A 49114-nucleotide genomic window follows, 5' to 3' on the forward strand; every position below is an offset into this window, starting at 1 on the left:
TCACGGCCGACGCACGGGGCAATCCGCTGGCCCTGCTCGAACTGCCGCTGTCGCTGCGCGAGTCCCAGCTGACGGCCGCCGAAGCCCTCCCTGACCGCCTCCCTTTGAGCAGCCGTCTGCAGGCCGCGTTCACCTCCCGCATCGAGGCGCTGCCGGCGGTGACCCGTTACCTCCTGCTGCACGCGGCGCTCGAAGGCACGGGGGACCTGCACGTTCTCCAGGCCGCCGTCGCCGGACGCTGCGGACTCAAGGAGCTCGGACCCGCCGAGCGGGCCCGGTTGGTCCGCGTCGACGAGGGCACCGGCCGCCTGGAATTCCGCCATCCCCTGACGCGCTCGGCCGTGGTGGACCTGTCCACCAGCGCCCAGCGCCGCAACGCCCACCGCGCCCTGGCCCGCCCCCTGGCCGGTCATCCGGAGCGCCAGGCGTGGCACCTCGGGCAGGCCACCGTGGCCCCGGACGAAACCGTGGCCGCCCTCCTGGAACGGGCCGCCCACAGCATGAGCCGCCACGGTGACGGCGCCGGCGCCATCGCGTCGCTGCTGCGTGCCGCCGACCTCAGTCCCGACGGCGACCAGCGTGCCCGCAGGCTGGCCGAGGCGGCCTGTCTCGGGGCCAACATCACCGGGGACCTGCAGCGGGTACCGCGGCTGCTCGACGACGCGCGGCGGGCGGCACCCGGTCCCGTGTCCCTGGTCGCCGCGGTGGCGAGCTCCGCCTACCTGCTCAACGGATCGGGCGACGTCGACACCGCGCACCGCCTGCTCAGCGCGGCCATTCCCGCGCGGCACCGACCGGGCGGACCGGACGATCCGGCCCTCGCCGAAGCGCTGCACATGCTGCTCCTGATCTGCTTCTTCGGCGGCCGCCGGGAGTTGTGGCGGTCATTGGACGCCGCGCTGGCGGGATTCCGTGCCGATCCAGGTGTCCTGGCCGTCACGAGGGCCACCTTCGCCGACCCGGCCCGGTGCGCCCCGCGCCACCTGGAACGGCTCGATGCGGCCATCGAGGGACTCGCCCACGAGTCCGACCCCGTGCACATCGTCCGCCTGGGCATCGCGTCGGTGTACGTGGACCGGCTCGATGGTTGCTCGGAGGGCCTCATGCGGGTGGCGAGGGCCGGCCGCGAGGGCGAGGCGGTCACCCTCGCCATCGACGCGCTCTTCCTGCTCGGCGTCCACGCGCTGCTGGGCGGGCAGTGGGAGCAGCTGAATCTGCTGGCCCACGAAGGTCTCGCCCTGTGCCAGGACCACGGCTACCCGCTGCTGGCGTGTACGGGGAACTTCCTGCTGGCCGTTCATGCGGCGGTCCGCGGGGACCACCCGGCCGTCACCGCGCTGACCGACGAGATGAACCGGTGGGCCGGACCACGACGAGCCGGTGCCGTGCGCTTCTACACGGCGCACGCACGGACCCTGGCGGCGCTGGGCCGGGGCGAGTTCGCGGAGGCGTACCGCCAGGCGACGACGGTGGCGCGCGCGGGCGACTTCCCGGCGTTCGTCCCGCAGGCGCTGTGGCTGCTGATGGACCTCACGGAGGCCGCCGTGCGCACCGGTCGCCTCGCCCAGGCACGAGCGCACGTCGCGGCCGCCCGGGAGGCCGGCCTCGACGCCGTCTCCCCGCGGCTGAGAATGGTGTGGCTGGCCTCCGCGGCCCTGTGCGCCGGACAGGACGGGAGCCAATGGTTCGAGCAGGCTCTGGCAGTGCCCGAGGCCGAACGCTGGCCCTTCGACCTGGGAAGGATCCACCTCTACTACGGGGAACACCTGCGCCGTAACAAGGTGACCGGCCGGGCCCGGCACCACCTGGCGGCCGCGGCCGACACCTTCCGGCGACTGGGTGCCGTCCCGTGGGCCGGACGTGCGGCTCAGGAACTGCGGGCCACCGGAGCCCACCGCGGGGGCTCTGCCTCCCTCTCCGTGCCCTTCCTCACGCCGCAGCAGCGGGAGATCGCCGAACTCGCCGCCGCCGGCTACACCAACAAGGAGATCGGCGAGCGGCTCATCCTGTCGCCGCGCACCGTCTCCTCCCACCTGTACCAGGTCTTCCCCAAGCTCGGCGTGACCGCCCGCGCCGCTCTGCGCGACGCACTCGGGCAACTGGAGCAACTCGAGGCGGAGTGAGCCTCACCCCACGACGTCGCGCAGCTGGTGGCGCGAGGTGACACCGAGCTTGGGGAACGCACGGTTGAGGTGGAAGCCGACCGTGCGGGGGGAGAGGAACAGCCGGGTCGCGATCTCCTTGTTCGACAGCCCTTGGGCGGCGAGCCGGACGATGGTCAGTTGCTGAGGCGTGAGCTTCGTGGTGGCGTCCGGACGGTCGACGTCCGTCGTGTCGACGCCCGTGGCCCGCAGTTCCGCGGCGGTACGGGCGAGCCAGGGACCGGCACCGAGGTGCTGGAAGAGCTCCAGCGCCTCGCTCAGGGGAGCCCGGGCGTCGGCGGGACGCAGACGGCGGCGCAGCCATGCGCCGAGGTCCGCCAGGGCCAGTGCGCGTTCGAAGGCCCACTGGTCGGCGCCGGGTGTGAGCACCGCCTCCCGGAGCAGGTCCTCGGCGTGCGCGGCGTCGTCGGCGAGGAGGCCCCGGGCCCGGCACAGGATCAGGTGGAGCCGGAGCGAGGTCGTGGCGGGCAGCCGTTCCCCGGCGGCGGCGAGGACGGCCCTCGCCTCCTTGTGCCGGTTGATCCGCACGGCGCCGGCCGCCAGGTCGCCGAGTCCGTAGAAGGAGCGGTGGAAGTGCAGTGGGGTGCCGTCGGGGTGGAAGAGTCTGCTGAGGTGGGAGTACGCGGCGAGGTGGTCCCCCTCCGCGAAGGCGGCCAGCGCCCTCACCTGGTGGCCGCGCACCCCGAGGGTGGGCGTCCCCCGTAGGTCGAAGCCCCTCGTGCCGTCGGCGAGGAGCCTTCTGGCACGCCGGCTGTCGCCCTGGACGGCGGCGAGCGCGCTGGTGAGGATCTTCTTGCTGACGGTGATGAGTTCGAGCCCACCGGCGGCGGTCACGCGTTCGAGCTCGTCCAGTCCCGCGAGCGCGGCGGGCCAGCGGCCGAGCTCGAACAGGCTCATCGCGTACAGGGAGGTGGCGGTGGCGTTCGCTCCGGCGGTGGGCGCCTGGCGGTGGAGCTCGAAGAGCGTGCCGAACAGCCGCACGGCCGTCTCGGTCTCGTCCAGTGCCCACGCGGCGCCGCCGAGCATCGACAGGGCCCCGATCGGATGGCCGCCGCGCGCGGCCGCGTGGCGGAGGTGGGCCAGGGCCTCCGGTCGCGAGCCCAGTGGGTCGCCGCTGCCGAGCAGCCAGGAGCTGGCATGGTTCGGTTCGTGCATAGGGTGCCGCCGGTAGCGGTCCAGGACGGCCGCACGGATGCGCGGGTCCCCACTGGTGTAGGCGACCATGGAGGCGACGGCCAAAGCGTCCAGGGACCGTTCGGGCCGGGTGGCCGCCCAGGTGTCGGCGGCGGCCGTGAGGCGTGCGGCGGCCTCGTCGTGCCGGTCGGTCTGGGACAGGGCCCAGCCGGCGTTCAGATCGGCCTGGGCGCGGGCGCCGGCGGTGTCCGCCTCGGTACGGGCCTTGGCGGCCAGCTCGGCCACCCACAGCGGATGGCCGGCGGTCGTGGCGAAGTCGGCGGCGGCGTTCAGCCGGCGGACCCGGTCCGCCGCGCGGGGGCTGAGCTGGGCGGCCCTCTCCAGGGTCGTCGCCGCAGCCGCGTGACCGCCGCGGTGCCGGGCGCGTTCCGCTGTGGCCTCCAGGGCGCCGGCGACGGCCTCGTCCGCGGTGACGGTGGCGGAGGCGCGGTGCCAGGCCCGGCGGTCCTCGTCGATGCCGGCGGCGGACGCCAGGAGGAGGTGCACCCGCGAGCGCCGCGCGAACGGGGCCGCCGCCAGTACGGCCGACCGGACCAGGGGGTGCCGGAACTTGATCGTCCCGTCGTCCAGGTTCAGCAGGCCGGCCGCCTCCGCGGCGGACCAGGCCGCGTTGAGGTCCTCGGCCCCCATCGTGCGGCCCGCCGGCGCACGGTCGTCCCCGAGGTCGGACCAGAGGACCTTGCCGAGGATCTTTGGCAGTGCGGCCAGGTCCGGCAGGTCGGCGGCCGCCACCACGAGGAGAAGGAGGCGTACGGGCTCGGGCAGTGCGTCGAGGTCGGCGGCGAAGAGCTGTTCCAGCCGCTCGGTGAGCGGGAGTTCGGGGCCGGCCGGCTGCCGCTCCGGACGGGCGGCGGCCGCACGCGAGAGCTCCGCCAGGGCGAGGGGGTTGCCGCCGGCCTGCCGCAGCACCTGCCGGCGGACGCGGCCCAGCGGAGGCGTGCGCAGTGCGTCGAGCAGGCTCGCGGCCTGCACGTCGTCGAGGGTGTCCAGCCGGTGGACCGTGCTCTGGCGGATCCAGGCGGACGGCGATCCCGCGGGGCGGGACGCCAGCAGGAACCCGACCGGCTCTCCCTGGAGGCGCCGGACGCACAGGCTCAAGAGGTCCTGGGTGGACCGGTCGAGCCACTGGAGGTCGTCGACGATCACGAGCACCGGTCCGCTGTCGGCCCAGTGGGACATGACCCGCAACAGGGATCCGACCAGGGCGAGCATCCCTCCGTCCCGCTGCGCCTCCCCGCGCGGGACCGTCTCCAGGACGGCGCGGTCCTCCGCGTCGAGACCGGCCGGGACGCCGTGCGAGGCCCGCAGGAGCGCGTCGAGTCCGCCGAAGGCGATACCCGCCTCGTCCGGGCGGCCGACGACCCAGCGGGCCTGACCGCCCCGGTCCACGATGCGCCGGGCGGCGGCCTCCAGGAGCGAGGTCTTGCCGATGCCCGGCTCACCGAGCAGCAGCAACGTCCGTTCCGACACCTCGCCCTCGGGTCCCGGCCCTTCCACCGGCGCCCCTGCGCCGAGGCGGTCGAGAAGGGCGTCGATCGCGCCCATGGCCTTCTCCCGGCCGATCAGCCCGGCTCCGACTCCTGGTGACATCGGGTCTTTCGCTCCTTGCTCCCCCCGCGACCGTCGGGGCCGAACTCCAGGCCGGTCACCCGGGCCCTGCCGAGTGACAAGACAGTGCCGTCATCTGTGACAGCCCTCAGTGTAAAGTTCCGGGTTTTTGCCGCCCCCGGGCCGCACTTCGCGGTCGCCGCGGGCGGGTGCCCGTCGCCGAGCGGCGGCCAGGCGGGCCGGGCGCTCCTTCGTCACGGACGGCGATGCCCCGGCCGAAGTGGTTCCCCGCGCAGTCAGATGACCGATGTTCGGCCCCCGGGGCCGCGCGGATGCTGGTCCCACCTCCGATCAGGCGGCGACCGGCGATCCATGGGATGCCGGGGAAATCCCGGAAAGGCCGATCCCGCAGAAATGCCGCCGAGCCGTCGCGGCCGGGTCGGAACTCCGGAACAGAGCAAAAGATCCACGCGGGGAAGAAGAAGGAATCATGCACGCCTCACAGACACCTCCCGAGAATTCGCTGGAGGTCGTCGCAGCCGACTTCGACGCACTCCGCCCACGTCTCTTCCTGATCGCGTGCCGCGTGCTGGGAAGCGCGTCCGAGGCCGAGGACGTGGTCCAGGACACCTGGCTGCGCTGGCAGGGCACCGACCGTGCGAGAGTGCTGAACCCGCCCGCCTTCCTGGCCAGGACCGCCACCCGCCTGGCCCTCAACGCGGCGCGGTCCGCCCGTCTGCGCTACGAGATCGGCGGCGGAACGGGGGCGGCCGCGGACATCGACTCCGGCCTTGACCTGGTCACCGCGGCCGAGAGGGCCGAAGCACTGGAACTGGTCCTCCGGCTGATCCTCGAGAAGCTGAACCCCACGGAACGCGCCGCCTTCGTCCTCCGTGTCGCGTTCGACTACCCCTACAGCGAGATCGCCGAGAATCTCCGGATGAGCCAGTCGAACACGCGCCAGATCGTCAGCCGCGCGCGCAAGCACCTTTTCGGCGGACAGGGAAATCCGGTATCCAGATCCGAGCACCGGAGATTCCTCAAGACCTTCACGACGGCGGCACGGTCGGGGAATCTCACCGTCCTGGAGGATCTCCTCGCCCAGGACGCGGGCGGGGAACGGGACAAGGTCCGTCACGCGGGGTACGGGCGCTGGAAATCGTCCGCGCCCCGGAGCAACACGGACGTGTTCGCGCGGTCCGGGGAGTCGTCACCACGGAAGAGCCTGCCGTAGCGCGGTCGCCGGCGTCGGCTTCCCGCCGCGCACGAGCCGCACCTCCCTGCGCTCGCCCCGGGGGGAGCGAACCGGAGTCATTCTCGAGTCATCGTGCCCGTCCCGCCGGAGCAGGCGCCGGGGTTCCCGTCGGACACCCGCAGGTAGCATCGGAAGGGACGTGGCCGGTTATCAGAGGAAGCTCCGCATGTTCAGCCCTGTACGCGCACTGCCGACGACCGCCCGAAGGCGGGCCGGCGGGCAGCACGGGGCGGACGGCGGCACCGGGTCCAGGACGCCGGCGGCCGGGAACGGGCCGGCATGAATCCGCACGCGGTGATCGGCCGGGACGAGGAGCTGCGGAAGCTGCGCGCGCTGCTGGCGGAGACGGCGGCCGGCAGCGGTACGGCGTTCCTGATCCACGGCACCGCCGGCGTCGGGAAGTCGGCTCTGCTCCGTGCCCTCGGCGCGGAGGCCGCCGAGGAGGGTTTCCGGATCCTGCGCACCTCAGGGGTGGAGACCGAGCAGTGGCTGCCCTTCGCCGCGCTGCAGCTGCTCCTGCAGCCGGCCGTCCGCGGCATCGAGGACCTGTCGCCCGCGCACCGCGAGACCCTGGGCCGCGCGTTCGGCTCCGCGGAGACCGAGCCGCAGGTCTTCCACGTCGCACTGGCCGTGCTGGAGCTGCTCGCCGACTCCGCCGACCGGCAGCCGCTGCTGCTGCTCGTGGACGACCTGCAGTGGATCGATTCGTCCACGAAGGACGTGCTCAGGTTCCTGGCCCGGCGAACCCGTGATCTGCCGATACTGATCGTCGCCGCCGCACGGGTCCGCACGTCGGACACGTTCCGGCCGGACCCCGCCACGCCTCCGGACGTCCATCTGGAGCCTCTGGGCCGGGAGGCCGCCGCCGAACTGCTCGACGCCGGCGCGCCCCGGCTGCCCGCCCGGCTGCGGACGCTCGTCCTGGAGCGCGCCGCGGGCAATCCGCTGGCCCTGATCGAACTGCCCAAGGCCCTGGAGGACATGCCGCCGGCCCACACGGACGACCTGCCGCTGACCCAGCGACTGGAGATCGCTTTCGCGGCGCGTACAGATTCGGCGAGCCGTGAGTGCCGGGCGCTCCTCCTGGCGCTGGCGGCCGAACCGACCGCGCCCATGGGGAGGCTGCTGAAGGTCGCCACGCACCTGACCGACTCGCCCGTTTCCCCGGACGCGCTCCAGGAGGCGATCGACGCGGGTCTGGTCACCCTGGTCGGCCGTGCCCTGGAGTTCCGCCATCCCCTCATGCGCTCGGCGATCTACACCCGGGCGTCGGTCACCGACCGGCTGGCCACCCATCGCGCCCTCGCCGCGGTGATGGCGGACACGCCCGACCGGCAACTCGCCCACCAGGCCGCGTCCGCGATCGGTCCGGACGACGAACTGGCCGACCGGCTGGAGCACTTCGCCGACGCGTTGCAGGCCGCGGGCAAGCCGGCCGCCGCCGTCCCGGCGCTGCGCCAGGCGGCCGACCTGGTCCACGACGCCCACCGCCGGACGGGCCTGCTGATCCGGGCGGCCGAGCTGTCCAGCGAGGTCAACGACCGCGTCCACACACAGATGCTGCTGGACCGGGCGGACATGCGTGCCGTCGGCCCGCTGGAACGGGCGCGTCTGCTGCTCGTCTCCGACAAGGCCGCCTTCGAACCGGACGAACCGCACCGTCGGATCCAGGACATGGTCACGGCCGCGGCCGGGGCCAACGACGCGGGCGCCGCGGACATAGCGGAGGACCTGCTGTGGCGCGCCGCCGCACGGTGCTTCTTCCAGGACGGCGACGCGGAGGTGCGCGCCGAGGCCACTGCAGAGCTGAAACGGTGGAACCCCGACCCGGACACGCCCCTCGTGCTGACGGTGCGGGCGTACACCGAACCGTACCGTCACGGGGCGGACGTGCTCGCGCGGCTGGACGGCTTCGAACCGGACCGGGCGGACGGCCGGGTCCTGCACTACCTGGGCAGCGGCGCCATGGTCATGGGTGACTGCAGCCGGGCCGCGCGCTACCTGGCGCTGGCGGCCGCGGTGTGGCGTTCGCAGGGCCGGCTCGGGCTGCTCGCCCGTGCGCTGGCGGGCAGTTGGCCACGGTTGTACCTCGGTCAGTTCGACCGGGCCCGGCAGGAATGCGGCGAGGGGCTCGTCCTGGCCGAGGAGACCGGGGAGTGGATCGTCTGGCTGGGTCTGAAGGCGACGTCCGCGCTGCTGGCGGCACTGCGCGGCGAGACGGAGACCGCGGCGCGGACGATCAGGGAGCTGCGGAACCACCGTCTGTTCCCGGGCATGCCGTTCGCCGCGGTGATGGCGCAGCAGGTCGACGGCCTGCTCGCGCTGTCCGACGGCCGTACCACCGAGGCCTACGCACTCCTCGCGCGCGCCTTCGATCCCGCCGACCCGCACCACCACTCGGTGAGCCGCTGGTTGCTCGCCCCCGACCTGGCGGACGCCGCCGTCGCGGCAGGCACCGTCGAGGACGCCCGGGAGGTGATGGCGCGGCTGCCGGAACTGGCCCGGCGACTGCCCTCGGAGATGATGGTGGTGGCGCACGCCTACACCGCGGCGGTGCTGGCTCCCGACGAGACGGCCGAGCAGCGCTACGCCGAGGCCCTCGCGGCGATGCCCGCCGGCTGGGCGCCGGCCCGCGCCCGGCTGCACCTGCACCACGGCCGGTGGCTGCGCCGGCAGCGCCGCCACGTGGACGCCCGGACCCCGCTGCGCGTCGCCCGCGACGAATTCGACCGGATCGGCGCGGAGACCTGGGCCCGGACGGCCCGCGAGCAGCTGCGCGCCGCCGGCGAGTCGAGCGGTCGACGGCGCGCGAACAGCGCGGAGCAGTTGTCCGCGCAGGAGATGCAGATAGCGGTCCTGGCCTCGAAGGGACTGAGCAACCGGGAGATCGGTCAGCGTCTGTTCATCTCGCACCGCACCGTGGGAGCCCATCTGTACCGGATCTATCCCCGCCTGGGCATCACCAGCCGGGGAAAGATCGCCGAGGCGCTGGCGAACCTCCACGAGACGCCGCCCTCCCCCGGCCCCACCGATGCCCCTGACTGAGGCACCGGCACGGCCGCGGTCAGAGCACGATCTTGCGCGGGTTGAAGTTGCCTCCCGGGTCGGCGGCGTCGAAGAGTCCCGACATCACCGCGACGCCCTGCGGGGAGATGTCCTCCTCCAGCCAGGGCGCGTGCTCCAGGCCCACGCCGTGGTGGTGCGAGACGGTGCCGCCGGTGTCGGCGAACGCCTGCTGGATCGCGCGCTTGACCGTGTCGTACTCGCCGAGCGGGTCGTCGCCCAGCACGAAGGCGAACGTGAAGTAGAGACAGGCACCCGAGTGGTACGAGTGCGAGAGGTGGGACATGATCCAGCCCCTGCGGCCGATCTCCTCGTAGGCGTCGTCGGCCGCCTCGTAGACCGCGGCGTGGAGGTCGCGGAGCCGCGACCAGGGAGCGGCGGTCTCGCTCACGTCGCCGGCGGCGCCGTGGTCGAGCAGGAAGTCGCGGATGTACGGCGTGTCGAACTTCTTCTGGTCGTAGAGGGCACCGGGTCCCTTGCCGACGCCGATGCCCTGGTGCCGGCGCACGATCCGGTCGACGATGGACTTCTGCCGCTTGGCGTGCGCCGTGCCGCCCTCGAAACCGATGAACGACAGGCAGATCTCGTCGAGGTTCCAGCCGCGCCTCTTGAGGTAGGCCATGAGGCCGGCCTGCAGCAGCTTGGCGACCCCCTTGGACCCCTTGCTGGTGGCCAGCGAGAAGCCCGTCTCGTGGGCGTCCGAGACGCGGGTGACGGAGGGCGAGGCGTCGCTCTCGGCGATCGCCTGCATGGCGGCGAGGCCGTGGTCGAGGTTCTTGAAGAAGTAGGCGTAGATGCCGCGTGTCTCGGGGAGCCGGTGGATCTGCGCGGTGACCTCGGTGATGACGCCGAGCCGCCCCTCCGAGCCGACCACCATCTCCCGCACGCTCGGCCCGGTCGACGCGCTCGGCACGGCGCGGATCACCAGGACCCCGCCGGGCCGCACCACGCGCAGGCCCTTGACGATGTCCGCGATGTCGCCGTACTTGTCCGACTGCATTCCGGACGAGCGCGTCGCTACCCAGCCTCCGAGCGTCGAGTGGGTGAACGAGTCGGGGAAATGCCCCATCGTCCAGCCCTGCCGGTTCAGTTGCGACTCCAGGTCCGGCCCCAGGGCTCCCGCCTGGACGCGCGCGAGTCCGGAGTCCGCGTCGATCTCGAGCACCCGGTTCAGGCGGCCGAGATCGAGTGAGACGACCACCCGTGACTCCTCGGCGTGCGGTTCGAGGCTGCCGGCGATGTTGCTGCCGCCCCCGAAGGGGATGATGACGGCGTCCGACCCGACGGCCGCGTCGACCACCGCCTGGACCTCGGCCTCGTCGGCCGGGTAGACGACGACGTCGGGCGTGCGCGCGAACTCGCCCGCCCTGACGCGGACGAGGTCGCGCAGGCTCTTGCCGTAGGTGTGCACCACCCGCGACAGGTCGTCGGTGACGACGTTCTCCGCCCCGACGACATCGCGCAGGAGTGCGACGAACTCCTCCGGTGCCCGCGAGTCCGGCACCTTCAGCTCAGTGAGTTCGGGCTGTTCCGCGCGCTTGCCCGTCCGGAGGTCGAGACCGACCGCCGCGCGTACGAACGGCGCGAAACCGGGCTTGTCCTCGTGGTGGAAGCCGACGCCTTCGACGCCCCAGCCCCACCACTTCATGTGCTTCACCTCACCGGCGCGCGGTACCCCGGTGCGGCGGGTCGATTCGGCGGTCACGGGCGCTCTCCTTCGGCTGCGGCGTGGTGGTGCGGGGCGACGTGCACGGGGAGGCCCGGGGCGGCGTGCTCCTCGGCCAGCTTGACCACGGCCGAGCGGATGCGTTCGGAGAACTCGCCGACCCCCTCCCCCGGCAGGGCGGTCAGCGGGTCGCCGAAGACGACCGTCACCGGGAGCCTGCCGCGCTTGGGCCACTTCGATCCGCAAGGGTGCACCGTGTGGGCGCCGACGATCGCCGCGGCCAGCACCGGCACCTCGGTCGAGGAGGCGAGCGCGGCGGCTCCCGGTTTGAAGGAACCCAGTGATCCGTCGCGCGACCGGGTGCCCTCGGGGAAGATCAGCAACGGCACTCCGCGGTCGAGCAGCGACCGGGCGCTGACGCGGCGCGGGTTGGTGCCGGTCCGGTCGACGGGGAAGGCGTTGAAGAACAGGGCGGTCAGGCCCCGGCGCCACCACACGTCGAAGAAGTAGTCGGCGGCGGCCCCGACCGCCAGGTGCCGCGCCAGCCGGCGGGGCAGCGCCCCCATGATGAGCGGGGTGTCCAGGTGCGAGGTGTGGTTGGCGACGACGACGTAGGGGCCCCCGACGTCCCGCAGGCGCTCCCGTCCGAGGACCGTCACGCTCGTCTCGCTCCAGACGACGGCCTTCAAGAGCCCCCGCTGCGCCACGAATCGGGCCACGGCGAGGGAGCGGGAGGTGAAACGGTCGCGCGTTCTCGCGGGCATCGTCTGCCTTCCTGTTCGGCTGGGTGACTTCGCACGCCGGGTGGCGTGCCCGTGGCTCCGGCGCGGCGTCGCGTGCCGTCTGGCGACGGCGCGGGGACGGACGCGTCCCGGGGCGGGGCTCATGCGGCGATGCCGCGCTGGTCCATGGACTCCTCGACGATGCGCAGCCCGTCCATGCCGGGCAGTTTCGCGATGTGGGAGTCGATGTCACGGATGAGCTTGCGCCCCTCGGGGCCGGCGAAGAGGTGCGTCATGACGTGCTTGACCTCGCTCTCGGGCATGACGCCCGAGCCGACGGGCCCCCACGCCTTCTCAAGCGCCATGCGGGCGATCACACGGGCCTTCTTGCTGGCCGCGAGACGGTCACGCGCCTGCGACGCGTAGAACGCGACGTGCCGGGTCTCCTGCTGGGCGATCCGCTGGAGCAGGGGCGTCAGCACCGGGTGGCTCTCGAGTGCCGCGAGCCGGTGGTAGGCCGCGTTCGCCGACCATTCGTTCGCGGCTCCCCACGCCATGTGCACGGCCACGAAGTCGTGTCCGACGAGCCGGCTCACGAGCGTCTGCTGCACGGTCCCCAGGCGGTCCTTCCAACTGAGCTTCAGGCGGGTCGCCTTGACCGCGTCGAAGTCGACGACGATGCCGTGGCGCGCCAGCACGGCCGCGAGCGCCTCGCCGTGCCAGAACTCCTCGCGGTTCCACATCGTCATGAAGGCGCCGACCGCGGGCTCGTTGTGGGAAGGCGTCGTCAGCAGATCACGCAGGTAGCACACCGTGTGGTACTCGATGTCACACATGTAGCGCAGCGTGCGGAGTGTCTCCTCGGGCAGCGGATTCCGCTCGAACTCGTCGAAGTCGAGGTCGGACCACTGCACCGCGGCGGAGCTCTTGGTGTACTTGTCGATGTCGAAAGCCATGAGACGTTCTTTCCTTGCACGTTCCGAAGTCGTTGGCCGGGACCGGGTTCGGGCCCGGACGCGGGCGCGGGCGCAAGCGCAGGGCGGGCCGGGCCGCCGGCAGCCCCCGGGGCGCCGTGCCGCGGCGTCCGCGGCCGTTCCGCCCGCGCGGGACGAGGTCCTAGGGCGTCCTCCGGGGGCGCGCCGCACGGGCCGCCCCCGCCGTGACGGCGTCGTGGTGCACGCCCGGCCCGCACTTCCAGCGGTAGACGTTCCAGTTCCTCTGGTGCGACTCACGTGCCAGTGCGGCGTCGGGGTTGATCGCCGAGGGTTTGCCCAGCAGGGACAGCCACGCGAGGTCGGAATGGCTGTCGCCGTAGCCGTAGGACGCGCCGAGGTCGTAACCCCCGTCCTTGGCGTACTGCACGAGCCACGCGGCCCGTGCCTCGTCGACGAGCGGCGGCTTGGCCAGGTAGCCGGTGAGCACACCGTCCCTCTCGTGCATCGAACTGCCGACGACCTCGTCGAACAGGCCGGCTATCGGCGCGGCGAGCAGCCCGATGGAGCCGGTGACCAGGACGGTGCGGTGACCCGCGGCACGGTGCTCACGGATGCGCTCGACCGCCGCGGCGCTCGTCCGCCGCAGCATCATGCCGGCGTAGCCGCGCTGCACGATCTCCTCGAGACGGGCGACGGGCAGGCCGCGGTAGCGGCGCAGGAAGGAGCGGATGAACTCGCCGCGGTCGCGCTTCTCGGCCCGCAGGTAGCCGGGCAGCGAGGCGAGCAGGTCCGCGGCCTCCGCGGCCCAGACCGTCTTGCGAAGGCCCAGGGTGCTGATCCACAGGTACTGCTCGACGATGTTGGAGTCGACGACCGTCCGTTCGAGGTCGAAGACGGCGAGCACGTCCGTGCGCTGCGGCAGTTCGCGTCGCGTGCCGCCGTTCGGCTGCCGGCTCTCCTTCCGCCGCCGGTAGGCCGCCGTCAGCTCGTCGATGGCGGGGAGGTGCACCTTCTGCAGGTACTCCTCCCAGTCGATGCCCTTGACGTCGAAGCCGCGGTCCTCGCGCGCCTCAGCCGGGAGGGCGTCGTGCAGCGCCCGCGTGTTGCGGTCGTCGAAGATGATCTCGCTCTGTGCGTACGCGCGGTACAGGTCCGTGAAGTTGCCGAGGGTGGCGAGGTCGGCCCGCAGTTTGGTGTTGGCGGTCGCGAGTTCGTTCCTGCGGTCGCTGTTCGGCATCAGCCGCAGGGCGAGGTCCGTCACGTCGGCCTTCTTCCTCGCCAGCAGCAGCCCGCGGCTGAACTTGCGTTCGCCGGCGAACTTCCAGTCCGGCACCTCGACGAAGCCGTCGCCCTTCGGCATCGGATGCTGCGTGTAGTACTCCCGCACGTTGCCGAACATGCGGTGGAAGGGGAGCGGGTTCGAGGCGCCGGAGGCGACCTGGAAGTACGCGGGGGCGTCCGCGGGGGCCGGGTTGGCCGCCGCGGCGAGGATGGCGTTGACGACGAAGTCGACGGGGATGACGTCCAGGATCGAGTCGGGCAGGCCCGGGAACTCCGGCAGCTGGCCGCGGCCGTAGGCGAAGATCAGCGGGTCGGCGACCTTGAAGCCGTCGATCCAGCCGGGGAACGGATGCCGCAGGGCGCTCTCGATGATCGAGGGACGGACCACCGACAGCCGGTGCCCGGCCTCGCCCCACAGTTCCTCCGCGGCCCGTTCGGCGAGTGCCTTCGTCAGCGTGTACACGTCGGTCCAGCCCAGGCTCTGCGCACGACGCCGGCCGGCGTCGACGAGTTGGGAACGGACCCACTCGCACCGCCCGTCCTCGCTCGCGCGGGCGGCCGCGGTCGGGCCGACCTTGCCGTGGCGCCCGCGGGCCCGGGACATGAAGCGCTCCAGCATCGCCGGCTCCCGTGAGGTGAGCTCGGTGCGCTCGTGCGCCTGAGCGGCCGAGCGCCATTCCACGCGCCAGTCGACATCGTGCTCGAGCCTGGCCTCGGGCACCGCGCCGCGGCGCAGTCCGCCGACGTAGCAGGTCGACACGTGGACGACGTGCGGGTCCGATCCGGTGGCGAGCAGGGCCTGGTACAGGCTGACGGTGCCGTTGACGTTGGTGTCGAACGCCTCGTGGATGGGCGGGTCGAAGGAGACGGTGGACGCCGAGTGGATGACGACGTCGAGGTCGGACGGCAAGTCGGGGACGCTGGTCATGCTGCCGTCGAGCACCGTGATCCGCTCACGGACGGCACGTTCGGCCGCCTCGGCTCCCACGGCGTCCCGCCAGCGCTTGAACACCGGCTTGCGCAGCAGGTGCCGCAACCGGTCCTGCCCGGTCTGGCTGCCCTTGCCCCGTACGAGGAGCGCGATGCGGGTGGCGGGGTGGTCGCTGAGCAGCCGCTCCAGCACGGCCTGCCCGACGAAGCCGGTGGCACCGGTCAACAGGACGTGGGCGGACCCGAGTTCGGTCGTCGCACTGCGCGCTGTCATGGGAGGAGCCTCGATTCCACGGTGGATGCGACATCGGTACCGATGCCGGGGAGCGCGGCGACCATCGCGCGGATACGGCCCGCCTCGGCCCGTCCGCTGCGGTCACCGAAGACACGGCGTTCGAAGAAGGTGCGCTCGTGTCGTGAGCGGGCGACCGAACCGAGCGGCCACGCGGCGGACCGCAGGGCCCGGCGGGTGATACGCCGGGCCCGGGCGGAACGGCGCAGCCGCCGCTCGGCCTCCTCGGCGAGGAAGGAGATGTGGCGTTGCTTGATCTCCATGACCGGGGCGACCACGGACGCCATCGCGGGAGAGGCCTCGGCCAGCCGCCGGTAGGCCGCGCAGCTGATCCACTCGTCCACGAGTCCCGTCGTGACGTGTTCCGCGACGACGTCCGGACCCGTGATGTTGGCGATGAGGGAACGACGGATCGGGCCGCGGCGCTCACGGCGCTCCGCCAGTGCCCACCGTGCCGGACCCGTGCTCGGAGGGAGGTCGCGGGCGGCGGGGGAACTCTCCAGGATCGCGTCGAGGGCGTCGGCGATCCAGAACCGCTCGAACATCCAGGTGGTGAGGAAGGCGGTGACCCGCGCGTCCTTGTGCGTCGCCGTGACGAGCAGGTCCCGGACACGGTGCAGGGTCGCACCCTCGATGTCGCGCAGCGCCCGGACGAGGCGGACCGATTCCGCGTCGAGCGGCTCGTCGGAGAACGACGCGAGGTCGAGCGTCGCGCGGTGACTTCCGTGCGCCGTGCGGGCGAACTCACGCACGTCGAATCCGGTTGTCGAATCCCTGTCCCTCACTGTGCCGTACCTCCTCGATCACCTGGAATTCCCGCCGGGACCGGCCCTCCGTGAGCCGTCGCGATCCCTTGTTCCCGGTGACCGCGCTTCCGGGCAGCACCCGATGTGCTCCCCTTTGAAGACACCTCCCGGACCCTTCCTGTGACACGGTGTACTTCGCCGTTGCGGAGAACCGGCCGGCGCCGGGACCTCGTGATTGCCTTCGCACCATCTTCGACCAGCGGAAACGGTCTCCGGAAGGCCCGTTTCGACGTCGGCCGACAACACCCGGTGTCGCGTGTGTTTCCATGCCACCTACCGTTGTGCGCATGGGAATCGCACTGATCACCGGTGGGACGTCGGGCATCGGCGCCGCGTTCGCACGTGCGCTGGCGGACCGCGGCTGGGACCTGGTCCTGGTGGCGCGGGACAAGGACCGGCTGGGCCTGATGCGGGCCGAGCTCGAGGCCCGGGGCCGCTCCGTGGAGGTGCTGCCCGCCGACCTGTCCGACCGTGCCGACGTCGAGCGTGTCGCGGCGCGGCTGCAGGACCCGGCCCGTCCCGTCGGGATGCTCGTGAACAACGCCGGTTTCGGCGTGCACGCGCCGCTGACCTCGGCGGACACCGCCCCGCACGACCGGGCCCTCGAGGTCATGGCCCGTGCGGTGCTGGTGCTGTCCGGCGCCGCCGGGCGGGCCATGCGGGAGCGGGGAAGCGGCGCGATCGTCAACGTGTCGAGCACGGCCGGCTTCGTGACGATGGGAAGCTATTCGGCCGTGAAGGCCTTCGTGACCTCGCTCACCGAAGGGCTGGCGAACGAGCTGCACGGCACGGGCGTGACCGTGACGGCCCTGTGTCCGGGGTGGGTTCGCACCGAATTCCACGAACGCGCCGGAATCCGGTCGTCGAGCATTCCGGAGTTCCTCTGGCTCGACGCCGACCGCCTGGTCGAGACGTCGCTGCGGGACGTCCGCCGCGGTCGCGTGATCTCCATGCCGAGTTTCCGCTACCGGCTGCTGATCTGGTTTACGCGCCACCTTCCGCGCCGCACGGTCCGGTGGATCTCGCGCCGGATATCGTCCAGCCGCAGCGGAACTCCCGCTCACTGACGGGGCTTTGCCGCGGGGCTCCCCCGGCGGCCGACGGCATTACGGAATGGCCCTCGTCGCGAGGCCCCTGGTTGTCGCGGGTCCCGACCCACGGGAAGGAAGCGGTGTCACGGGGGGAGGCATCGCCTTGTCTCCTCTCGTGCAGGCCAACCCAACCGGCTTCGGCGAAGCACCCGTGGCACGGAGCCCGGCCGCCGAGGCCCGAGGACTTCCGAGGGGATCGCACCATGAAGATCGTCGTCATCGGCGGAACCGGGCTCATCGGCGCGCAAGTGGTCGCCAGGCTCAAGGAACACGGTCACGAGGCGGTCCCCGCCGCACCGAGGACGGGGGTCAACACACTGACGGGCAAGGGACTCGAGCAGGCGTTCACGGGTGCGTCGGTCGTGGTCGACGTGTCCAACTCCCCCTCCTTCGAGGAGAAGGTCGCCACGACGTTCTTCCGCATCTCTACCACCAACCAGCTGAAGGCCGAGGTGACGGCGGGCGTCACGCACCACGTCGCCCTCTCCGTGGTCGGCACGGAGCGCCTCCAGGACAGCGGGTACTTCCGCGCCAAACTGCTCCAGGAGGAGCTGATCAGGGATTCCGGGGTTCCCTACTCCATCGTCCATGCCACCCAGTTCTTCGAGTTCGTCAAGGGGATCGCCGACGACGCGACCGACGGCGACACCGTACGTCTGGCGCCCGTGCGGATCCGGCCCGTCTGTTCCACCGACGTGGCCGCCGTGCTGGCCCGCACCGCGACCTCGGCCCCGCTCAACGGCACGGTCGAGATCGCCGGCCCCGACGAGTTCCGGCTGGACGAACTCGTCCGCGAGGGGCTCGCGGCCGGGAGCGACCACCGGACGGTCGTCACGGATCCCGGTGCCCGCTACTTCGGAGTGGAGCTGGAGGAGGACACGCTCCTCCCGGGCCGGGACGCGCACATCACCGGGACCCGGTTCGCCGACTGGATCGCACCCCGGCGATGAGGCCCCGGGTGGGTGGCTGTGCCGGGCGTGCGGCCACCCTCCCGTCCACCGCGGGCACGTGAACCGGCCTCCCCGGCGGACCCGACGCCGCATCCCATCGTCCTACAACTTTCCGGAGAAGTTGTCACAGCATCTCTGGCTCTCAGGTCAAGCTGTCAACCGCGGGAGGGAGGGAGCTCCATGGATCATGCACGTGAGACGGTGCCGATCGGCGAACTGGTCGACGAGCGGCGGCATCTGCTGGACGTCGCCTACCGGATGCTGGGCAGCGGCAGTCAGGCGGAGAGCGTCGTCGACGAGACCTACCGTCGCTGGTACGGCTTGTCCGACGCGGTACGGATCGACATCCGGGCACCCCGTTCCTGGCTGACGAAGGTCGCCTGGGAGATCTGCCTGGCCCGGCCCGCCGATCCCGACGCGCGCCGGGCGAACGTTCCGGCGCTCCCCGGCACCGGCACGGACGCCGCGGACATGGCGGGCCACACCCCGGCGGCACTCGTGGCGCTCGCGCTCCAGCGGTCACGTGCCGGCACGCCGGCGGAGCACGACACGATCGCGCATGCGGTCCGGCAGGCCTGTGCGGCGGATGACGCGGCACGCCTGGCGTCCCTGCTCGCCCCCGACGCCACGGCGTTCTTCGACGGCGGCGGCAAGGTCCGCGCTCTGGTGCGGCCGGCGTACGGCGCCGAGCACGTCGCCCGCAGCCTGCTGACCCTGCTGGCACCGCGCCCTCGCACGGTGCTCACCACCCAGGCTGTCAACGGACGCAGCGGTCTGGTCGCACGCTACGACCACCAGGTGGCCGCGGTCATCAGTCTCGGCATCGCCGACGACCACGTGACGCACGTCTGGTGCGTACTCAATCCCGACAAACTACGCGCATGGAACCGGCCCGGGGGTTCGAGCCGGCAACGCCACCGCCGGGTCCACGTCGACTGACATCGACGGACGTACGCCTATCAGGGCGTCCAAATACCGCGAATCCAAGGAAAGGTACATGTCCGGCCGTCCTGTCACAGGCCCGGGTCTTCGTTGGTCTATCACATGGATGCGATGGGGGCAGGCCGTGACTTCCGGTGACTGCCGAATCCGACGCAACTCAACGAGCCCTGCGATACGCAACCGCGACGGCGCTTCGACGGTATTCCGGCGACATGCGGTGAAGCAGGCTCCCGAAGCTGCGTGTGACGAACGGTAGGCACCTGGTCGCGTGGCCGGACTGCGCGACGGGAGGAACGGAGACAGCAGAACCATGTGTTTTGAGACGTCCCCCCAGACGAATACCCTTGATCAGGCCGTTTCGGTTTTCGTGGAATTGCAGCCACGTCTCTTCGGTATCGCGTACCGCATGCTGGGCAGTGCCGTCGAGGCGGAGGACGTCGTCCAGGAAGTGTGGATGCGCTGGCAGAAGACCGACCGCTCGGCGGTGAACAATCCGTCGGCCTTCCTGACCACCGTCACGACCCGTCTCGCCATCAACGTCGGACAGTCCGCACGGGTACGCCGCGAGACCTACATCGGGCCGTGGCTGCCCGAACCCATCGACACCAGTGCCGACCCGTACGTGGGCGCGGAGCGCGCGGAAGCGCTGGAACTCGCACTGCTGCTGGTGCTCGAGAGACTGACCCCGGCGGAGCGCGCGACGTACGTGCTCCGTGAGGCCTTCCATTACGAATACGCCGAGATAGCGGAGATACTCCAGCTTTCCGTGGTCAATGTACGGAAGATCATCAGCCGGGCGCGGAAACACCTGGAAGCCGAGCAGAGGGAGACCGTCGACACCGCGGAACATCGGCGTCTTCTCGAGGCTTTCGTCTCGGCGGCGCAAACCGGCGATCTCGCCACGCTGCAGACGCTGCTCGCACCGGATGTCGTCAGCCTTTCCGACGGGAACGGAATTCGCGGTGCCGCCCGCGTCCCCGTCGTCGGCCCCGAGCGGGTGACGAACCTGGTCACCGCCAACCCGGGATTCTGGAGCGGCGACGACATGCGGTTCCTCGAGGCCAACGGGCTTTCCGGAGCGATGACGTTCAGGAACGGCAAACCCCTGACGTTCCTGAACCTGGCCGTGTCGCCGGAGGGCATCCACCAGTTGATGTGGGTCTGGAGTCCGGACAAGATCGCCGCTTTCCTCGGCTCGCGGTCCCGCGCCACCGCCGTTCCCCGTTACCTGAGGAACGCCGCCCGTTCCGGTGCCGACGGCGACGCGCCGGCCGGCCGCGGCACCGGGTGAGGGACGCGGGCCTGGATCCGCGCCCGTAGCGCAGACCGACTGCCACACGAACGAGGAGACGCACGATGGACTGGCGGCAGAGTTCCCGGTGCCGGTACGAGGACCCGGAGGTGTTCTTCCCGGTGGGGACCGGCTCCCTGGCGCACGGGCAGATCGACCAGGCCAAGGCGGTGTGCCGGCGCTGCCCCGTGGTGGAGAAGTGCCTGCAGTGGGCCCTGGACGCCGGCCAAGTGGAAGGCGTCTGGGGCGGTACGACGGAGCGCGAACGGCGGGCGATGGTGTCGCGGGAGACCCGGCGGCGGACGTCGGCCCGCCTCCGCCGGACCGGCCTCGGCCGGGCGGCGCGGTGAGGCCCCACCCGGTCCGGGCACCGGCGGTCGTCCGCGGTGCCCGGGCGGGCCGGGGAGGGAGAGGGCGGTGGAGGGGCCGGGCGGGGTCAGCGGATGGGCATGCCCGACAGGGTGCGGGCGATGACGAGCCGCTGGATCTCGCTGGTGCCCTCGAAGATGGTGTAGATGGCGGCGTCCCGGTGCATGCGTTCCACCGGGTACTCACGGGTGAAGCCGTTGCCGCCGAGGATCTGGATGGCCTGGGCGGTGACCTTCTTCGCCGTCTCGCTCGCGTACAGCTTGGACATCGATCCCTCGGCCGAGCCGAAGGGCTTGCCCGAGACCGCCATCCAGGAGGCGCGCCAGACCAGCAGACGGGCCGCGTCGACCTGGGTGCGCATGTCGGCCAACTGGAAGGCGACGCCCTGGTTGTCGATGATGGGGCGGCCGAACTGGGTGCGGGTCATGGCGTAGTCGAGGGCGAACTCGTACGCGGCCCTGGCCGTGCCCACCGCCATCGCCCCGACGGCGGGGCGGGAGGCCTCGAAGGTGGCCATGGCGGCGTTCTTCACCCGCTCGCCGCCCCGGGCCCGTTCGCGGGCGCGCGCGAGGCGCTCGTCGAGCTTCTCCTTGCCGCCGAGCAGGCAGTCGCCCGGGACGCGGACGTCGTCGAGGACGACCTCGGCGGTGTGCGAGGCGCGGATGCCGTGCTTCTTGAACTTCTGCCCCTGGGACAGCCCGGGGGTGTTCGGCGGCACGATGAAGGAGGCGTGGCCCTTGGAGCCGAGTTCCGGGTCGACGACGGCGACGACGACGTGGACGTTGGCTATGCCGCCGTTGGTCGCCCAGGTCTTGGTGCCGTTGAGGACCCACTCGTCCTTGGCGCCGTCGTACACGGCGGTGGTGCGCATCGAGCCGACGTCGGAGCCGGCGTCGGGCTCGGAGGAGCAGAAGGCGGCCACCTTCACGTCGTTGACGTCGCCGTACATCTGCGGGATCCAGGTGCCGATCTGCTCGTCGGTGCCGTTGGCCAGCACGCCGACGGCGGCCAGCCCGGTGCCGACGATGGACAAGCCGATTCCGGCGTCGCCCCAGAAGAGTTCCTCCATGGCGATCGGGATGCCGAGGCCGGTGGGGTCGAAGTACTGCTGGGCGTAGAAGTCGAGCGAGTAGAGTCCGATCTTGGCGGCCTCCTGGATCACCGGCCAGGGGGTCTCCTCGCGCTCGTCCCACTCCGCCGCGGCCGGGCGCATGACGTCGGCGGCGAAGCCGTGGATCCAGTCACGCACCGATTTCTGGTCGTCGCCGAGCTCGAGCGAGAAGTCGCCCATCGTCCCCTCCACGTGCTTGTTACTTCCGGTAACCGCCAGTGTGTTACCGGTCGGTAAGGGATGTCAACCGGACCGGGGGTGTTACGTTGCGCAGGCGCGGGGAAATTCGAACGGGCGGGGAGGCTCGTGTGGACACCAGCCAGCGGACGGAGCAGCGGACGACATCCGCGGCGGAGGAGCGACGCAAGGAACTCCTCGAGGCCGCGGAACGCGTCGTGCTGCGGGACGGCCCCGAGGCGTCCATGAACGCCATCGCCGCCGAGGCGGGCATCACCAAGCCCATCCTGTACCGCCACTTCGGCGACAAGAGCGGTCTTTACCGAGCCCTGGCCAAACGGCACACCGACGCCCTGCTCGCCAACCTGCGCGCCGCGCTCGACGCGCCCAACGAGCGCCGCGACCGCGTGGAGGCCACGCTCGACGCCTACCTCGCGGCCATCGAGGCCCGGCCGCAGGTCTACCGCTTCCTGATGCACCCCGCCGAGCACGCCCCGGACGCCGACCGCGGTTTCGACATCGGCCGCCACTCCGCCCCCGTGCTGCGCCGGATGGGCGAGGAACTGGCCGACGTCATCGCCGAGCGGCTCGACCTCGGCCCGGAGGGCCAGGTGGCGGCCAGGGTGTGGGGGCACGGCATCGTCGGGATGATGCACGCGGCCGGGGACTGGTGGCTGGGCGAGCGCCCCGTCGCCCGTGACGCCCTCGTCCGGCACCTCGCCGACCTGCTGTGGGGCCGCCTCGCCGCCGTCGGCGACCGCCCGGGCGCGCCGCGCCTTTAGGACGCGCCTTCAGGACGTGTCAGTCCCCCTGGGAAGCGCCCGTGCCGGGCGCCCAGGGGGCACGGCGGACGGCGCGCAGCGCGCGGCGACGGCGCAGGCCGGTGAGCCGGTCGACGAACAGGCCGCCGCCCAGGTGGTCGCACTCGTGCTGGAGGCAGCGGGCGAAGAACCCGGTGCCCTCGACGCGCACCGGCCGGCCGTCCCCGTCGACGCCCTCGACGACGGTCTCGTCGTACCGGGCGGTGCCCGCGTGGACGCCCGGCAGCGACAGGCAGCCCTCCTCACCGGTGACCACGACCCCGTCGTTGTGGACGACGCGGGGGTTGACGATGTACCCGAGGTGCCGGACGTCCTCGTCGTCCGGGCAGTCGAAGACGAACACCCGCAGCTGTACGCCGATCTGGTTCGCGGCCAGCCCCACCCCGTCGTGCGCGTACATCGTGGCGAACAAGTCCTCTACGAGGGAGGCGAGTTCGGCATCGAAGACGGTCACGTCACGGCAGGGTTCCCGGAGCCCGGGATCACCCAGCAGCCGCATCGGGCGGACGGTCCCGGAGCTGCCGGGGATGGGGGCGTGTCGCATGCCGGTCAGCGTACGGGGGCGGCTCGTTTCAGCGCCGGTGGGGGAAGTGGATAGGCTGATCGGCGACCGATGCCTTCCGGCCGGTGCAACGGCCCGGGGCGCGCGCCCGCCGGCCGACGGCCGGGGAGCGAGCGGGGCCGGACGCGAGGAGGATGTGGAGACGATGGCAGGCAACGCAGAGCCACTGTCGCCGCGGGCGAAGCTGGCCGTGACGGCGGGCAAGGCCGCGGCGGCGGTGTCGCGGGCGGCGGGACGCGGCAGCGGATCGGTGATCGGCGGCCGGGTGGCGCTGAAACTCGACCCTGATCTGCTGGCCCGGCTGGCGACCCATCTCGACGTCGTGCTCGTTTCGGCCACCAACGGCAAGACCACCACGACGCGGCTGCTCGCCGAGGCGCTGCGCGCCAACGGCGAGGTCGTCTCCAACGCCCTGGGCGCCAACATGCCGGCCGGCATCACCTCGGCGCTCGCCGGCGGGTCCGAGGCCCGCTACGGGGTGATCGAGGTCGACGAGAAGTACCTGGCCGGCGTGGCCCGGGACGTCAAGCCCAAGGCCATCGCCCTGCTCAACCTCTCGCGCGACCAGCTGGACCGCGCCGCCGAGACCCGCATGCTCGCCGAGAAGTGGCGCGAGGGCCTGGCCGGTTCCGACGCCGTCGTCATCGCCAACGCCGACGACCCGCTGATCACCTGGGCCGCCTCCTCCTGCCCGACCGTGGTGTGGGTCGCGGCCGGTCAGGAGTGGAAGGACGACGCCTGGTCCTGCCCCTCGTGCGGCGGTGTCCTGCAGCGGCCCGCCGAGGACTGGTTCTGCGGCGAGTGCGGTTTCCGCCGCCCGACGCCGACCTGGGCGCTCTCCGGCGACCACGTGATCGACCCGTACGGGTCCGCGTGGCCGATCCAGCTGCAGCTGCCCGGCCGGGCCAACAAGTCCAACGCCGCCGTGTCCGCCGCCGCGGCGGCCGCCTTCGGGGTCGACCCCAAGGTCGCCCTGGAGCGGATGTACAAGGTGCAGGCCGTGGCCGGCCGCTACGACGTGGTGCAGTTCCAGGGCCGTGACGTACGGTTGCTGCTGGCGAAGAACCCGGCCGGCTGGCTGGAGACCTTCTCCCTGATCGACGGGCCGCCCACCCCGGTGATCCTCTCCGTCAACGCCCGGTCCGCGGACGGCACGGACACCTCGTGGCTCTGGGACGTGGACTACACGCGCCTGGCGGGGCACCCGATCCGGGTCGTCGGCGACCGCAAGCTGGACCTCGCGGTCCGCCTGGAGGTGGCGGGGCTGCAGTTCGAGGTGTGCCGGGACTTCGACGAGGCGGTCGGCACCTCGCCGGCCGGCCGGATCGAGGCCATCGCCAACTACACCGCCTTCCAGGACCTCCGCCGCCGCGTCGGCAACTGACCGAAGACCCGTTTCGACAGGAGAACACGCTGTGAGCGACTCCAGCCTGCGTCTGGTGTGGGTCTACCCCGACCTGCTGAGCACCTACGGTGACCAGGGCAACGTCCTGGTCACCGAGCGCCGGGCCCGCCAGCGGCGGGTGCCGGTCACCCGGATCGACGTGCGGTCCGACCAGCCGATCCCGACCTCGGGCGACATCTACCTGATCGGCGGCGGCGAGGACCGCCCGCAGCGGCTGGCCGCCGAGCGGCTGCGCCGCGACGGCGGGCTGAACCGCGCGGTCGACAACGGCGCGATCGTCTTCTCGGTGTGCGCCGGCTACCAGATCATCGGCAACGAGTTCGTCAACGACCTCGGCCGCCCCGAGCCGGGCCTGGGCCTGCTGGACGTGGTCAGCGTCCGCGGCGAGGGCGCGCGCTGCGTCGGCGACGTGCTGGCCGACATCGACCCCGAGCTCGGCCTGCCCCCGCTGACCGGCTTCGAGAACCACCAGGGCGTCACCCACGTCGGCAAGGCGGCCCGCCCGCTGGCCCGGACCCGCTTCGGCAACGGCAACGGCACCGGCGACGGGACCGAGGGCGCGTACAACGAGACCGTCTTCGGCACCTACATGCACGGCCCCGTCATGGCCCGCAACCCGCAGATCGCGGACATGCTGATCAAGCTCGCGATGGACGTCAGGGCGCTGCCGCCGGTCGACGACCAGTGGTACGAGGCGCTGCGCGCGGAACGCATCGCGGCGGCGACCCAGCCCGCCTGAGGCCCGCAGCGTCGCGGGCCGGACCGGGGGACGACGGGGCCGGGGCCGGGTGGTGTCCGCACTGCGGGCGGCGTTTCCGCCCCCCGCGCCCGGCTCGATAACGTAGGCACCAGCGGTGCGCGTAGCCGCGGGTCCATCCGGACGACGAGGTCCGGCGCCCGGATCGATCATTCAGGAGTAACCAGCAAATGCGTATTGGTGTGCTGACGAGCGGCGGCGACTGCCCCGGGCTCAACGCCGTCATCCGGTCGGTCGTGCACCGCGCGGTCGTCGACCACGGGGACGAGGTCATAGGCTTCCACGACGGGTGGAAGGGTCTCCTCGAGTGCGACTACCGCAAGCTCGACCTGGACGCGGTCGGCGGCATCCTGGCCCGCGGCGGCACCATCCTCGGCTCCTCCCGGGTGCGCCCCGAGCACCTGCGGGACGGCGTCGAGCGGGCCAAGGGCCACGTCGCCGACCTCGGTCTCGACGCGATCATCCCGATCGGCGGCGAGGGCACCCTCAAGGCCGCCCGGCTGCTGTCCGACAACGGCCTGCCGATCGTGGGCGTGCCCAAGACGATCGACAACGACATCGCCTCCACCGACGTCACCTTCGGCTTCGACACCGCCGTCACGGTGGCCACCGAGGCACTGGACCGCCTGAAGACCACCGCCGAGTCGCACCAGCGCGTGCTCATCGTCGAGGTCATGGGCCGGCACACCGGCTGGATCGCCCTGCACTCCGGCATGGCGGCCGGCGCGCACGCGATCGTCGTCCCGGAGCGCCCCTTCGACATCGGCGAGCTGACCAAGATGGTCGGCGAGCGCTTCTCGGCGGGCAAGAAGTTCGCGATCGTCGTGGTCTCCGAGGGCGCGAAGCCGCGCGAGGGCACGATGGACTTCGAGTCGGGCGTCAAGGACGTCTACGGCCACGAGCGCTTCACCGGCATCGCCACCCGGCTCTCGATCGAGCTGGAGGAGCGGCTGGGCAAGGAGGCCCGCCCGGTCATCCTCGGCCACGTGCAGCGCGGCGGCACGCCCACCGCCTACGACCGGGTGCTGGCCACCCGCTTCGGCTGGCACGCCGTCGAGGCCGCGCACAACGGCGACTTCGGCATGATGACGGCGCTGCGCGGCACCGACATCACGCTGGTCCCGCTGTCCGAGGCCGTCGAGCACCTCAAGACCGTCCCGGCCGAGCGCTACGTCGAGGCCGAGTGCGTGCTGTGACGCGCTGATCACGTTCCTGGAACCGCCCCCGGTCGCGAGCGCGGCCGGGGGCGGTTCTAGTCTGGTGCGGGCGCACCCGCCCCAACCGGCACATTGCCGACGGCGGGGTGCGTGCGGCAGGCGCGACAGGAGAGTGACGGATGGACCACGGCGGACACGGGATGACGACGGAGCTCCCGCCGTTCACCCTCGGCCGCGGGCTCGAGTTCAGCGGGGATCCGGTCTTCCTGGCCGGCTGCGTGCTCGCGCTCGTGCTCTACGGCTTGGGGGTCGTACGGCTGTGGCGGCGCGGTGACCGCTGGCCGGCCGGCCGGGTCGTCGCCTTCGTCGCCGGGGTCCTCTCCATCGCCCTGGTGATGTGCACCGCGCTGAACGACTACGGCATGGCCATGTTCAGCGTCCACATGGTGCAGCACATGGTCGTCAGCATGGTCTCGCCCATCCTCCTGCTGCTGGGCGCCCCGGTGACGCTGACGCTGCGGGCGCTGCCGACGGCGGGACGCGGCCGCAGGGGCCCGCGTGAGCTGCTGGTGGCGCTGCTGCACAGCCGCTACCTGCGGGTGATCACGCATCCGGCGTTCACCATCCCGCTCTTCATCGCCAGCCTGTACGGGCTCTACTTCACCCCGCTGTTCGACACCCTCATGGGCAGCCGCCTCGGGCACATCGCGATGATGGCCCACTTCCTCGCCGTGGGCCTGGTCTTCTTCTGGCCGATCATGGGCGTGGACCCGGGACCGAACCGGCCGAGCCATGTGATGCGGATCCTGGAGCTGTTCGCCGGGATGCCGTTCCACGCCTTCTTCGGCATCGCCCTGATGATGGCGAGCGAGCCGATGATCGGCGCCTTCCAGCACCCGCCCGCTTCGCTGGGGATCGACGCGCTGGACGACCAGACCGCGGCCGGCGGCATCGCGTGGGCGTTCAGCGAGATCCCGTCGGTGATCGTCCTGGTGGCGCTGCTGATCCAGTGGTACACCTCCGACCAGCGCCAGGCCCGCCGCAAGGACCGCGCCGCGGACCGCGACGGCGACGCGGAACTGGCAGCCTACAACGCGTACTTGGCATCCTTGGAGGCACGGGGTCGCGGCTGACGGGGCCGCCCGCCGCGAAGGGAGGCCCGTGATGGGCGACCAGGTACGGATATCGGGCGACGCGCTGCAGTTGCCGGGCGGCGTCACGGTGCGCTTCATGCGCACGCTGCGGCTGCCGGAGACGGGGACGCACCCGCTCCCACCCGGGCTCGGCACCTTCCCGCTGCGCCGGGTCTCGGACCACCCCGGCACCGCGCCCCGGGAGTGGCTGGCGCGGGGCGGCGTGATGCTCCCCGTCTACCAGCGCGAGGCCATGTGGCTCAGCTTCTCGGCCTCCGCGCCGGCCGCGCTCCAGGTGGGCGTCGGCAAGGTGTGCGCGGTGTCGGGGCGGCCGTGGAGCGACCGGCTGTCGCAGGACCCGCAGAACTACGTCGTATTGCCACGACAGCCGTGGCTGGACGGCATCAACTCCGGCTCCGGGACGATCCGGCAGTTCGTGGCCGTGCCGCTGGGCCTGGGCGCGACCGTCGAGGGCCAGGTCAGCGGCGAGGAGGTCTGGGGCGGGGTGCAGTTGCAGGTGACCGAACTCGGCGAGGAGCAACTCGCGGCGTGGCGGGCGGAGCAGCGGCGCCGGGAGAGCACCCGTCGCGCGGCCTTCGGCGGCTACGGCGGTGCGCCGGGCGCCATGCCGATGGCCGCCCCGGCGGCCGCCCCGCCGCCGGCCCCGGGGAGCGCGCCGCGTCCGGGCGGAGGGGGCGGGGGCGCCAAGCGCTCCCCCGTCTCCATGGGGCTGGGCGCGGGCGGCCGGATGCGGCAGGAGGTCTACCGCGACGACCGCAAGCCCTCCGACTGGCGTGCGGAGCCCTCGGGCCGGGTCTTCGTCCACCTCACGACGGTGCCGGAATGGCGCCGCATCACCGGCGAGCCGGCGCCCCCCTCCCCGGTGAACCGCGCCGCGTACACCGCCGCCGGGCTGCCCTGGTTCGACTACTACGACGCCGACGCCGAGGACCTGGCGGCGCCCGGCACGCTCACCCAGGTGAAGCCGGTCGGTGACTGGCTCGGCGAGGACGAGTCGCCGTGGGTGGCACCGCATCCGGGTCAGCTGAAGCAATTGGGCGACGAGGGACAGGTCACCGACGGCGACTGGTAGCGCACGGCGGGCGGCGGCGGGACCATGGAGTCCGGGCCGCCGCCCCGCGGCCCCCGGGGAGGAGTCCGTCCATGCCCACACCTGCGAAGGCGATGATCACGTGCACGGTGGCGTGTCTGGTCGCCGTGACCGCCTACACGGTCGCACTCGGCCCCAACGGCTGGGTGTGGTTCGCCTGGGTCGTCCTGATGCTGGCCACGATCGGGGTGTTCGCGATCCGGACGCCCCGGTAGGCGCGCTGCGCGGCGCCCGAGGAGGGGCTGCCGCCGCCCGCGCCCGGCTCGACGTCGACGTGCTGCGGTCGGCCGGGCGGACGGCGAGACGCTCGAAGTCCGACTGCCCGCGATCCCGGGCCCGTCACGCGGGCACCTGGTACGCGTCATTACGGTCGGTGCGGCGGACGCGCTCGCCGTAGAGGCGACCCGCCAGTTGTGCGCGCCGACAGGACGGCAGGGCCGGTGCTGCCGCCTGTCGGACGGGTACCCGAAGCCGGGGCTTCTCGTCGCGAACCACGGCGCCACGGGGCTCGGTGCGCGGCCGACGCACGTCGCAGGCCTTCGCGCACAGGGCTCAGCCGGTAGCCCGGACCCGGGACCTCACCTCTCGGGAGCCGTGCGGCGCCGCGCAGACCCCGACCGGCCCCCGCGGGCCCGAGCGGGACCGTGCGGAGCCGACGCCCGGCGAGACGACGCCCGCCCCTCCGGGCGAACGCGAGCCGGCCCGGGACCCCCGGCACACCGCAGCCGTGCACGCACGGGGGAATTCGAGCCCACGCCCGGCGGGACGCGGCTCGGCCCAGGGCCCACGGCACACCGCAGCCCTCGCACACAGGGCTCGACCGGTAGCCCGGCCCGACCCCGGGCCTCACCACTCGGGAACCGTGCGGCCCCCCGCCGCCCCCGACCGGCCCCCGCAAGAACCCGAGCCCACGCCCGGCGGGACGGGGTTCGGGGGCCGGGCGGGGCCGGCCGCGTCTCAGGGGCGGGGCGCGGCGGCGTGCGCGTCGCGGGCGGCGATCGTCCCGAGGCGGCGCAGGTCGCCCGTGAGGTCACCGCTGCGGTCGAGGTGGGCGGGGACCAGCCTGCCCACGAGCCACCGGAACCAGCGGGGCGTGCTCCGCATGCGGTAGGTCTGCACCACCCGTGTCCCCGCGCCGGCCGGCTCCAGTTCGATGGTCCAGTCGGTGCTGTCGGGGAACAGCGGTGAGGGGATCGTGCGCCAGGTGATCAGGCGTGGGGCCTCGAACGCCACCACCTCGCAGACCCGGCTCCAGCGCATCAGCCCCGACCGGTTGTACCCGCGAAAGCGGACGCCCGTCGCCACCGTGGTCGCCCCCCGCAGCCGGCTGACCCGGTGGCACTCGTGGCTCCACTCGCTGTTCCGGGTGACGTCCGCGACGACGCGCCACACCGCCTCGGCCGGCGCGTCGACGACCACCTCGCTGCGACACGTCCGGGCGACGCCACGCTCCGCCCGGTCGCTCCCGCCGTCACCGTTGCCGCTCTCGTCGTGCCTCATGCTTCTCCCCCTCGGTGCCGTGCCCCGTCGTCCGTGTCGAGCAGCCGGTCGATGACGCCGGCCGCCCACTGTTCGTACTGCTGCGGCGTCCAGCCGGAGAGCCCGGTCAGCAGCTGGTAGACCTCGACGCCGAGGACCGCCCACACCCCGTCCAGCTCCTGCGGGGTCACCGCGCGACCCGTGACGAGGGTCATGCCCTGCTCGATGCTGATGCGGCGGCGCCGCTGGTTGTCCCGCAGCTTCTCGGCCAGGTCGCCGTTCGAGGCGGCGGCCTCGCGCAGCGCGAGGTGAACGCCGGCGGTGCGCCGGTGGATCGCGGTGACCAGTCGCGCGGCGGCGGCGATCCGCTCCTGCCGTGTCCCGGCCGCGAGCCCGGCGAACTCCGGGCGTTCGGCGAGTGTTTCGGGGCGCGCGTCCCCGACGACGGCGACGTCGAGCGCGGCCATCAGCAGTTCGCCCTTGGACCGGAAGCCCGCGTACACCGTCTCGACCGACACCCCGGCTTCGCGGGCGACGTCGCGCATCCCGGTGGCCGCCCAGCCGCGCTCGCCGAACAGCCGGACGGCCGCGGCCAGCACGACGGCCCGCGTCTCCCCGGCCTGTTGCTCCCGTCGCGGCGAACGGTAGGTGCGCCGCGCCCGGGGTGCCTCCTCCGTCATGAGCGCGCCGTCCCGTTCGCCGCGGCACCCCGCGGGCGCCACCATTCCGCGCGCCGGCGCCGGTAGGCGCGGGCGAAGCCGTACAGCAGGATGAAGCGCGGGACCGGGGGCACCAGGCGGACCACGATCCGGTGCCCTTCGGGGTCGATGTCGTCGAGCAGCCAGTGCCCCTCGATGCCGAGTTGCGTGAACGACTTGGACTTGACGTTGTACCGCTGGTCCCAGGCGTGCCAGTCGTCCTGGGTGAGGGCGGCCGAGACGACCGGCATGGCCTCCGCGACCTCACGCTCCAGGTGCGGAACGAGGACGGCCGTCAACGAGTCCAGCGCGGCGAGGAGTCTGACGCGCGCCTCCTCCGAGGCCGTCTCCGCGTACCGCCGCGCCGCGTCCGTCACGGTCACGGCCGCCGGGGTGATCCGGCGGTGGTCGGCGTCCAGGGACTCCAGCAGCGGCCCGGCGGCCGGGTCGCGTTCGAGCACCAGCGGCCACAGGCCGTCGTCCTCACCGGTGTGGTGCGCGTGCAGGAACTCCATCAGCCACACGACGTGCCGCCCGAGCGCGCTCCCCTGCCGCAGCCCCGGATACGGCGCGGAGGCCAGCACCGTCCGCGTGCGCTCCAGGTCGCGGCGCAGCGCGCCGTGCACGATCCCCATCATCCGCGTGTCCGCGGGAGCGGAACCCGTCGTCCCCATCTCACCCTCCCCATCGCCTTCCTGCTCGGAGACTAGGACCGGGGATGTTTTCATTACAAGGTCGTTCCGGTGAATTCTGGGACCGTGGGCACCACCACCCCTCACACCCCTGTCCCTCGTCCGCCTCCCGCCACGGAGGCGACCACCTTGGCGACGACGGCCGTCACGACGAGGCTCCCGGCGAGGACCATGCCGACGCCGACCACGAAGAGGCCGCTGGAGTCGTCGGACCAGTCGACGAAGGCGGCGACGGTCAGGCCGAGCGTGGTGCCGAGCACGGCGGCCGTGACGAGGCCGCGGGACGCGGCCCAGCACACGGGTACCAGGAGGGTCAGAACCAGCCCTGCGACCTGCCAGGCCTCGTAGGGACCGGTCACGGTCCCGTCGGGCCGCACGTCACGGTGCCGGTCCCAGCCCAGCCAGGCGGCCCAGTCGGCGGACGCGGCGACCGCCAGGAGGAGGAACGGCAACAACCGGGAAGCGGGATTCGCTGTCGATGGGCGCATGGGCCGAGCGTCCCGCCTCGCCCGCGCGCCGAACAGAGCGCGCGTACTCAGCTCCGCCCGAGTACCTGTCCCGAAGTGGCGACCGTCGGGGGGCCGGCCTCAGGCCGCCGCGGCGTGGCGCGCGAGACCGGAGACGAGGAGGTCGAGGCCGAACTCGAAGCGCTCGTCGCCCTCGTCGCGCATCAGGGCGTCGACCATGCCCGTGATGTGGGGGAAGCGCTCGGGGGGCAGTGAGCCGAAGTACTCGCGGATGCGGGCGATCTGCTCGTCGAGGGTGACGCCCGTCCCGCCCGGGCCCTGGTTGCGCAGGCTCTCCTCGACCGCGGTGGCGGTGACGAAGAGCGCGAGGGCGTCCACGCCGTAGGCGCAGACCTGGTCGGAGAGGCCGCCGGCCTTGAGGATCGCGAGCATGGCCTCGGCGTTGAGGAGGGCGTTGGGCCCGAAGGGGATGCCCTGGCCGATCGCGGCGCGGGCCAGGTCCCGGTGGGCGACGAGGACGCGGCGGCCCTGGCGGGCCATCTCCTTGATCTGCTCCTGCCACCGCGCCGGATCGGGCTCGGGGCGGACCACGTCGGCCTGGATGCGGTCGAGGAGCAGTTCGAGCAGCTCCTCCTTGTTGGCCACGTGCGCGTAGAGCGAGGCGGCGCCGGTGTCCAGTTCCTGGGCGACCCTGCGCATGCTCAGGGCGTCCAGGCCCTCGGTGCCGACGACGTGGAGGGCCGCCGTGACGATCGCCTCGCGGCTGAGGCTGCGGCGGGGGGCCTTCCTGCGCTCGGCGCGCCAGGGCGGGACGGGGACCGATGTCACGTGCTGCGTACCTCCGGGAGCGGACCACGGACAGCGTACTTGACACGAACGCCGTTCGTTATCTAGAACACTGTTCGTTCGGAACGAACGGCGTTCGTTCGCCACGCCCCGGTCCCGTGGAGGCCCCCATGAGCACCCAGTCCCTCTCCCCGCCCGCTCCCCCGGCCACGGGCCATCCCCTGCGCAGGCTCGGGCTGGCCGTCATCCTCGCCGTCGAGATCATGGACCTGCTCGACGCGACGATCGTCGGCGTCGCCTCGCCCTCGATCCGCGCAGACTTCGGCGGCAGCTCCACGCAGATCCAGTGGATCACCGCCGCCTACACGCTGGCCTTCTCCGTGCTGATGATCACCGGGGCGCGGCTCGGCGACATCGTCGGCCGCCGGCGGATGTTCCTCACCGGGCTCGCCGGGTTCACCGTGTGCTCCGCGCTGTGCGCGGCCGCGGGCTCCGCGGGGACGCTGATCGGCGGACGGGCCGCACAGGGGCTGTTCGCCGCGATGATGGTGCCGCAGGGCCTCGGCATCCTGCGCCAGATGTTCCCGCCGAAGGAGCAGGGGGCGGCCTTCGGCGCGTTCGGGCCGGTCATGGGGCTCGCCGCGGTCGCCGGGCCGGTGCTCGGCGGCTTCCTCACCGACGCGGACCTGTTCGGCTCCGGCTGGCGTTCGGTGTTCCTGATCAACGTCCCGATCGGCGTCGTCGCCTTCGCCGTCGCGCTGCGCATCCTGCCCGAGGGCCGCTCGCCGCACGCGGCACGGCTGGACCTGCCGGGTTCCGCGCTGGTCAGCCTCGGGGTGCTCATGCTGGTCTACCCGCTGGTGCAGGGCCGCGACCTGGGCTGGCCGCTGTGGACGTACCTGTCGATGGCGGGCGCGGTCCCGGTGCTCGCCCTCTTCGCCCGGTACCAGCGGAGGCTGGTGGCGCGGGGCGGTTCCCCGCTCGTGGAACCCGGGCTCTTCCGCCACCGCGGCTTCTCCGCCGCGCTCCTGGTCGGCGTCGTCTTCTTCGCGGCGGTCAGCGGGCTGATGCTGGTGCTCACCCTGCACCTTCAGGTCGGGCTCGGCTACAGCGCCCTGCACGCGGGCGCCTCGATGATCCCCTGGTCCGCCGGCACGGTCGTGGGCGCGGTCCTCTCCGGTGCCGTCCTCGGCCCGAAGTACGGCCGGCGCACCATCCAGGCCGGCTTCGCGCTGTCGGCGGTGGCCGTCGCCGCGCTGGCACTCACCGTGCACCTGGCGGGCGAGGGCGCGACGACCTGGCAGCTGCTGCCGGCCCTGCTGCTGAACGGCTTCGCGATGGGCCTGATCATGGCGCCGTTCTTCGACATCGCCCTCGCCGACGTCGAGGAGCGCGAGACCGGCTCTGCCTCCGGCGTCCTCAACGCCGTGCAGCAGCTGGGCGGTTCGGTCGGCGTCGCGGTGCTCGGCACGGCGTTCTTCTCGTACGCGGCGGACGGCGGCACGGTGCCCGCGACCCAGTGGACGGCGCTCATGGCCGCGGTCGCGTTCGTCGCGGCGCTGGCGGCCGCCTTCCTGCTGCCCCGCCGCGCCCGCGAGGGCGCGACGGGACACTGAGGGTCGCGGGGGCCCGGGAGCCCGGGGGCCTCAGGCGATGTGCGGGGGCAGCCCGTACCGGGCCAGGATCGGATCGGCGGGCCGGGACCAGGTCTCGCCTCCGGAGGAGCAGGTGCCCCGGCCCAGGCGAGACCCTGGGCCTGGTCGCCGCTGATGGACGAGCCGCCGGAGTCGCCCGGTTCGGCGCACACGTTCGTCGTGGTCAGGCCCTGCACGCTGCCCCGGCTGTCGTCGACGGTCGCGTTCCTCGCCAGGATCGTGCCGCAGTGCCCGGCCGTGACGAGGCCCCCGTGGCCGGGGAAGCCGGCGGGCGTGCCGGCCCGGTGACGCACGGCGCCCGCCGCGCCTAGACTGACCATCCTCGAACCGCGTTGTGACCTGGCAGAACGCCGCCCCGGAGCCGATCGGCGCCAGTTGGGAGTCAGTCCGTGTTCTACTACGTGCTCAAGTACGTGGTCCTCGGCCCGCTGTTGCGGGTGCTGTTCCGCCCGAGGATCGAGGGCATGGAGAACATCCCGGAGGAGGGCGCGGCGATCGTCGCGGGCAACCACCTGTCGTTCTCCGACCACTTCCTGATGCCCGCGATCCTGCCGCGCCGGATCACCTTCCTGGCCAAGGCCGAGTACTTCACCGGCACCGGCCTCAAGGGGCGGCTGACCGCGGCCTTCTTCCACAGCATCGGGCAGATCCCGGTCGACCGCTCCGGCGGCAAGGCCGGCGAATCGGCGATCCGCGAGGGGATGAAGGTGCTCGCCAAGGGCGAACTCCTCGGCATCTACCCCGAGGGCACCCGCTCCCACGACGGTCGCCTCTACAAGGGCAAGGTCGGCGTGGCCACCATGGCCATCCGCGCCGGGGTCCCGGTGGTCCCCTGCGCGATGATCGGCACGTACGAGATCCAGCCCGCCGGCCGCCGGCTGCCCCGCATCAAGCCGGTGACCATCCGCTTCGGCGAGCCGCTGGAGTTCTCCCGCTTCGAGGGGATGGACAACGAGCGCTACGTGGTGCGCTCGGCCACGGACGAGATCATGTACGCCATCCTCTCGCTCTCCGGGCAGGAGTACGTCGACCGCTACGCCGCCGAGGTCAAGGCGGAGCAGCAGGGCCAGTCCGGCATCGGCTCCCGGCTGCGCCGCAGCGCCTGACCGGCCGCGCCCCGGACCGGCCGCACCCGGCCGGTTGCGCCCTGCGCGGATCCGCGCAGGGCGAACGCCCCTGGCCCCGCCGTCACCGGCCCGCCTAGCGTCGCCGTCATGACGGGAACTGCGTTCGTGATCGGGGCGACGGGACAGATCGGCCGGGCGGCGGTGCGCGCCCTCGCCGAGGACGGCTGGGAGGTGCGGGCCGCCTCCCGCGGGGGCGGCGGTGAGGTGCAGTGGCCCGACGGGGTCCGGCCGGTGGCCGTGGACCGCGAGGACACCGCGGCGCTGGCGGCGGCGCTCGGCGAGGGCTGCGACGTGCTGCTGGACTGCGTCGCCTACGGCCCGGAGCACGCCCGGCAGCTGACGGGACTGGCGGACCGCATCGGCTCGGCGGTCGTCGTGTCCAGTTGCTCCGTGTACGAGGACGGCCGGGGCCGCAGCCTCGACACCGACGGGGAGCCGGGCGGCGCGCCCGTCTTCCCGGTGCCCGTCACGGAGACGCAGCCGGTGCTGGCCCCCGGCGAAGGCGGCTACTCGGCGCGCAAGGTGGCGCTGGAGCGCGACCTGCTGGCGGCGGAGGGACGGTTGCCGGTCACCCTGCTGCGCGCCGGGGCGGTGCACGGCCCGCACAGCCTGCGGCCGAGGGAGCTGTACTTCGTCAAGCGGGCCGTGGACCGGCGGCCGTTCCGGGTGCTCGCGTACGGCGGGAAGAGCCGTTTCCACCCGGTGCACGCCGCCAACCTCGCCGAGCTGGTGCGGCTGGCCGCCCGGCGTCCCGGCTCCCGGGTGCTCAACGCCGGCGACCCGTACGCCCCGACGGTGGCGGAGATCGCGGACGCGATCGCCGCGGTGCTGGGCCACGAGGCGCAGACGTACGCCGTGGACGGGCCTCCCCCGGCGAAGAACGTGGGCGACACCCCGTGGACCACGGCGCACCCCTTCGTGCTGGACATGTCGGCCGCGGAGCGCGAGCTGGGCTACCGCGCCGTGACCGGCTACGCGGAGTCGCTGCCGGAGAACGTGGCCTGGCTGGTGGAACGGCTCGGCGGGCGGGACTGGCGGGAGGCCTTCCCCGTCCTGGCGTCGACCTACGACCGCTTCGGCGACCTGTTCGACTACGAGGCCGAGGACCGCTGGCTGGCCGCCGGAAAATCCCTGGCCGGGCCCCGGGAGGCCGATTAGCCTCGGGGCGTGGGAAGGGAACGGACATGAGCGCGCGGCTGAGGGCCCTCGCCAAGGAGACGCAAGGTCTCGTCGCGACCGGCCGCTACCGGACGGCACGCGGTGTCGAGGTGGCGATCGGCGAGGCCGTCGAACAGGCCGTGCGGGGGACGCGGATGTACGGCCCCAGCCCCGTCGATCCCGGCCCCGGCCACGGCACCGGCGCGGCGGGCACCGGCGCGCCGGGCGGCGGGCCCACGGCCTTCGCGGTGACCGGCGAGGACAGCCTGCGGGCGGCACGCCGTCTGGTGCGGGAGGCACCGGGGACTCCGGTCGCCGTGCTGAACTTCGCCTCGGCGCGCAATCCCGGCGGCGGCTACGTCAACGGTGCGCAGGCCCAGGAGGAGGCGCTGTGCCGGGCGTCGGCGCTGTACACGACGCTGCTCACGGTGCGGGAGTTCTACGACTGGCACCGCGCCGACCGCAGCCCCTTCTACAGCGACCGGGTGATCCACTCCCCCGGCGTCCCGGTCTTCCGCGACGAGCACGGCGTCCTGCTGGACGAGCCGTTCGAGGCCGGCTTCCTCACCTCCGCCGCACCCAACGCGGGGGTGATCGCCCGTCAGGACCCGGCGGCCGTGGAGCGGGTGCCCGCCGCGCTGGTGTCGCGCGCGGGCAGGGTGCTCGAGGTCGCGGCGGCGCACGGCTACCCCTCCCTGGTCCTGGGCGCCTGGGGCTGCGGGGTGTTCCGCAACGACCCGGCGGCGGTCGCCGCCGCCTTCCGCGAGCACCTCGGGCCGGGCGGGCGGTTCGCCGGCCGCTTCGGCCGCGTCGTCTTCGCCGTACTGGACCGGCGCACGGACTCGCCCACCCGGGCCGCCTTCGCCGCCGCCTTCCCCGGGTAGAGGAGTCACATGAACGACAAGCGCAACATCGACACCGTGATGGACGCCGTGGACCAGAAGTGGATGCCGCACGTCCTCGCCGAGGTCAACGAGTACGACGTCAAGGTCGCCAACGTCGAGGGCGACTTCCCCGAGCACGCGCACGCGGACACCGACGAGTTCTTCCTCGTGCTCGCCGGACGGCTGCACCTGGAACTGCCGGACCGCACCGTGACGCTGGGCCCGCACGAGGTGTTCACCGTGCCCCGCGGCGTCCCGCACCGGCCGCGTGCCGAGGAGGGCACCCGCATCCTGATGTTCGAGCCGCGCGGCACCGTCAACACCGGTGACGGCAACGAGGGTTCCGGCACGACCGGGGTGCGGCTCGGTTAGCCTCCCGGACGCGGGCCCCGAAAAACCGGACGGCCCCGCCGCGCCCCTCAGGGGTGCGGCGGGGCCGTCCGGCCTCGTACCGGGTGGGTCAGCTCGTGGGCGGCACCGGCGCGGCGTGCGCGGCGCACGTCACGTCGGACCGGTCGAGCCTGCCCGTCACGAAGTAGCCGGTGACGCGGTCGTTGACGCAGGGGTTGACCAGGCCGGTGACGCCGTGCGAACCGGCGCCCTTCTCGGTGATCATCAGGGAGCCCTTGAGCCGCTTGTGCAGCTCCACGGCGCCCGTGTACGGGGTCGCCGCGTCACGGGTGCTCTGGACGATCATGACGCGCGGCAGGCCGTGGCCGGTCCGCACCTCCACCGGGGTCCGCTGCGGGACGCCCCAGGTGGCGCACGGCAGGTTCATCCACGCGTTGGACCAGGTCAGGAACGGGTACTTGGCGTGCAGCCGACTGTTGTCGCGGTCCCAGGTGCGCCAGTCGCGCGGCCACCTGGCGTCGGTGCACTCCACCGCCGTGTAGACCGCGTTGCCGTTCTCCGAGGCGGCGTTGCCCGCGGTGTCCGACAGGTCGGGGGCCGCGGCGTCGACCAGCGCCTGGGTGTCGCCGCCGAGGTAGGCGCTCCAGATGCCGGCCACGGCCGCCCATGACGAGTCGTAGTACGGGGCGCTCTGGAAGAGGCCCAGCAGCTCGGCCGGGCCCACGACCCCGCCGATCGGGTGCGCCTTGGCGGTCGCCCGCAGCCGCTCCCACTGTGCCTGGACCTTCGCCGGGGTGTTGCCGATGTGGTAGACGGAGTCGTACTTCGCGACCCAGGCCTTCCAGTCGTTCCAGCGGCCCTCGAAGGCGACGTCCTGGTCGAGGTTGTTCTGGTACCAGATCTGGTCGCGCGACGGGTTCACGACGCTGTCGACGACCATGCGGCGCACGTGCGTCGGGAAGAGCGTGGCGTAGACGGCACCGAGGTAGGTGCCGTAGGAGACGCCGAGGTAGTTGAGCTTCCGCTCGCCGAGGGCAGCGCGGACGACGTCGAGGTCACGGGCGGTGTTGGCCGTCGTCATCTGCGACAGCATCGCGGCGCCGGTGCGCTCCTTGCAGCCTTCCGCGTACTCGGCGGCCAGCTTGCGCTGCGCCCGCTTGTCGGCCTCGCTGTCCGGCACCGGGTCGGCCTTGGGGGCCTTCACGAACTCCTGCGGGTCGGCGCAGGAGATGGGGGCGGAGTGGCCGACGCCGCGCGGGTCGAAGCCGACGAAGTCGTAGGCCTTGGCGGTCGCCGCCCAGATCGGGTTCTTGGTCGTCACGCGGAGCGGGAAGCGCATGCCGGAACCACCGGGCCCGCCCGGGTTGTAGATGAGGGCGCCCTGTCGCTCGCCGGCGGTCCCGGTGTTGCCGATGCGGTCCACCGCGATCCTGATCGTCTTGCCGTACGGCTTGGCGTAGTCGACGGGCACGGTCACCCAGCCGCACTGGACGGGGCTCGCGATGCCCCAGTCCGCGGGGCAGTCGGCCCAGTCGATGCCCTTACGGGCCGCGTGCGCGGCGGCGATCCGTACGCCCTTGGCCTCGGCGTCGCCGCTGTGTCCGTCGTGTCCGTGGGTCGCCGGCGCACTGTGGGCGACCGCGGTCTGCGGTGCCGCCGTGGCGACGGTGCCGGCTATGAGGGCCGCGGTCAGCCCGAGCACGGCGGTGCGTCTCACCATGAACTCCCCCTGCTGTTGGTGCCGCTCGTGGCGGCCCGATCACAACTGCAGGGGGATCCTTTCGCCCGGAAGGGCTCCGGGAGAAGATCCCATGAGCGTTTCTTTACCAACCCATAAGGTGGAAGCAGCTGTTGGCGGCCTGCTCGGGGCACCGACGGCTCCGGCCGGAGGAGGCTCACCAGGTGGCGGTGGCCGGGGAGTTCGGCGACGTGGGGTTCGCGGTCAGGGTCGTGGGCCGGTGCACGGCAGGCCGCACGCCGCCAGGTCGGCGAGCAGGTGCCCGGGCGCGGGAGCCCGGGGCGTCTCACCCCGGGCGCGGGGAGCCCGGGGCGGGACGGAGGGCGGCCTCGTGGCCGGCGAGCGAACAGGCGAGCGCCGTCCTCGGCCGCGGGGTCGTACTCCGCATGGCGGGCGGCGCCGTCGCCGCCGCGCGTTCCGGGCGGACTCCCGGGAACGCGTGCCGGAGGCCCGCGCTCGTGCCGGGGAAGGAAATGCCCCGTTCCCGTTCGCTGCGATACGGGCTGCCGGGCACCGCCCGCATCGCGCCGAAACCGTCGACGGCGGGCTCCGCCGCCGCCGCGGCGGTGGGAGCGGACGGACTCGGAGCGGTCCCCGGCCGGCGATGCGGGCGGTGGACGCGGCCCGGGGGCCGCCGGCCGCTTCGGTCGTGCCCCGCGTCCACCGGCCCGGCCCGGCATCACGACGGTGGTCCTGGCCGAGGAGCACCCGCCGGGGAGGGCTTCCGGACGGGCGGGGGCACCACGAGGGGCCCGAGGCCCGCACGGTGCCGGAACCCGTCAGGTCCGGGCTCGGCCCGGCGCTGCCGCCGCGTTCCGCGGCCGAGAAGGCGGCCGGCGTCGCCGCGGTGCCGCACACCGTACGGAAGGGCCGCACCACGACGGCGCGGGCGGGGCGGCGGCGGTGCCGACCGGCCTGCAGGCCGGGGCCCGGGTGCCGTGGGCCCCGGGCGCCGCTCACCCGATCGGCCCAGCGCCTTTTGCCCCGCCCGGGTGAGGGCCGCACAGTCGAGTGACGGCGGTAACCAGGCGCCCCATCCCCCGGGATGGACGAGGCGGTCCCCCGGGCGACCGTCCCGGGACCCGGCTCGACGGCCCTGCCAAGGCGGTCCCGTACCGCCCCGTGCGACCGAGGGTCCCTTCCGGGCCCCACGCCACCGTCCCGAGCGCGGCCACGGGCCTCCGCCCGGCACGGCCCGCGGCGTGCGCACGGTCCTCGCGCCCCCCAAGGATCGAGGTCCCATGGACAGCACCCCGAAGACACGCGTCGTTCTGCGGATCCGGCTCCACGAGGGCACGGGCGATCAGTATGCGGCGGCATACGACCTCGTGCACCGCGGCATCGTCAACGCCGACGGCTTCATCAGCTCGCAGTTGTGCCGGTCCCACGCCGACCCCGACAGCTGGATCGTGACCAGCGAGTGGCGGTCGCTGGACCAGTACCTCGCGTACCTGGCGAGCGAGGACTTCAAGGCGCGGCGCGTCGGGCTGCGGGAGCTGGTCCTCGAGCACGAGTCGACGCAGTACTCGGTCGTCGCCGACGTGAAGCCCTGACGCGGCGCCGGTTCCGGCCCCCGGGGCGGCTGCTCGGGTTCAAGTGGCCGCCCCGGGGGCCGGTCCGCGGGCGCGTCAGCGCCAGCGGTACAGCTCCTTGAGCCGGTTCACGACGATGTTGAAACGGCCCCGGTCGAGCGCGCAGGCCTCGCGGCGCATGCCGTCGGGGTGGACGCGCAGCACCCGGTCGACGTTCACCCAGGACGCGCGGCCGGACTTGTCCCACGGGCCGGAGCCGATGGCGACCCACTCGCGGTCGTCGTTGTGCTCCTTGCTGGAGAGCTGCACCGCGAGCAGCGTGTCGGTCCGCTCCCGCGCGACGACGAGGACCGGGCGGTCCTTGCCGCGGCCGTCGTTCTCCTCGTAGGGGACCCAGGTCCAGACGATCTCGCCCGGGTCGGGGTCGCCGTCGTGGGCGGGCGCGTACTCGGTGCGGACGGGGCCGACCTGCTCCGGCTGTGCCTCGGTGGTCGCGCTGGGGCCGTAGCGGCCGGGGTTCTCGGTGTCTATGGACGTCACGGGGCCACGCTAGCCGACAGCATCCGGCGCAGGCACAGCCCGTCCGGGGCGAGCGCGGTCAGCAGCGCGGCGGGACCGGCCAGCGGCGTCAGCACGGCCTCCCCGCGCTCCGCGTCCCGTACCGGTACCCGTGCCTGCGCCGGCTTGTCGGCGAACGCCGGGTCGACGACGAGCAGTTGGCCCACGGCACGGTGGGTGTGCAGGACGGCGGGCCCGGCCCACGCCGCCGCGCCCGGCCCGAAGGACAGCTCCTGGTCCAGCAGCGGACGGCCGCCGATCCGTACCGTGAGGCGGGTGGTGAGCCGGCCCGGCCGTTCCCCCGCGCGGCCGAGGATCTGCTCCTCGCGCAGCAGCAGGCGTGCGCCCGGGGCGAGTTCGGCCCTGGTGGTCATGTGCAGGTCGCTGCCCTGCGCGGCGATCAACGGCTCGGGCAGCCAGTGCAGTTCGGCGCCCTCGCCGACGGTGAGCCGTACGTCGTAGCGCGCTTGCTCCCCGTCGCGGCCGGGCAGCGCCACGGTGGCCGCCGCCGCGTCCACGTGCAGCACGGCGCCCGGCGCGGCGGTGACGTGCACGGCCAGCCGGTCGCCGCCGAGCGGTGCGGTCATGGCGCCGACGACCGTCACCCGGGCCGCCCGTCCGTCGGCGCACCGCGTACGGCGGAGCGCGAGCGGCCCCTCGCCGGTGAGTTCGGGCAGCGCGGTGCCGCCGCGGCCGTCCGGGACGGCGGTGATCCGCGCGGTGGCGTGGACGCCGCTCACGCGGGGACGGCGGCCCATGCCGCGAGCCGCGTACGGACCCACCCGGTGACGGGGGCGACGCCGTCCTCGGCGACCAGGGAGGTGAAGACCACCGGCAGGTCCCCGCGCTGCCGCTGCGCGTCGCGCGCCATGCGGCCGAGGTCGGAGCCGACGTAGGGGGCGAGGTCGGTCTTGTTGACCACCAGCAGGTCGGCCGTGGTGACCCCGGGGCCGCCCTTGCGCGGGATGTCGTCGCCGCCGGCGACGTCGATGACGAAGACCTGGGCGTCGACCAGGCCCTTGGAGAAGGTGGCGGTGAGGTTGTCGCCGCCGGACTCCACCAGGACGAGGTCCAGCGGCCCGACGGTGTCCTCCAGTTCCTCCACGGCCTCGAGGTTGGCGGAGATGTCGTCGCGGATCGCGGTGTGCGGGCACGCGCCGGTCTCCACGGCGGCGATCCGCTCGGGCGGCAGGACGGCCTCGCGCAGGAGGAAGTCGGCGTCCTCGCGGGTGTAGATGTCGTTGGTGACGACCGCGATGGACAGCTCGTCGCGCAGCGCGCGGCACAGCGCGGCGACGGTGGCGGTCTTGCCCGAGCCGACGGGGCCGCCGAGGCCGATGCGCAGGGCGCGGCGGGCGCCGTCGGGGCGGGCGGTGGGGCCGGCCCAGGTGTGCCGCTGCGGGAGGACGGTGTGGTCGTGGTCGAGGTGCATGGGCTCCCCCTAGGAGGCGAAGAGGCGGACGGGCCACCCGGCGTGGGCCTCGGCGTACACGTCGAGGAGAGGTGCGCAGGCGGCCGGCAGGGCGTCGGTGCCCTCGGTGAGGCAGCGGTGCGCGGCGTCGGCGGCCCGGGCGGCGACCTCGTCCAGGTCCGGTGCGAGCCGGGCGAGGACGGCGGTCACCGCGAACGGGTCGAGGCTCAGCAGGCGTAGGGCGGCGGTGGCCGGGCCGGTCACGGACTCGTACGCCGCGGCGTGGGCGGCGTCCGGCGGGGCGAGGCCGGCGGCCCCGGCCGTCACGCCGAGGACGACGGGCTGGTGGGCGCCCCGCGGCCGGGCGGCGGCGAGCGCGTCGAGTCCGGGTGACGGCCAGGCGGCGCGGGCGGCGCGCATCATCTGGCGGCCGAGGCGGCGGGCGCTCCGCCGCAGCGCGGGCGAGGGGGTGCGGGCGTCGGCGGCCTCGTCCAGGGCGAGCGGGTCGGCGCCCGCTGCGGCCGCGGCGGCAAGCGCCGCGGACACCAGGCCCGTGGTGTGCAGCCTGCCCCGGCAGAACTCCTCCAGCGTGCCGGGCCCGGTGATCCGGCCTGCCTCGACGGCGGCCTCGGCCCCTCCGGAGTGGGCGTGGCCCCCGGCGGGGAAGCGGCCGTCGGCGAGCAGCAGCAGGGCGGCGCGGTTCATCGTCCCCGTGCTCCGCTCAGAAGAGGAAGTACCGCTGGGCCATGGGCAGTTCCACAGCCGGTGCGGGTTCGACGACGTCTCCGTCGATGCGGACGGTGAAGGTGTCGGGATCGACCTCGACCCTCGGCATGGCGTCGTTCTCACGCATGTCCGTCTTGGTGACGCACCGGGTGTCGCGGATCGGGAGGAACTGCTTCCCGAGGCCGAGGCGTTCGGGGAGGCCGTCCTCGAGGGCGGTCTGCGTGACGAAGGTGAAGGAGTTGGCGGCGGGGGCCCGGCCGGTCGCCCCGAACATCGGCCGCGGCATGACCGGCTGGGGGGTGGGGATGGAGGCGTTGGCGTCGCCCATCTGCGCGTAGGCGATCTGGCCGCCCTTGAGGACGAGTTGGGGTTTGACGCCGAAGAACGCCGGCTCCCACAGCACCAGGTCGGCGAGCTTGCCGCTCTCGACCGAGCCGATCTCGCCGTCGAGGCCCTGGGCGACGGCGGGGTTGATGGTGTACTTGGCGACATATCGACGTGCGCGCAGGTTGTCGGCCCGCCCGTCCCCGGGCAGGGCCCCGCGCCGCCGTTTCATGACGTGCGCGGTCTGCCAGGTGCGCAGCACGACCTCGCCGATCCGGCCCATGGCCTGGGAGTCCGAGGAGATGATCGAGATGGCGCCCAGGTCGTGCAGCACGTCCTCGGCCGCGATCGTCCCGGGCCTGATCCGTGACTCGGCGAAGGCGAGGTCCTCGGGCACGGCGGGGTTGAGGTGGTGGCAGACCATCAGCATGTCGAGGTGCTCCTCGACGGTGTTGACGGTGTGCGGCCGGGTCGGGTTGGTCGAGGACGGCAGGACGTTGGGGTGCCCGACGACGGTCATGATGTCCGGCGCGTGCCCGCCGCCCGCGCCCTCGGTGTGGTACGCGTGGATGCCCCGTCCGGCGATGGCGGCGAGGGTGTCCTCGACGAAGCCGGCCTCGTTGAGGGTGTCGGTGTGGACGGCGAGCTGGGCACCGGTCGCCTCGCACACCGTCAGGCAGGCGTCGATGGCGGCCGGGGTGGCGCCCCAGTCCTCGTGGATCTTGAAGCCGACGGCCCCGCCGCGCAGCTGGGAGAGCATCGCCTCGTGGGAGACCGTGTTGCCCTTGCCGAGCAGGCCGATGTTGACGGGGTACTGCTCCAGCGCGGCGAACATCCGGGCCAGGTGCCAGGACCCCGGCGTGATGGTGGTGGCCTTGGTGCCCTCGGCGGGACCGGTGCCACCACCGACGAGCGTGGTGACGCCGGAGGCCAGGGCCTCGTCCACGATCGTCGGGGAGATGAAGTGGACGTGCGCGTCGACCGCCCCGGCGGTGACGATCCTGCCGTTGCCGGCGATGACCTCCGTCTCGGGTCCGATGACCAGGTCCGGGTGGACGCCGTCCATGGTGTCGGGGTTGCCGGCCTTGCCCAGCGCCGTGATCCGCCCGTCGCGGATGCCGATGTCCGCCTTGACCACGCCCCAGTGGTCCAGGACGACGGCGCCGGTGATCACCGTGTCGGGAGTGCCCTCGGCGCGGGTGGCGCGGGCCTGCCCCATCGACTCGCGGATCACCTTGCCGCCGCCGAAGACGACCTCGTCGCCCGAGCCGTCGGCGCCTCCCGAAAGGTCCCTCTCGACCTCGACCAGCAGGTCGGTGTCGGCGAGCCGTAGCCGGTCCCCGGTCGTCGGCCCGAACAGGTCGGCGTAGACCGCCCGCGAGAGCTCAGCCATCGAGGGCACCTCCGGTCTCCCCGCGCAGCCCGATCACGATCCGCGCGCCGCCGAGCGGCACGAGCTCGACCTCGACGGGGATGCCGGGCTCGAAGCGCACGGCGGTCCCGGCGGCGACGGCCAGGCGCTTGCCGCGGGCGGCGGCGCGGTCGAAGACGAGGCCGGGGTTGGCCTCGGCGAAGTGGTAGTGGGAGCCGACCTGGACCGGCCGGTCGGCGGAGTTCAGCACGGTCAGCCGGGTGACCGGCTTACCTGCGTTGAGCACGACCGGTTCGGCGGCGTGCAGGATCTCCCCGGGGATCACGCGGCGGCCCCTAGACGATCGGCTCGTGGACGGTGACGAGCTTGGTGCCGTCCGGGAAGGTGGCCTCCACCTGGACGTCGTGGATCATCTCCGGCACGCCCTCCATGACGTCGCCCCGGGTGAGCACCTTGCGTCCGGAGGCCATCAGCTCGGCGACGGTCCGGCCGTCCCGGGCGCCCTCGAGGAGGTGCGAGGTGATCAGCGCGACGGCCTCGGGGTGGTTCAGCCTCAGTCCCCTGGCCCGCCGCTTCTCCGCCACGTCGGCGGCGACGTGGACGAGCAGGCGTTCCTGTTCGTGGGGGGTCAGTCGCATGGCCACACCTCGCAGTCGTCCCGGGTGAACGGGCCCGCCGGGCGTCCCCGGCCCGCGGATCCGCTCTGCCGTTGTCCGGAGGGCGCAGGTTAGTCCGGTGGCGTTTCGTCCGCGTTAACCGCCGCCCTCCGGACGGACGGTGCCGGTCAGGGCGCGGACGCCCTCGCCGGGGTGGCGTCCTCCGGCAGGATGCCACGGCGTCCCAGCTCCCCTGCGTACGACACGGGTTCGGCACCCTTGGTGGCCTCGGTGCCTCGGCAGGACCGGCACCGGGGGTTCCGCGCCCGCGACGGCGCCCCTTCGACGCCACGAGGGGACGCTCAGGTCCCGTCGTGGCGGGCGTTCGTCGTGCCGCGGTGCTCGGCGGCGATGCCGAAGCGCCGCCGTTCGCCCGTGGCGGACACCGCTCCCCGCACCGAGGAGACCGTACTGACCACCGCCTCCTCGGGGGCGGCGTCCAGCTCCTGGAGTCGTTGCAGGTCAGCGGCGGAAACCAGGGCGACCAGCGGCTTGCCGTGACGGGTCACGACCACCCGCTCACCGCCGTAGACGACGCGGTTGATCAGTTCCGCCAGTTCCGCACGCGCTTGTGTCACCGGTACTTCGTGGGCCATGCTCCCCATCATAACGAGATGTACGTCCTGTACATTTTTTACAGCGACGGGCACCCCTGCCCAGGGTGCCCACGGAGGTGCAGCGATGCTTCGACCGACCGCCCGCTACGTCCTGCCCGAGTTCACCGAGCGCACCAGCGAGGGCGTGCGTTCCATGGACCCGTACTCCAAGCTGCTCCAGGAGCGGATCGTCCTGCTCGGGACGCCCATCGACGACACCTCGGCGAACGACGTGATGGCGCAGCTGATCCACCTGGAGTCCGCCGCACCGGAGCAGGACATCTCGCTCTACATCAATTCCCCCGGCGGGTCCTTCACCGCGATGACCGCGATCTACGACACCATGCAGTTCGTAAGCTGCGACGTGTCGACGGTGTGCGTCGGCCAGGCGGCCTCGGCGGCGGCCGTCCTGCTCGCCGCCGGAGCGCCCGGCAAGCGGCTGGCGACCCCCGGCTCGCGGGTGCTGATCCACCAGCCCTCGTTCGCGGAGGTGATCCAGGGCACCACGGCCGACCTGGAGATCCAGGCCAGGGAACTGCTCCGGCGCCGTGATCAGTTGGAAGAGCTGCTGGTACGCCACACCGGCCAGGACTCCGAGCGCATCCGGGCCGACATCGAACGGGACACGATTTTTGACGCTCCGTCGGCCCTCGCCTACGGCCTGGTGGACCGGCTGACGCTGAGCCGCAAGGACGGCGCCGGCCGCGCCCCGCGCGCCGTGCGGTGACCGGCCGTGGTGCCCGAACTGCCCCCGCTCCCGGCCCTGACCCGGGCCGAGGGCGAGCTCGTCGACGCCTACCTGGGCGTCGTGGACCTGCTGGGCCGGATCAACCCGTCCCGTTCCCGGGACACCTACGGGGCGCTGCGCGCCGCGCAGGCCCTGGTGGGGCGGGCGGCGGAGCTGCGTGACGCGCTGACGCTGATGCATGCGCGCGGGGAGAACGAGGTGCACACGGGGACACTGGAAAGGGCGCTGCGGGTGCTCGACGGTGAACGGCGCACGGGGCAGGTCACCTTGCCGTCACCGCGACCCCGCTGACGGAGCGTCACGACACACTGGTCCGTTCGGGCGGCGCGAACTCGAACCGAATGGACTCGCCCGATCGTTGTATCTGCCGTGGACGGCCGGATGACCCCGAGTTGCGCGATATGGCCGCACACAACCGGAATCTGACGCTCCATCCCAGGTGTTCGACTGCTTTCGAGTCGTCAGTCCATGGCCTGCGTCCCGGAGTCCACCCGAATAGGTGAGTCGTGAACAGACTCACATTCGACCGGTTGCGCTGGGAATCGACCGCTTCGGTGGGTGATCATCCCTTCGACGACAAGCCCCCGTCATCCCGGCGGGGCGGTCCGCGCGGACGCCGAATCCTGCCGCCGCGCGGATGCCAGGTCGACGACGACGCATCAGCAGGAGCGGAGGACCCGAGCAAGGCGGGTCCGGCGCCGGTCGCCGGACCCTTGGGGTGAAGCCGCAGCCGCGGCCGGGCATCTTCGCCTGCCCGAACCCGACAGGTCATCCTTCGCAGGCGGACGACGAAGGGTTGCGCATGAGTGCGCCGACAGCCATGTCCGGGGTCCTGTGCCGGCTGGGGGCGGTCTCCGCCCTCACGGCGGCCGCCGTGGCCGGTCCCGCGGTACTGCCCGAACTCGCCCAGCAGGCCGAGGCGGCGACCGTCTCCGCCAAGGCGCTGAAGATCGCGGCGTCCAAGAAGGGCGCCCTCTACCAGTACGGCGCGGCCGGTCCCGGCAGGTTTGACTGCTCCGGGCTCACCTTCTACTCGTTCAAGAAGGCGGGCAAGAAGCTGCCCCGCACCGCGGGGGCGCAGTACAACAGCGTCCGGCACATCCGGAAGTCCGGGAGGACCCGCGGTGACCTGGTCTTCTTCCACTACGGGAGCAACGTGTACCACGTGGGGATGTACGCCGGGCACGGAAAGATCTGGCACTCCCCCAGGCCCGGCGGGCGGGTGCGGCTGGAGAAGATCTGGAGCCGCAGCGTCTGGTACGGCCGGGTGAAGTGACCCCGGTCGCGGTTGTATTGGGGCCGGGGTCCCGGGGGGGGGGGGGGGAGGCACCCGGGTCGGGGAGCGGCGGGGGGGGGGGGGTGGCCCAACGGGGGCGCTTTTCTCATCAGGTGGGGGCTTGGTCTTGGTTTTCCTTTCCCTAGCTT

47 protein-coding genes and 1 riboswitch (1 of these 48 only partly in view) are annotated in these 49114 nt (G+C 72.9%); of the genes, 25 read left to right on the forward strand and 22 right to left on the reverse strand.

Going from position 1 to position 49114, the window contains the following annotated elements; genetic code table 11:
- A protein-coding gene (locus ACZ7MY_RS09205; RefSeq protein ID WP_499600650.1) for a helix-turn-helix transcriptional regulator crosses the window boundary here: on the forward strand, positions 1–2123 show its 3' portion. It extends 811 nt beyond the left edge of the window; only the last 2123 of its 2934 coding nucleotides appear in the window; the start codon falls outside the window, past its left edge; the stop codon is at positions 2121–2123.
- A 3-nt stretch (positions 2124–2126) separates the two neighbouring features.
- On the opposite strand, the gene ACZ7MY_RS09210 is transcribed toward ACZ7MY_RS09205, so the two are convergent.
- The gene (locus ACZ7MY_RS09210) at positions 2127–4946 is read right to left on the reverse strand and encodes a helix-turn-helix transcriptional regulator (protein WP_499600651.1); all 2820 of its coding nucleotides are present in this window, start codon (positions 4944–4946) and stop codon (positions 2127–2129) included.
- Positions 4947–5394: 448 nt separating this feature from the next.
- Here ACZ7MY_RS09210 and ACZ7MY_RS09215 point away from each other — a divergent pair, with 448 nt between their 5' ends.
- Both ACZ7MY_RS09215 and ACZ7MY_RS09220 read left to right on the forward strand, forming a co-directional pair.
- Positions 5395–6138, forward strand: coding sequence for a sigma-70 family RNA polymerase sigma factor (locus ACZ7MY_RS09215; protein ID WP_499600653.1), 744 nt, complete (start codon positions 5395–5397; stop codon positions 6136–6138).
- 300 nt (positions 6139–6438) lie between these two features.
- Positions 6439–9204 carry an ATP-binding protein gene (locus ACZ7MY_RS09220; protein ID WP_499600654.1) on the forward strand — a complete coding sequence of 922 codons (2766 nt, stop codon included), beginning with the start codon at positions 6439–6441 and terminating at the stop codon, positions 9202–9204.
- Between the two features lie 19 nt (positions 9205–9223).
- On the opposite strand, the gene ACZ7MY_RS09225 is transcribed toward ACZ7MY_RS09220, so the two are convergent.
- The 5 genes from ACZ7MY_RS09225 to ACZ7MY_RS09245 form a co-directional block, all read right to left on the reverse strand.
- Entirely contained in the window at positions 9224–10927 is a 1704-nt protein-coding gene (locus ACZ7MY_RS09225; protein WP_499600655.1) for an FAD-binding oxidoreductase, read from the reverse strand.
- Complete coding sequence (locus ACZ7MY_RS09230; RefSeq protein WP_499600656.1) at positions 10924–11652, reverse strand: lysophospholipid acyltransferase family protein; 729 nt, start codon at positions 11650–11652, stop codon at positions 10924–10926. The genes ACZ7MY_RS09225 and ACZ7MY_RS09230 overlap by 4 nt, the downstream gene beginning before the upstream one ends.
- A gap of 119 nt (positions 11653–11771) precedes the next feature.
- Positions 11772–12566 (reverse strand): ferritin-like domain-containing protein, encoded by a 795-nt coding sequence (locus tag ACZ7MY_RS09235; protein ID WP_499600657.1) that lies wholly within the window; start codon positions 12564–12566, stop codon positions 11772–11774.
- 160 nt (positions 12567–12726) lie between these two features.
- Positions 12727–15030, reverse strand: coding sequence for an SDR family oxidoreductase (locus ACZ7MY_RS09240; protein WP_499600658.1), 2304 nt, complete (start codon positions 15028–15030; stop codon positions 12727–12729).
- Positions 15027–15800: a hypothetical protein gene (locus tag ACZ7MY_RS09245; protein WP_499600659.1), complete on the reverse strand. Its 774-nt coding sequence runs from the start codon at positions 15798–15800 to the stop codon at positions 15027–15029. The genes ACZ7MY_RS09240 and ACZ7MY_RS09245 overlap by 4 nt, the downstream gene beginning before the upstream one ends.
- Before the next feature lie 341 nt (positions 15801–16141).
- Here ACZ7MY_RS09245 and ACZ7MY_RS09250 point away from each other — a divergent pair, with 341 nt between their 5' ends.
- The 5 genes from ACZ7MY_RS09250 (at position 16142) to ACZ7MY_RS09270 (ending at position 20478) form a co-directional block, all read left to right on the forward strand.
- The gene (locus tag ACZ7MY_RS09250) at positions 16142–16921 is read left to right on the forward strand and encodes an SDR family NAD(P)-dependent oxidoreductase (protein WP_499600660.1); all 780 of its coding nucleotides are present in this window, start codon (positions 16142–16144) and stop codon (positions 16919–16921) included.
- A gap of 227 nt (positions 16922–17148) precedes the next feature.
- Entirely contained in the window at positions 17149–17895 is a 747-nt protein-coding gene (locus ACZ7MY_RS09255; protein ID WP_499600661.1) for an SDR family oxidoreductase, read from the forward strand.
- A gap of 180 nt (positions 17896–18075) precedes the next feature.
- Positions 18076–18834 carry a sigma factor gene (locus ACZ7MY_RS09260; protein WP_499600662.1) on the forward strand — a complete coding sequence of 253 codons (759 nt, stop codon included), beginning with the start codon at positions 18076–18078 and terminating at the stop codon, positions 18832–18834.
- 313 nt (positions 18835–19147) lie between these two features.
- Positions 19148–20128: an RNA polymerase sigma-70 factor gene (locus tag ACZ7MY_RS09265; protein ID WP_499600663.1), complete on the forward strand. Its 981-nt coding sequence runs from the start codon at positions 19148–19150 to the stop codon at positions 20126–20128.
- A gap of 65 nt (positions 20129–20193) precedes the next feature.
- Complete coding sequence (locus ACZ7MY_RS09270) at positions 20194–20478, forward strand: WhiB family transcriptional regulator (protein ID WP_499600664.1); 285 nt, start codon at positions 20194–20196, stop codon at positions 20476–20478.
- Positions 20479–20564: 86 nt separating this feature from the next.
- Here the strand turns inward: ACZ7MY_RS09270 and ACZ7MY_RS09275 are convergent, their stop codons facing one another.
- Positions 20565–21788, reverse strand: coding sequence for an acyl-CoA dehydrogenase family protein (locus ACZ7MY_RS09275; protein WP_499600665.1), 1224 nt, complete (start codon positions 21786–21788; stop codon positions 20565–20567).
- A 128-nt stretch (positions 21789–21916) separates the two neighbouring features.
- On the opposite strand from ACZ7MY_RS09275, the gene ACZ7MY_RS09280 reads away from it, so the two are divergent.
- On the forward strand, positions 21917–22567 hold the full coding sequence (locus ACZ7MY_RS09280) for a TetR/AcrR family transcriptional regulator (RefSeq protein ID WP_499600666.1): 651 nt from the start codon (positions 21917–21919) through the stop codon (positions 22565–22567).
- Between the two features lie 19 nt (positions 22568–22586).
- Here ACZ7MY_RS09280 and def read toward each other — a convergent pair whose 3' ends face one another.
- Positions 22587–23150, reverse strand: a complete 564-nt coding sequence (def, locus tag ACZ7MY_RS09285) for a peptide deformylase (protein WP_499600667.1) — start codon at positions 23148–23150, stop codon at positions 22587–22589.
- A 163-nt stretch (positions 23151–23313) separates the two neighbouring features.
- Between def and ACZ7MY_RS09290 the strand changes: the two genes are divergently transcribed.
- The 6 genes from ACZ7MY_RS09290 to ACZ7MY_RS09315 all read left to right on the forward strand — a co-directional run bounded on the left by ACZ7MY_RS09290 (position 23314) and on the right by ACZ7MY_RS09315 (position 28946).
- The gene (locus tag ACZ7MY_RS09290; protein WP_499600668.1) at positions 23314–24552 is read left to right on the forward strand and encodes a MurT ligase domain-containing protein; all 1239 of its coding nucleotides are present in this window, start codon (positions 23314–23316) and stop codon (positions 24550–24552) included.
- A gap of 31 nt (positions 24553–24583) precedes the next feature.
- The gene (locus ACZ7MY_RS09295) at positions 24584–25312 is read left to right on the forward strand and encodes a type 1 glutamine amidotransferase (protein ID WP_499600669.1); all 729 of its coding nucleotides are present in this window, start codon (positions 24584–24586) and stop codon (positions 25310–25312) included.
- A gap of 188 nt (positions 25313–25500) precedes the next feature.
- A complete protein-coding gene (locus ACZ7MY_RS09300) occupies positions 25501–26526 on the forward strand; it encodes a 6-phosphofructokinase (RefSeq protein ID WP_499600670.1) in 1026 nt (341 codons plus the stop codon).
- A 140-nt stretch (positions 26527–26666) separates the two neighbouring features.
- Positions 26667–27620 carry a cytochrome c oxidase assembly protein gene (locus ACZ7MY_RS09305; protein WP_499600671.1) on the forward strand — a complete coding sequence of 318 codons (954 nt, stop codon included), beginning with the start codon at positions 26667–26669 and terminating at the stop codon, positions 27618–27620.
- Between the two features lie 28 nt (positions 27621–27648).
- Positions 27649–28713 carry a hypothetical protein gene (locus ACZ7MY_RS09310; protein ID WP_499600673.1) on the forward strand — a complete coding sequence of 355 codons (1065 nt, stop codon included), beginning with the start codon at positions 27649–27651 and terminating at the stop codon, positions 28711–28713.
- A 71-nt stretch (positions 28714–28784) separates the two neighbouring features.
- A complete protein-coding gene (locus tag ACZ7MY_RS09315) occupies positions 28785–28946 on the forward strand; it encodes a hypothetical protein (protein ID WP_499600674.1) in 162 nt (53 codons plus the stop codon).
- Positions 28947–29688: 742 nt separating this feature from the next.
- Here the strand turns inward: ACZ7MY_RS09315 and ACZ7MY_RS09320 are convergent.
- From ACZ7MY_RS09320 to ACZ7MY_RS09340, 5 genes are all read right to left on the reverse strand, one after another.
- Positions 29689–30231 (reverse strand): SRPBCC family protein, encoded by a 543-nt coding sequence (locus ACZ7MY_RS09320; RefSeq protein ID WP_499600675.1) that lies wholly within the window; start codon positions 30229–30231, stop codon positions 29689–29691.
- Positions 30228–30890 (reverse strand): TetR/AcrR family transcriptional regulator, encoded by a 663-nt coding sequence (locus ACZ7MY_RS09325; RefSeq protein ID WP_499600676.1) that lies wholly within the window; start codon positions 30888–30890, stop codon positions 30228–30230. Before ACZ7MY_RS09325 ends, ACZ7MY_RS09320 begins: the two co-directional genes overlap by 4 nt.
- Positions 30887–31582, reverse strand: a complete 696-nt coding sequence (locus tag ACZ7MY_RS09330; protein WP_499600678.1) for a hemerythrin domain-containing protein — start codon at positions 31580–31582, stop codon at positions 30887–30889. The genes ACZ7MY_RS09325 and ACZ7MY_RS09330 overlap by 4 nt, the downstream gene beginning before the upstream one ends.
- Positions 31583–31683: 101 nt before the next feature.
- Positions 31684–32088, reverse strand: a complete 405-nt coding sequence (locus ACZ7MY_RS09335) for a hypothetical protein (protein WP_499600679.1) — start codon at positions 32086–32088, stop codon at positions 31684–31686.
- A gap of 99 nt (positions 32089–32187) precedes the next feature.
- The gene (locus tag ACZ7MY_RS09340; RefSeq protein WP_499600680.1) at positions 32188–32895 is read right to left on the reverse strand and encodes a TetR/AcrR family transcriptional regulator; all 708 of its coding nucleotides are present in this window, start codon (positions 32893–32895) and stop codon (positions 32188–32190) included.
- A 128-nt stretch (positions 32896–33023) separates the two neighbouring features.
- On the opposite strand from ACZ7MY_RS09340, the gene ACZ7MY_RS09345 reads away from it, so the two are divergent.
- From ACZ7MY_RS09345 to ACZ7MY_RS09370, 6 genes are all read left to right on the forward strand, one after another.
- Positions 33024–34469, forward strand: a complete 1446-nt coding sequence (locus ACZ7MY_RS09345; protein WP_499600681.1) for an MFS transporter — start codon at positions 33024–33026, stop codon at positions 34467–34469.
- Between the two features lie 153 nt (positions 34470–34622).
- The gene (locus ACZ7MY_RS09350) at positions 34623–34796 is read left to right on the forward strand and encodes a hypothetical protein (protein ID WP_499600682.1); all 174 of its coding nucleotides are present in this window, start codon (positions 34623–34625) and stop codon (positions 34794–34796) included.
- Positions 34797–34897: 101 nt separating this feature from the next.
- The gene (locus tag ACZ7MY_RS09355) at positions 34898–35614 is read left to right on the forward strand and encodes a lysophospholipid acyltransferase family protein (RefSeq protein ID WP_499600683.1); all 717 of its coding nucleotides are present in this window, start codon (positions 34898–34900) and stop codon (positions 35612–35614) included.
- 108 nt (positions 35615–35722) lie between these two features.
- Positions 35723–36793 carry an NAD-dependent epimerase/dehydratase family protein gene (locus ACZ7MY_RS09360; protein WP_499600684.1) on the forward strand — a complete coding sequence of 357 codons (1071 nt, stop codon included), beginning with the start codon at positions 35723–35725 and terminating at the stop codon, positions 36791–36793.
- 26 nt (positions 36794–36819) lie between these two features.
- Positions 36820–37677, forward strand: a complete 858-nt coding sequence (locus ACZ7MY_RS09365; protein WP_499600685.1) for a TIGR02452 family protein — start codon at positions 36820–36822, stop codon at positions 37675–37677.
- Between the two features lie 9 nt (positions 37678–37686).
- Complete coding sequence (locus ACZ7MY_RS09370) at positions 37687–38049, forward strand: cupin domain-containing protein (protein WP_499600686.1); 363 nt, start codon at positions 37687–37689, stop codon at positions 38047–38049.
- Between the two features lie 88 nt (positions 38050–38137).
- Here the strand turns inward: ACZ7MY_RS09370 and ACZ7MY_RS09375 are convergent, their stop codons facing one another.
- Positions 38138–39748: an alpha/beta hydrolase gene (locus ACZ7MY_RS09375; protein WP_499600687.1), complete on the reverse strand. Its 1611-nt coding sequence runs from the start codon at positions 39746–39748 to the stop codon at positions 38138–38140.
- A gap of 1259 nt (positions 39749–41007) precedes the next feature.
- Here ACZ7MY_RS09375 and ACZ7MY_RS09380 point away from each other — a divergent pair.
- Positions 41008–41319: an antibiotic biosynthesis monooxygenase family protein gene (locus tag ACZ7MY_RS09380; protein ID WP_499600688.1), complete on the forward strand. Its 312-nt coding sequence runs from the start codon at positions 41008–41010 to the stop codon at positions 41317–41319.
- A 75-nt stretch (positions 41320–41394) separates the two neighbouring features.
- On the opposite strand, the gene ACZ7MY_RS09385 is transcribed toward ACZ7MY_RS09380, so the two are convergent.
- The 8 genes from ACZ7MY_RS09385 to ACZ7MY_RS09420 all read right to left on the reverse strand — a co-directional run bounded on the left by ACZ7MY_RS09385 (position 41395) and on the right by ACZ7MY_RS09420 (position 46941).
- A complete protein-coding gene (locus ACZ7MY_RS09385) occupies positions 41395–41838 on the reverse strand; it encodes a type II toxin-antitoxin system PemK/MazF family toxin (RefSeq protein ID WP_499600689.1) in 444 nt (147 codons plus the stop codon).
- A complete protein-coding gene (locus ACZ7MY_RS09390) occupies positions 41835–42614 on the reverse strand; it encodes an urease accessory protein UreD (RefSeq protein WP_499600690.1) in 780 nt (259 codons plus the stop codon). The genes ACZ7MY_RS09385 and ACZ7MY_RS09390 overlap by 4 nt, the downstream gene beginning before the upstream one ends.
- Positions 42593–43288, reverse strand: coding sequence for an urease accessory protein UreG (gene ureG, locus ACZ7MY_RS09395; protein WP_499600691.1), 696 nt, complete (start codon positions 43286–43288; stop codon positions 42593–42595). The genes ACZ7MY_RS09390 and ureG overlap by 22 nt, the downstream gene beginning before the upstream one ends.
- Positions 43289–43297: 9 nt before the next feature.
- On the reverse strand, positions 43298–43972 hold the full coding sequence (locus ACZ7MY_RS09400) for an urease accessory protein UreF (protein ID WP_499600692.1): 675 nt from the start codon (positions 43970–43972) through the stop codon (positions 43298–43300).
- Positions 43973–43988: 16 nt separating this feature from the next.
- Positions 43989–45710, reverse strand: coding sequence for an urease subunit alpha (locus tag ACZ7MY_RS09405; protein ID WP_499600693.1), 1722 nt, complete (start codon positions 45708–45710; stop codon positions 43989–43991).
- On the reverse strand, positions 45703–46014 hold the full coding sequence (locus ACZ7MY_RS09410) for an urease subunit beta (protein WP_499600694.1): 312 nt from the start codon (positions 46012–46014) through the stop codon (positions 45703–45705). The genes ACZ7MY_RS09405 and ACZ7MY_RS09410 overlap by 8 nt, the downstream gene beginning before the upstream one ends.
- A 10-nt stretch (positions 46015–46024) precedes the next feature.
- Positions 46025–46327 carry an urease subunit gamma gene (locus ACZ7MY_RS09415; protein ID WP_499600695.1) on the reverse strand — a complete coding sequence of 101 codons (303 nt, stop codon included), beginning with the start codon at positions 46325–46327 and terminating at the stop codon, positions 46025–46027.
- A 320-nt stretch (positions 46328–46647) separates the two neighbouring features.
- Positions 46648–46941 carry a type II toxin-antitoxin system Phd/YefM family antitoxin gene (locus ACZ7MY_RS09420; RefSeq protein ID WP_499600696.1) on the reverse strand — a complete coding sequence of 98 codons (294 nt, stop codon included), beginning with the start codon at positions 46939–46941 and terminating at the stop codon, positions 46648–46650.
- 85 nt (positions 46942–47026) lie between these two features.
- Between ACZ7MY_RS09420 and ACZ7MY_RS09425 the strand changes: the two genes are divergently transcribed.
- The 3 genes from ACZ7MY_RS09425 to ACZ7MY_RS09435 all read left to right on the forward strand — a co-directional run bounded on the left by ACZ7MY_RS09425 (position 47027) and on the right by ACZ7MY_RS09435 (position 48965).
- Positions 47027–47668: an ATP-dependent Clp protease proteolytic subunit gene (locus ACZ7MY_RS09425; protein ID WP_499600697.1), complete on the forward strand. Its 642-nt coding sequence runs from the start codon at positions 47027–47029 to the stop codon at positions 47666–47668.
- A gap of 6 nt (positions 47669–47674) precedes the next feature.
- Complete coding sequence (locus ACZ7MY_RS09430) at positions 47675–47980, forward strand: hypothetical protein (RefSeq protein ID WP_499600698.1); 306 nt, start codon at positions 47675–47677, stop codon at positions 47978–47980.
- A 351-nt stretch (positions 47981–48331) separates the two neighbouring features.
- Positions 48332–48488: riboswitch (cyclic di-AMP (ydaO/yuaA leader) on the forward strand.
- Between the two features lie 3 nt (positions 48489–48491).
- On the forward strand, positions 48492–48965 hold the full coding sequence (locus ACZ7MY_RS09435) for a C40 family peptidase (protein WP_499600699.1): 474 nt from the start codon (positions 48492–48494) through the stop codon (positions 48963–48965).
- The last annotated feature ends 149 nt before the right edge of the window (positions 48966–49114 follow it).

It is taken from the genome of Streptomyces sp. NPDC111520 (genome assembly GCF_055635295.1).

Bases quoted from the DNA above. Each gene is read 5' to 3' on its own strand.
- ACZ7MY_RS09210 (WP_499600651.1), bottom strand. From the start codon at position 4,946: ATGTCACCAGGAGTCGGAGCCGGGCTGATCGGCCGGGAGAAGGCCATG.
- ACZ7MY_RS09215 (WP_499600653.1), top strand. From the start codon at position 5,395: ATGCACGCCTCACAGACACCTCCCGAGAATTCGCTGGAGGTCGTCGCA.
- ACZ7MY_RS09220 (WP_499600654.1), top strand. From the start codon at position 6,439: ATGAATCCGCACGCGGTGATCGGCCGGGACGAGGAGCTGCGGAAGCTG.
- ACZ7MY_RS09230 (WP_499600656.1), bottom strand. From the start codon at position 11,652: ATGCCCGCGAGAACGCGCGACCGTTTCACCTCCCGCTCCCTCGCCGTG.
- ACZ7MY_RS09235 (WP_499600657.1), bottom strand. From the start codon at position 12,566: ATGGCTTTCGACATCGACAAGTACACCAAGAGCTCCGCCGCGGTGCAG.
- ACZ7MY_RS09240 (WP_499600658.1), bottom strand. From the start codon at position 15,030: ATGACAGCGCGCAGTGCGACGACCGAACTCGGGTCCGCCCACGTCCTG.
- ACZ7MY_RS09250 (WP_499600660.1), top strand. From the start codon at position 16,142: ATGGGAATCGCACTGATCACCGGTGGGACGTCGGGCATCGGCGCCGCG.
- ACZ7MY_RS09255 (WP_499600661.1), top strand. From the start codon at position 17,149: ATGAAGATCGTCGTCATCGGCGGAACCGGGCTCATCGGCGCGCAAGTG.
- ACZ7MY_RS09260 (WP_499600662.1), top strand. From the start codon at position 18,076: ATGGATCATGCACGTGAGACGGTGCCGATCGGCGAACTGGTCGACGAG.
- ACZ7MY_RS09265 (WP_499600663.1), top strand. From the start codon at position 19,148: ATGTGTTTTGAGACGTCCCCCCAGACGAATACCCTTGATCAGGCCGTT.
- ACZ7MY_RS09270 (WP_499600664.1), top strand. From the start codon at position 20,194: ATGGACTGGCGGCAGAGTTCCCGGTGCCGGTACGAGGACCCGGAGGTG.
- ACZ7MY_RS09275 (WP_499600665.1), bottom strand. From the start codon at position 21,788: ATGGGCGACTTCTCGCTCGAGCTCGGCGACGACCAGAAATCGGTGCGT.
- def (WP_499600667.1), bottom strand. From the start codon at position 23,150: ATGCGACACGCCCCCATCCCCGGCAGCTCCGGGACCGTCCGCCCGATG.
- ACZ7MY_RS09290 (WP_499600668.1), top strand. From the start codon at position 23,314: ATGGCAGGCAACGCAGAGCCACTGTCGCCGCGGGCGAAGCTGGCCGTG.
- ACZ7MY_RS09300 (WP_499600670.1), top strand. From the start codon at position 25,501: ATGCGTATTGGTGTGCTGACGAGCGGCGGCGACTGCCCCGGGCTCAAC.
- ACZ7MY_RS09305 (WP_499600671.1), top strand. From the start codon at position 26,667: ATGGACCACGGCGGACACGGGATGACGACGGAGCTCCCGCCGTTCACC.
- ACZ7MY_RS09315 (WP_499600674.1), top strand. From the start codon at position 28,785: ATGCCCACACCTGCGAAGGCGATGATCACGTGCACGGTGGCGTGTCTG.
- ACZ7MY_RS09320 (WP_499600675.1), bottom strand. From the start codon at position 30,231: ATGAGGCACGACGAGAGCGGCAACGGTGACGGCGGGAGCGACCGGGCG.
- ACZ7MY_RS09325 (WP_499600676.1), bottom strand. From the start codon at position 30,890: ATGACGGAGGAGGCACCCCGGGCGCGGCGCACCTACCGTTCGCCGCGA.
- ACZ7MY_RS09330 (WP_499600678.1), bottom strand. From the start codon at position 31,582: ATGGGGACGACGGGTTCCGCTCCCGCGGACACGCGGATGATGGGGATC.
- ACZ7MY_RS09335 (WP_499600679.1), bottom strand. From the start codon at position 32,088: ATGCGCCCATCGACAGCGAATCCCGCTTCCCGGTTGTTGCCGTTCCTC.
- ACZ7MY_RS09345 (WP_499600681.1), top strand. From the start codon at position 33,024: ATGAGCACCCAGTCCCTCTCCCCGCCCGCTCCCCCGGCCACGGGCCAT.
- ACZ7MY_RS09350 (WP_499600682.1), top strand. From the start codon at position 34,623: ATGGACGAGCCGCCGGAGTCGCCCGGTTCGGCGCACACGTTCGTCGTG.
- ACZ7MY_RS09360 (WP_499600684.1), top strand. From the start codon at position 35,723: ATGACGGGAACTGCGTTCGTGATCGGGGCGACGGGACAGATCGGCCGG.
- ACZ7MY_RS09365 (WP_499600685.1), top strand. From the start codon at position 36,820: ATGAGCGCGCGGCTGAGGGCCCTCGCCAAGGAGACGCAAGGTCTCGTC.
- ACZ7MY_RS09370 (WP_499600686.1), top strand. From the start codon at position 37,687: ATGAACGACAAGCGCAACATCGACACCGTGATGGACGCCGTGGACCAG.
- ACZ7MY_RS09375 (WP_499600687.1), bottom strand. From the start codon at position 39,748: ATGGTGAGACGCACCGCCGTGCTCGGGCTGACCGCGGCCCTCATAGCC.
- ACZ7MY_RS09380 (WP_499600688.1), top strand. From the start codon at position 41,008: ATGGACAGCACCCCGAAGACACGCGTCGTTCTGCGGATCCGGCTCCAC.
- ACZ7MY_RS09390 (WP_499600690.1), bottom strand. From the start codon at position 42,614: ATGGGCCGCCGTCCCCGCGTGAGCGGCGTCCACGCCACCGCGCGGATC.
- ureG (WP_499600691.1), bottom strand. From the start codon at position 43,288: ATGCACCTCGACCACGACCACACCGTCCTCCCGCAGCGGCACACCTGG.
- ACZ7MY_RS09400 (WP_499600692.1), bottom strand. From the start codon at position 43,972: ATGAACCGCGCCGCCCTGCTGCTGCTCGCCGACGGCCGCTTCCCCGCC.
- ACZ7MY_RS09405 (WP_499600693.1), bottom strand. From the start codon at position 45,710: ATGGCTGAGCTCTCGCGGGCGGTCTACGCCGACCTGTTCGGGCCGACG.
- ACZ7MY_RS09415 (WP_499600695.1), bottom strand. From the start codon at position 46,327: ATGCGACTGACCCCCCACGAACAGGAACGCCTGCTCGTCCACGTCGCC.
- ACZ7MY_RS09420 (WP_499600696.1), bottom strand. From the start codon at position 46,941: ATGGCCCACGAAGTACCGGTGACACAAGCGCGTGCGGAACTGGCGGAA.
- ACZ7MY_RS09425 (WP_499600697.1), top strand. From the start codon at position 47,027: ATGCTTCGACCGACCGCCCGCTACGTCCTGCCCGAGTTCACCGAGCGC.
- ACZ7MY_RS09435 (WP_499600699.1), top strand. From the start codon at position 48,492: ATGAGTGCGCCGACAGCCATGTCCGGGGTCCTGTGCCGGCTGGGGGCG.